This is a genomic window from Pedobacter sp. D749 (genome assembly GCF_019317285.1).
Lineage (GTDB): Bacteria > Bacteroidota > Bacteroidia > Sphingobacteriales > Sphingobacteriaceae > Pedobacter.
Window position 1 is genome coordinate 1672467 of record NZ_CP079218.1, and the last position, 57671, is coordinate 1730137.

Consider the following 57671-nt stretch of genomic DNA (forward strand, 5'->3'; position numbering starts at 1 on the left):
CTTAAGAGTTATCATCACTGCTGGAGAAGCCGCGATTGCAAAGGATGCTATTCAATGCATAAATAATGGCATAACTTATTTTAACGCTTACGGACCAACAGAATGTGCGGTTTGTTCAACAATTTATGAAGCTACCGATTTTGATATTAAACGACAGACCATGCCGATTGGAAAGCCTATCGAAAATTTGAATGTCTATGTACTGAACACTGATTTACAGCTATTGCCGATTGATAATCCCGGACAAATATTTATAACAGGGAAAGGCCTTGCTAGGGGCTATATCAACAATGAAGTACTTACCGAACAGAAATTTATCTGCAACCCATTTGATACCACTCAAAAAATGTATGCTACGGGAGATGTCGGTAAATGGAATCAAGAGGGCACACTTGAATTTTTGGGTCGAAAGGATAAACAGGTAAAAGTACGGGGTTTTAGAATAGAACTAGGAGAAATCGAAACAACTTTGCTGAAGCATGGTGATATTGAGGAATGCTTAGCCATTGCAGATCAGCACAAGAACTACATTACGGCTTATATCAGGAAAAAAAATAAAATTGAATTGTGGCCCTCACTGGCTGAGTTTTTTGTATATGACGATATTTTATATAAAACGATGGCTAATGATCAACTTCGTAACGAAAAGTATCGAAATGCCATACGGAAGGTAATCAAAAATAAAGTTGTGCTCGAAGTGGGTACTGGAGCAGATGCGATTTTGTCGCGAATATGTATAGAAGAAGGTGCTAAAAAGGTTTATGCTATAGAAATTCTTGAAGATGCATTTTTAAAAGCTACAAAATTGGTGAAAAGTTACGGCCTTGAAGATCGGATTATTGTTATTCTTGGCAATATCGAGGATGTTCAGTTACCGGAACTTGCAGACTATTGTGTCTCCGAAATCGTAGGAACGATTGGTGGATCAGAAGGTGCTGCTAAACTTATTAACTCTGCAAGACGCCTGTTGAAAAATCCATCGGCCATGATTCCTTCAAGAAGTTTAACTGCTATCGCCGCAATAACCTTACCGGAAGCAGAATTTGAAAACTCCTTTGAGGAACTGGGCGCATATTATGTAGAAAAGGTTTTTTCACAGGTAGGAAGAAAATTTGACCTGCGGTTATGTTTAAATTCACTACCTAAAAAGAATTTAATTTCAAGCATCGGCGTATTTGAGGATTTAGATTTTACACAAGAGTGTGCCTTAGAAAGCACACACAATATCCACCTGGAAATTGATACATCATCTATTATGCACGGCTTTACCGTATGGTTAAACTTATTCACAGACAATGAAGAAGTTATTGATACCTTATCCGATAAGTATATCTGGTTGCCTATGTTTTTTCCAGTATTTTCAAATGGAATTGAGGTAGCACCAGGCGATAGTATAGAAGGTGAAATTGTACGCAAGCTTTCCGAAAATAACCTAAACCCGGATTTTATTATCAAAGGGTGTCTTAAGCGCACAGGTTATGAAGATCTCTTTTTTGAGTATGACGCTCCACATATCATCGAGCATTTCAGAGGTCACGAATATTATACCCAGCTGTTTGCCGATGAAAAATTGAAAATCACTCCTATACTTAATCATCAAAGTATCCGCAATCATTTAGAGAAATTTTTGCCTGACTACATGCTACCGGAACATATGATATTCCTTGATCAATTTCCGCTAACCAGGCATGGGAAGATAGATCATAAAAATCTTCCAAATCCTGAAGTTTATTTAGAAGAAAAAGTTCAGAGGGGTTATGTAGAGCCCCAGACAGAAATCGAATGCCGGTTAGCTTCGATCTGGAAGGATGTACTAGGTCTTGATCGCATTGGAATAGAAGATAATTTCTTTGATTTAGGCGGACAGTCAATGAAAGCCATCCAAATTGTTTCAAGAGTTTACAAGGAATTAAATATTAAAATTGAGCTGAAAAATATTTTCGAGTTACAAACTATAAAAGGCTTAGGTGAATTGCTGGCAGGGACTTCGGAAATGCAATTTCAGGCCATTCCCGTCAATCCTGTAAAGTCTCATTACGATCTTTCACATGCGCAAAAAAGGATTTGGATATTAAGTCAGTTTGAAGAAACTAAGGATGCTTTTGACTTATCCAGTAGGTTTCAAATAAAGGGCAACTTAAATATTGAATATTTTAAAAAGGCTTTTATCATTGTTATAGGACGGCAGGAAAGTCTCAGAACAACTTTCACTTTCGTTAACAGCATCCCTCAACAGGTGATACATTCGATAGACGCTTTGCCTTTCGAAATGGAATTTATTGATACCAGTGAAAACTCTGTCGGTAACCAATTTGTCTTCGAGTACAACACAGCCTCAATTGATCTAGCTGAAGGTCCTTTATTCAAAACGCAACTCATAAAAAAAAGTGATCATTATTTTGAATTTGTCTTCACCATTCATCATGCGATTTGCGATGGATGGTCAAGTGTGTTGTTAATGAGGGAATTGACCGAGTGTTATAATTCGCTACAGCAACAAAGACAACCGAACTTACCTAAGCTTTCTATTCAATATAAAGATTTTTCCTCATGGCAAAATGATGAAATTTCAACAGGCATTTTAAACAATCACAAGAAATACTGGTTAGCCCAGGTTGCCGACACGCCCTTGTTAAATCTTCCGCTAGATTTCCCGCGACCGGTGATTAAAACATACGATGGAGACAGTATTAATTTTACTATTCCACCAGTGTTAACTGAACAGCTATACAAGTTAAGTCATCGACGGGATAGTACTATGTTTATGACATTACTGGCCGCGTTTTACATCTTGCTAAGACGTTATGCAGATCAGCAGGAAATTGTTATTGGCTCACCAATATCTGGAAGAGATCATGCTGAAATTGAGCAGATAATAGGTCTGTTTATCAATACACTACCGCTTAAGATTTCGGCTGGAGAAAATACTTCTTTTGATGAGCTGCTTGCCCTAGTCCGCGGTGTCACGTTGGATGCTTACGAACATCAGTCATATCCTTTTGATAAGTTGATAGAAGACCTCAGCTCTAAGCGGGATGTAAGTAGGTCTCCATTGTTTGATGTAATGATCGTATTGCAAAACTCAGACATGATGTCAGGCAGCAGCCTTAAAATGAATGGTTTGTCTTTAGAATATGTGGGTACGGCCAGTCAAAGTTGTAAATATGATATGATTCTTAATTTAACCGAAACAGAAAGTAATATAGAAGGAAGGTTAGAATTTAACCCGCGATTATTTTCTAAAGAAAGAATTCAAAGAATGACAGATCATTTTACATGTATTTTGGAAGCGATCGTTATAAATGACAAAGTAAATATCGATGATCTTGACTTTGTCACGGACATAGAAAAAAAAGAAATCATTGAATTATTTAATGATACGAAAACAGATTATCCAAAATCTGCAAATCTGATAGATTTATTTGAAAAACAGGTCGTTCTTCAACCTAACGCAACTGCCGTCCTTTTTGAATGCATTAGCTTGACCTATTCGGTTTTAAATGAGAAAGTAAATCAGTTAGCGCGTTATTTGATTGGGGAATATAATGTTCAAAAGGGTGATTTTATTGCTATTTCCTTACCAAAATCCGAAAGAATGATAATCGGAATGCTGGCGATACTCAAATGTGGAGCAGTGTATGTGCCAGTGGATAGCGAACTTCCGACAGAGCGAATAAACTATATTCTGGGGGATGCTTCTGTTAAATTGGTTCTCACCGAATCGTCGAACAAATGGTCAACAAAAGATTTTAGCGTCATGATGTTAGATTTAGATAACAGTGAAATTAATTGTATGGACGTGGCTAATCTTTTGGAAAACCGATCATCTTCAGATTTGGCATATGTGATTTATACATCAGGATCAACGGGAATGCCTAAAGGTGTAATGATGGAACACACCAGTGTGGTGAATAGAATACATTGGATGTGGAACCACTATCAATTTGACACGACGGATATAATTCTTCAAAAAACCTCTATAAGTTTTGATGTGTCGGTTTGGGAAATATTTATGACACTATGTTACGGCGCGAAACTGGTACTTTGTAACCGCGATGCTGTTTACGATCCTGAAACGCTTATTGATCTGATTTATGAAACCAGGATTTCCACGATACATTTTGTCCCTAGTATGTATGCCGTATTCCTGGAATACCTGGAGGAAAGCGAATTGTATAAAATCAGTTCACTGCGTCACGTCATTGTTAGTGGTGAGGCATTATCTCCTAGTCTTGTAGAGAAACATTACCTCAATTCAGCAGTCCCATTGCACAATTTATACGGTCCTACCGAAGCTGCGGTAGATGTTAGTTATTATCAAACTAACCGATCAGATAAAATTATCCCGATTGGGAAGCCGATATCGAATATTAAACTTTACATCGTTGACAAAAAGTTAAACCTTCAACCTGTGGGGGTGGTTGGCCAAATTGCCATAGAAGGTGTTGGATTAGCCAGAGGTTATCTAAATAAAGAGGAGCTTACTTTGGCTAAGTTCACACATTCTGGATTTAATCGTAAAAAACTTTATTTAACCGGTGATATCGGACGCTGGCTAAAGGATGGTAATATTGAATATTTGGGAAGAAATGATTTTCAGGTAAAGGTACGTGGTTTCCGAATTGAACTGGGTGAAATAGAAACAGTATTAATGAAGCACCCCAATATTAAAGATGCAGTGGTGATAACTAAGGGGAAAGATCCCAATGCTCAAGAACTCGAAGCTTACCTGATTTCGGATAATCCCATCGATAAAAGAGATTTGAAATTGTATTTAGGAAAGGTCTTACCAGAATATATGGTGCCCTCGTTTTTTAATTATCTAGAGGAGATGCCTCTGAATGCCAATGGGAAACTGGATCGAAATCTCTTGCAGAACACGAAAAATGCTAGCCCTGAAATTGATTTTAAAGATGTTAAAACCAAGCTTGAGGATCAGATACGTGAAGTATGGAAAGACTTGCTACAGCTTGATAATATCAGCACAACAGATAATTTTTTTGATATCGGTGGCAATTCTCTTAAAATCATAACGCTACATAAAAGAATAAATCAGTTCTTGAAAAACAAAGTTTCTTTAGTTGATCTGTTTAAGTTCAATACGATTGAATCATTTCATGCTTACGTCTCCAAAAATGACGTTTTATCAGTTGAGGATATTGATGTTTAACCTCTCTATCCCTCACGCACCATTGCCAATTTTGTTCATCAACCATAAGTGTGCGGATTATTTTATCAAATATATCTCTTCAAATTAACCTAAATCAATGGAAAACAACAAATGTGTAGCCGTGATCGGCATGAGTGGCGTTTTTCCCGAGGCATCAACCCTCGTTGAGCTATACAATAATCTGAAATCCGGTAAAGATAGTGTTCGCCAAATTTCAGATGAAAGAATTGCCAATTCCAGTTTGTCTTATGATAAACGCTATCAGCAAATCGGATTTTTAAACCGTATAGATTACTTCGATAACCAGTTCTTTAAAATATCAAAAAAAGAGGCTGAAGTAATGGATCCTCATCAACGCTTTATATTGGAACTTTGTTGTCAGGCTATCGAAAATTCTGGGTATAAACTTAAAGATGTAAGCGGTTCAAATACGGCGGTGTTTCTATCATCACACCCTTATCCTGCTTACGCATTTTATTTTATAGAAGATGACGATCCTACGGTGCAAACTGGAAATTTAATAGCTATGTCAGCGGGACGTGTATCGCATATATTAAATCTAACGGGGCCAGCTCTTAATATTGATACCGCCTGCTCATCATCTCTGGTAGCAATTCACGAAGCAAGTCAGAAGCTAATCACCGGAGAAGTAGATACTGCTTTAGTAGGAGGGGTGTCATTAGCAATCAAATATCCTGAAATTTCCAGTTATGTGACAGGGATCACCTCGCCAGATGGAAAAAGTAAAGCGTTTGACCAATCTGCTAACGGGACAGGCGGAGGAGAAGGCGGTGGAATTCTGTTCCTGAAACGACTTGATATGGCAATTGAGGATAATGATATCATACACGCAATTATTAGAGGTGGCGCTATAAATCAAGACGGTGGCCGGTCAAACGGCCTAACGGCACCTAGTCCAGTTGCCCAGGCAGAAGTCCTTAAAAAAGCTTGGAAAAATGCTGAAATCGATCCTGAATCAATTGGTTATATTGAAGCACATGGAACTGGTACAAAGCTCGGCGATCCTATAGAATTTCAGGCAATTTCAGATGCTTTTAATGCTTTCACCGACAAAAGACATTTCTGTGCTGTCAGCACTATAAAAACTAACATCGGGCATTTGGATAATGCCGCTGGTATTGCTGGTGTCATTAAAGGGATATTGGCATTGAAAAATAGGGCATTATTTCCTTCACTTCATTTTACCATTCCTAATCCATACATAGATTTTGAAAATAGCGCAGCTTATATAAATACAGATTTTAAAGAATGGGAGAGTTGTGGTTTTCCGCGCAGATGCGGAATTAGCTCCTTTGGTTTAAGTGGAACTAATGCACATATTGTTTTAGAGGAGGCTCCTTCTCACGCACAGAAAGTTATCGAAAATGAGAACGACGATTTGCCGTCGTTTCTTAAAATTTCGGCCAAGACAAGCATCGCATTAACCCAATATATCGATCACATCATCCAATACCTGAGGGTAGCTGACTCAGCTTTCTCTGACATAGTATATTCGCTCAACACCGGACGGGATGATTATAAATATAGAGTAGCATTAGTATTCGAAAGCAAGGAACAACTTATTGAGGACCTTAATGAAATCAGAAACGAACTGAAACGAAATGAGGTTGTGTCAGTTCCTGATAATATTCAAACTGTTTTATTGCTTTCTGATAGTATTTTGGATGCAGAACTTTTTATGCATTTGGTGTCAAGCAACCGTCTTTTTAGCAAACTAAAACTTGATATCGAAAAAATTGTCGGATTTGATATATCTGATCATCATATACTGAGTTCTTTTTCGATCCAGTATTTCTTAATCAAGCAGTGGGAAACTTACGGAATAAAAATCAATAAAATAATTGCTACGGGAATCGGAAAAATAATTAAAGACCTTTTCAGAGGCCATATTGATTTAACCAGGGCCATTACCTTAATTACTGAATCAGAAATAGGTAACGATTCGTTTGACGAAGAAAAATTCAGATTTTATTTAAATGAATTACAGGCATCTACACCATTAGTTTTATTGGAGGTAGGTAAAGATAGTTTATTAGTAAAAACATTGAGGACTTGGTCAGATAGCGATCGGTTTACTATAATTTCACCACTAACCGGTAATAATTCTACGCTGCAGCAACTTTCTGAACTATACAGATTTGGGTTTGATATAGACTGGGGTTGTTATTATTCTGGTAGTACGGCCCGGCGTGTAGAAGTTCCTGTTTATCCCTTTGAACGTGTGCGTTGCTGGATCAGGGAAGCCTTACCCACGCGTGTCCACAACTGGTTTCATGAATTGGTTTGGGATGCTGCCGAAGCTAAAGGTTTTACTGGAGTTACTGGGAACAGTTATGTGATCATCATGGACGAACTTGGTTTAGGTTTGGGATTGATATCCGCCCTACGTTTGGCCGGGAACGAATGTATTACGGTAAGTCGTGGTAAGCGATACGAGATGGAGTCTGCTGGTGCATATATTATAGATCCGGAAGAAGAATCGTGTTATGAACAGCTTTATGAGGATTTACGTACCATGACTAAACTGACGGGGATCATAGATTTATCGGGATATCGTAAGGTTGAAGCTGGCACGGAGGCCCAGGCCGTTAAGTATTTGTACTCGCAGGTATACCTGGCCAAATATTTTAGCGGTCATCTGTGTCGTAAGGGCTTTGAATATGTACAGGTAAGCAGTAATGGTTACCGTATCGGTACAGGAGATGATCCGGTTTTAGCTATCCACACTGCAGGCAGTTGTTTTTTAAAGGGCGTATTATCAGAATATACAGGTTTAAAAGCACGTGGCATAGATGTAGACATTTATACAGAGCATGTATCGGATGCCATCGGTTATGTGTTTAAAGAACTGGGAACGGAAGATAACATAAAGTTTGTTGGCTACCGTTTGGGTAAACGTTATGTTCAGCAATTTAAGAAAGTGGCGGCTCCTGAGCTGCACCAGTCATCCGTACCGGTTATCCGTTCGGGAGGTGTTTACCTAGTTACTGGGGGTGCCAGCGGTATCGGACTGGAAATAAGCAAGTCTTTATCAAGAGTATCAGGTGTCAGGCTGATCATTCTGGGGCAGACCTTCTTACCGGTCAAAGCGCAGTGGAATGATACCTCAGACCTTAGCCCTGTGGAACAGGAGCGGATCTCGGCCTTGAAATCACTGGAAGCATCAGGCGCCTTGGTAGATTATTATGGTCTTGATATGCGTGAAGAAGCGGCGATGTCTGTAACATTTGAGAAAATAAGACAGACGACGGTTAAGCTGGATGGGATCATACATTCCGCAGGTGTTGGTATAAGCGGTTATAGTTTGTCAGAACAGACAAATTCAGAAATAGACAGTATCCTGGGCCCAAAGATCTATGGGACTTATTTTCTGGATAAGTACAGCCGGGAACTGCATCCGGATTTTTTAGTGATGTTCAGTTCTTTGAACTCCCTGGTTCCTAAAAGGCGGAGTGCAGTTTATGCAGCTGCTAACGGTTATCAGGATGGTTATTGTAATTATTCTGGTTATCAGGGGACAAAATTTATCGGGATCAACTGGCCTGGCTGGTCAGAGTGTGGTATGGGCGCGCGGGGTTTGGGCGGATCAGCACCTGAAAACACGGGCGAAGATGTGCTGAAGCATATAACAACGGGTGATGGTATAGATAGTTTCTATGCCTTATTGGATATGGGCCGTGCTAACACAGCGGTAGCAGAAGTAGATATCACCGGATTTAAGATAAACCCGTTTTTCAGCGTGGGAAATGAAGTTGTGCTGAATCCTTCAGTGTCAATGGGCTTATCCCCATCTGCGGGGGAAGGTTCCGGGCCGGATGAGGCTTTAACAATCAGTGGTTTAAGTCAGGCTGAATCCAGGGTTCATATGGTTTGGCAGGAGATACTGAAAGCAGAAACCATATCGGTGGATTCAGATTTTTTCGAGATGGGTGGCCATTCATTGAATGGCAGCCAGGTAATTAATCGTCTAGAGAAGCTTTTTGAGGTAGAGCTGGAATTTGAGGATTTGTTTGAATACCCAACGATTCGTTCATTGTCAGCATATATAGAACAATTGCAGTCAGCGGGCGATATGACTGAGTATTCAGATATATCGCATATTCCGGATTCTGTTTATTATGATTTGTCACATTCACAGCGTCGTTTGTGGGCGCTGAGCCACCAACCTGGTTCAGGTCTGGCCTATAACCTAGTTGGGACGCATGTTTTGGAAGGTGATCTTGATGTGGAAGCCTTCCGACGTGCCTTTGGGGAAGTAGTTTCCCGTCACGAGATTCTTCGGACAGGTTTCCATGAGGTATCCGGGGAACCTGTTCAACAGGTTGAGCCCTTTTCATCGATGGGCTTTTCTGTGGTTTACAGGGATTTGCGCGGATTATCGGAGGATTCCGTGGAACTCCAGGAGATTATCCGTGAAGAGGTATCAAAGCCTTTTGATTTATCGGAGGCCGGACTGTTGCGTTCACAGTTGCTGCATCTGTCAGCCGACCGTTATCTGTTTGTATTTACGATGCATCATATCATTTCCGATGGCTGGTCGATGCGTGTATTGCTCAAAGAAGTATCGGTACTTTATCTTTACTATAAGAAAGGTGGTGCTTACCCTTTGGCTGAGCTCAGGCTTCAATACCGTGATTATGCGCGTTGGCAGGTCCAGGAGCTGGCCGATCCGGCCCACCGCTCCCGTGCCTACTGGAAAGAGCAGTTTTCGGGGCAGCTTCCCTTACTTTCGGTTCGCGGTGATAAGTCACGGCCTGTACAGAAGAGTTATAATGGTTCCCGAGAGCACTTTATGATCGGTGCGGATGTTTCCGATGGTCTGAGCATGCTGAGCCGTTCCCATGACAGCACACTTTATATGGGTGTACTGACATCTCTTTATATCCTGTTGTATAAATACAGCCATCAGCGTGATATCATCATCGGTACGCCTGTTTCTGGCCGTTCTCACCGGGACCTTGAAGAGCAGATCGGTTTTTATGTGAATACACTGGCATTGCGGATGCAGTTTGAAGAAAGCTGGAGCTATATCGGCCTGTTACGCCGTGTAAAAGAACGGTGCCTGGAAGCTTTTGCCCATGACCAATATCCATTTGACTGTTTATTGGAAGACCTGTCTCTGGTCCGGGATCCGGGCCGTAGTCCGTTGTTTGATGTGATGCTCACCTTTGAAGGTTCGGGTTCTTCGGAAGAAATGCTTGAGGGGATTACGATCAGTAATAATGAGACGGAGCTTCCGGTAAGCAAGTTTGACCTGACCTGGATAGTTGTGTCTGGCGAATCCGGTCTGTCGGTAAACATTGAGTACAATACAGATTTGTTCAGCCGGGAGTGGATATTGCAGTTAGGCAGTCATTACCAAGAGCTTTTACGGAGTATCGTTTTAAATCCGGATATGCGGCTGCATGAACTGAATTGTCTGACAACAGCAGAAGCGGAACGTTTCCATCAGGTTCCTTTTTTTAGTTTTCCCTTGGGTACGCTCCACTCTGTTTTCGAAGAACGTGTCCTGGCAGGTGGCAGCTCAGTAGCTTTAAGTTACCAGGGGGCCTCCTTAAGTTATAGCGAACTGTCTTTCCGGAGCAACCAGCTTGCCCGCTATTTACGGGATGTGCAGGGTGTTACTGCCAATGATCTGATCGGTATTTTGTTATCACCAGGTTTAGATATGGTCGTATCTGTACTGGGGATTTTAAAAGCCGGTGGCGGATATGTTCCGCTGGACCCTTCTTATCCTGAGGACCGTATAGGTTTTATGGTAAAGGACTCGTCTGTAAAAGCTGTTCTCACCACCGGATCATTTTCAGTCCTGTTGGGATCGTGTAGTGGACCAACGGTTTTATTGGTAGATGAGGTATTTTCCGGACAGGGCAGTTACAGTGGTGCATCCCTGGCAGATCTCAACAATCCTGCAGATACGGCATACGTAATTTATACATCCGGGTCTACAGGAACGCCCAAAGGGGTGTCTGTAAGCCATTCGAATGTAATGAACTTATTGTTTCATGATGATTTTGAATATGAGTTCAGCAGTTCAGATGTTTGGGTTTTGGCGCATTCCCTGTGTTTTGATTTTTCGGTGTGGGAACTCTTCGGGAGCCTTCTTAACGGAGGTAGGCTTGTAGTTATTTCGCGGGATACTGCCCGTAATACGATGGCTTTTGCCGATATGCTGGAAACAGAAAGGGTCAGTGTCCTGAATCAGACGCCATCGATGTTCAGTAACCTTTTAACCGAGATACTGGAGCGTGATCATATCCGCCTTGGCCTGCGTTATGTGATATTCGGTGGGGAAGCCTTGAAACCGGGTATGCTACAGTTATGGCACAAGCGTTATCCTGATGTTCGGCTGGTCAATATGTATGGGATAACGGAGACAACGGTCCACGTAACCATTAAAGAGATCGGCGAGTCGGAGATCACCTGCGGTCAAAGTAACATAGGTGTTCCCTTTAAGAGTCATTATATCTGTTTGGTGGATGATCTTTTATGCCCTGTACCTGACGGATCTGTAGGAGAGATCATTGTCGGGGGTGCATCGGTAAGCGGTGGTTACCTGAACCGGGAAAGCTTAAGCGGTGAAAGGTTCATCAGTCTTCCTGGCCGTCCATCTGAGCGTTTTTACCGCTCGGGTGACTTGGCCGTACGTATGCCTAACGGTGAATATGTATATATGGGCAGAAAGGACATGCAGGTAAAGATCCGGGGCTACCGTATTGAGACAGGAGAAATAGAAAGTGTACTTATGGGGCACAGCTCGGTCAGGTCAGCAGCCGTACTTGCCCGTACAGATGCCTCCGGCATAGCCAGTTTATGTGCTTATTACTCAGTGACGGAGGCCCTGGACAGTTCAGAAGTGCGGAACTACCTGCGCATGCATCTTCCGGACTACATGCTTCCATCCGTTTATATAAAAGTTGACTCGATCCCTTATACCAGCAATGGTAAGGCTGACTACGACCAGCTGAAATCCATCGTGTTAGCGGAGGAGGAAGAAAAGCCCTTAGCATTACCCGAAACGGAGATACAGTCTGTATTATTGAGTGTATGGCAGGGCGTACTTAACCGTTTCCATCTGGGTATAGATGACAATTTTTTCGAGGTTGGTGGAGATTCGATCAAGGCGATCCAGATCTCAAGCCGCCTGTATAAAGAGGGTTATAAGCTAGAAGTACGGCAGTTGTTTGAACATCCTACGATCCGTCTTCAAAGTTTATATGTGAGCCCTGTAGTTGTTGTTGCCGATCAGGGGGCTGTTCATGGCGAGGTATTATTGAGCCCGGTCCAGCAATGGTTTTTTGGTAGCGGTCACCCTGACCGCCATCATTACAACCAATCAGTAATGCTGGCCGTACCTTCGGGACTGGATGAGTCTGGACTGAGTTCGATACTGACCGCCCTTCAGAGGCACCACGATATATTGCGTGTTTATTACAAGGAAGCAGGTAGGGATATCCGTCAGCTGACGGGTGATCTGTCCCATCCTGTGAGCGTAAAGGTTCTGGATTTGCGTGGCAAGATCAACTGGCAGCAGCAGATGCACGATTCGGGTCAGCAGGTCCAGGAGAGTATGGACCTGTCGTCGGGTCCTTTACTTAAAGTGGTATTGTTCCGTCTTGATTCAGGTGACCGGCTTTTGCTGGTCTCGCACCATTTGGTTATAGATGGTGTTTCCTGGCGGATATTGTTTGAGGACCTAGACCAGCTGACCATTCAGTACCGGAACGGTGAGGAGTATAAGCTGCCATTGAAGACAGACTCTTACCAGCGCTGGGTTTCGGGGCTTTTGGCGCATGTTCCTGTTCTCCAGTCATTGGAGCAGGATTATTGGGCTGCTGTGGTGGAACGTTCTTTGGGGTCAAAGTTATGGCCATCCTTTGAAGGTTCTTATCAGACAGGAGAAATGGGGGTGGTCTCATTTACTTTGGACCGGGATGAAACAGAAATGCTGCTGACTGGGGTGAACGGTGCTTATAATACAGAGATAAACGATATCCTTCTTACGGGCCTTTTCCGCTCGTTACATCAGGAGTACGGCCAAGACCGTTTGCTGGTGTCGATGGAAGGACATGGTCGGGAGGAGATCCTCGCCGGAGTTGATATCAGCCGCACGGTTGGTTGGTTTACCAGTATCTATCCGTTGTTACTGGAAGTTTCGGTTGGTTCATCGATATCGGACCAGCTGATTGCGGTGAAGGAACAGTTGCGTCAGGTTCCGTCCAGGGGTATAGGTTACGGCATACTTGCTTACCTTGGAAATGGGGTTTTGTCGGGTAGTATCTCCCCTGAGATCAGTTTCAATTACCTGGGACAGTTTGACTCAGATACAGCGGATAAGGAATTCGATATCGCAACAGAATCCTCGGGCCAAAGCCGCAGTCCCAGAACGCAGAGCACTTTTGTGCTGGATATATCGGGAATGATCGTCTCGGGGGAACTGACCCTTGAGCTGGGTTATCACCAGTTACATATTCCGGCAGAACAGGCCGTACGGCTGAAAGACCACTACCACAATGCCCTTAAAGAGATCATCAATCATTGTGCAAACCTTGAAACCAAACAATTAACCCCTAGCGATTTTAATCAAAATATCGATGTGTTGAGTATGGATGATTTAAATACCATTGAAGGTTTATTCAACTAAAAATATGAGTTCAAATAAAATACAATCCGTTTACCCACTAACACCCATGCAAGAAGGAATGTTATTTCACTTTTTGTATGATGAAAAAGATTCAGCGTATTTCGAACAGGTATCTTATGCGCTAAAAGGTGTCCTGAATATAGATATTTTTAAAAAAAGTGTAGCTCAATTAGTTAGCAGACACGATGCGCTAAGAACTTCAATCGTATATGAAGGTGTATCTAACCCCATGCAAGTTGTATTAACAGAGAGGGAAATCCAATTTCAATACAAAGATTTACGTCAAAAAGGGAATGATATATTAAAAAGTCAATGCATCGAGCAGTATAAAGCTGAGGACAAAGAAAAGAGCTTTAATTTAACTAATGATATTTTAATTAGAATAGCAGTTCTACAAACCCATGCAGATGTATTTGAAATCATTTGGAGTTATCACCATATTATTATGGACGGCTGGTGTATCGGAATTCTAAGCAAAGAATTTTATACCATCTATCACGGCTTGAATAATAATATCTCCTTTCGCCTTCCACCTGTCTCAAATAACTATCAGTCTTATATAGAATGGTTGAAAAGGCAAGATGCTAAAATTTCCAAGTCGTTTTGGGAGGGAGTTTTAGATGGGTACGAAACACCAACTGGAATATTTGGAGCAGATAAAAAATCAGAACAAAAAAGAGGGTATCAGAACGAGTCATTTGAACTAAAGCTGGGTGAGCAGTTGACCAATGATCTTACCAAACTTGCGATCAGTTGCAATGTAACATTCAATATCGTCATTCAAAGCATTTGGTCAATATTATTGGCTAAATATAACAATACACTCGATGTCATGTTTGGCGCAGTGGTTTCTGGTCGACCATCAGAAATACCTGGAGTTGAACATATAGTTGGTCTGTTCATTAATACGATACCTGTAAGGGTGAGGTTTCAAGTCAATACAGATTTCGCGAGCTTAGCTGAAGATATTCAAAAACGATCAATTGAAAGTGAAAAATACCATCATTATCCTTTAGCGGAAATCCAAGTGCAATGGGATCGGAAACGACCGCTTATAGATCATATTCTGATTTTTGAAAATTACCCGATTAGCGAGCAGATTATTGCAAATGATTTAATAGAAAATACTTTTGAAATCTTTAATGGTCAAAACTTCGAACAGACGAGTTATGATCTAAATATTCTCATACTTCCAGGCAGTCAAACCATTATTTGTTTTAAATTCAATGAAAACAAATACACAAAAGATCGCATAAATCAAATTGTTCAAGATTTTTTATCTATTGCAAACGAAGTAATAAAAGCCCCCTACGAAGCCGTTTTTCACAGTAGCTTTGATCAACATAAAGTTGATGAAGGTATAAGTGAGGAAGAGAAAGTGGTGACCTTGGTTGAACATGAGCCAGATATTTCGAAACCAATGGATACCAATCAGCTTGAGATCGCAGAGAAATTAAAAATAATATGGAAAAATATTCTCGATAGTGATCGGCCCGGACTGTCGGATAATTTCTTTGAGCTTGGCGGGCATTCTATAAAAGCAATCAGATTATCATCTTTAATTTATAAACAATTTGGTGTCAGAATTAGTGTCCGAAATGTGTTTGATAATCCCACTATAAAAGGTTTAAGCGCCCTAATAGCGGTTTCAGAAAATGATAAATATCAAAAAATTCCTTTAGTACCAAAGTCGGACTATTATGAAGTTTCGCATTCACAAAAAAGGTTATGGATTCTTAATAGACTAGAAAAAACAACAGCATTATATAATATTTACTTTACGTATAAATTTGACAATACCTTAAATGTGGATGCTTTTAATAAAGCATTTGAGGTTCTTGTTAATCGCCACGAAATCCTTCGTTCCTACTTCATCTCAATAAACGACGAACCAAAACAAGTGGTCGATGAAAGTTATACCTGCCAACCGGAAATTGTTGATTTTCCCGGGGCTGAGGCGGAAATTTTGGACGATTTTTTTTCTGTTGAAATTAATTCTCCATTTGATCTCGAAAAAAAAGGACCTCTCCTCAGATGTAAAATAATTAATAACAAATCGAACTATTTTCTTTTGTTCGTTATACATCACAGCATTGCAGATGCACAATCTCTGGGTGTTTTAAAAACAGAACTGATCATATTATATAATGCTTTTATTAAAGGGGAAAACAATCCTTTAAAGCCACTGCGTATTCAATATAAAGACTTCTCAGCCTGGCAAAATAATGTAATTAAATCAAATGGAGGTTCAGAACACAAAAAATATTGGATTGACCTATTTGCCGGAGAGTTACCCGTTCTTGACTTTCCTACCGATAAAGAAAGACACCCTATAAAGACTTATAATGGCGAATTTTTATCGTTGGATTTTTCTGAAAAAGAATTACTAGCTATAAAAAAAATAACAATAACAAATAATTCCAGCCTGTTTATTACGCTTTTGGCAGCGGTTAAGGTATTGCTGTTCAGATACACCGGACAAAGAGATATAACGATCGGAACAACCGTGGCCGGACGCGAGCATCCCGAATTGCAAGATCAAATTGGATTTTTTGTTAATACCTTAGTTCTTCGATCTCAGTTGGAAGAGGATATTACCTTTAATGGGTATGCAGACATACTTAGAGAGCATGTAATGGATGGCTTTAGTCATCAGATATATCCTTTTGACCTCTTAGTAGAAGAGTTGAATTTAGCGAGGGATCTAAGCCGTTCCCCTTTGTTTGACATATTGGTAGAGTTTCAGGATATGGAAACACATACGGGAAATCCAGAAATGGACGGACTTTCTATAGAACTTGTAGATAATAAGTTTTTGACGACGAAATACGATTTGTCTTTTAAATTCATTCAGGAAAAGTCTTTAACGCTTTATCTTGAATTCAATACTGATCTGTTTGATCGGATACGCATTGAGAAAATATTAGCACATTTTAAGGAGTTAATATCATCGTTAGTTACCAATCCCGATCAAAAAATCCGCGATATCAATCTAATTCCGAATATCGAAATAGTACAGGCTGCTGAATTTAACAATACGAAACATGATTTTCAGGATTGCGCGGTATCGCTAACTACACTGTTAGAAAAACAGAGCTTAGATTGTCCAGATTCAATTGCCACTATTACAGATGATCGAGCACTCACTTATAGAGAGCTTAATAGTTTAGCGAATAAACTAGCGGCTTATTTACAACAAAATTTTAAGGTAAGAAAAGGAGATGTAGTTGCCATATTAGCCCATCGCTCTGAATGTTTAATTGCAGCTATTATAGCGATAATGAAAACTGGTGCTGTATTTCTACCGATTGACCCTAAAAATCCAAAGGAAAGAATAAAGTATATTTTGGAAGATTCCAATGCAGTTGCTTTACTAACAGAATCGGAATTTTTATTTGATATAGATTTTGCAATTAATCATCTTTTTGCATTAGATGTACAAACTTATAGCCTGCCTGAAGGAGATATTCAATATAAAATTAGTACAGATACTTCTGATCTCCTATACATTATTTATACATCTGGCTCCACCGGAACACCAAAGGGGGTAGCCATCGAAAATCGTAGTTTTGTGAATTATTTGCTCTGGGCCAACGAATATTATTTTGGAAATAAATGTGGCTATCATTTTGCTTTTTTTACCTCTATTTCTTTTGATCTGACTTTAACAAGTATTTTCTCTACGTTGTTGAGGGGCGATAAACTTACAATATTTAAAGATGCACCGATAGATAATTTGCTTGAAAATGTCTTCTTCGGTAAGGCAGATGTCAATACGGTAAAGCTGACACCATCGTCAATAACCATCTTAAGCTATTTTGCTATTAGGCCTACTAAAATTAAAAATGTGATAATTGGTGGCGAAGAACTGTTACCAAGTCATATAAGTACACTATGGAATATTAATACTGAAATTAATATTTATAATGAATATGGACCAACTGAAACTACGGTAGGAAGTTCCGTGAAAAAAATAAAAAATGAGAATACGAATATCAGCATAGGAAAGCCAATAGCTAACACTAAAATATATTTGCTTAATTCAGATGGCGTGTTAGTGCCACAAGGCGTAGTGGGGTATATTCATATTGAGGGGGCTGGTTTAGCTCGAGAATATATCAATGATCCCAAGCTAACAACTGAAAAATTTATTTACAGGAGATCAATTACAACTGAGCGCCTGTATAACACAGGTGACCTTGGCAAATGGGATTTAAATAACGAGTTGCAATATTTAGGACGTGATGATAATCAAATCAAGATACGAGGCTATAGGGTCAACTTAACTGAAATTGAACAAGTTTTGGGAGCAGATCCTGATGTTAAGCAAGTTATCATATTAAATAGGGATGCTGGAGATCCAGAACTTACCGCATATATATTGTCTGACAACAGCGATATCGAGCCGCGGCTTAGAACGCTAGCTGCTAAGCATCTTCCTGCTTACATGATTCCAGATCACTTTATCGTATTAAATGAACTGCCAGTTAATAACAATGGAAAAGCTGATCATAATCAATTGAGGAGCAAGAAACCAGAAAGAGCGACGAAACAGTATAATCCCCCTTCGGATAATACTGAATATAAACTGGCCGAGATATGGGGTGAAATTCTATTGAAAGATATTTTGGACGTGGAGGAGAATTTTTTTGGATCAGGAGGACATTCCCTAAATGCAATAAAATTAGTTTCTAGAATTGAAAAAAGTTTTAATATAAAACTTAGCCTGATGGAGATTTTTTCTAACCCAACAATAAGCGCGCTTGCAGAAATTATCCGCACATCAGAAAAACTACAAGTAAATATAATTAACCCGATCCAACCCGCTAATGTATATGATTTGTCTCACGGACAAAAAGGACTTTTTTTTAAGTATATGCACCTTAGAGAGCCATTTGTATTTAATATGGCCCGTGTTTTTGAGATTCAGGACGTCGATCCTGAAAAACTAAAAAGCGCTTTTAATGAGATAATCAAAAGACACGAAGCACTTAGAACCATTTTTTTAAGTCTCAACGGCGAGCCAAAGTTGAGGATAATTCCTTCCGAAGAATTTAAATTTAACATTGAATATCACGATTTACGGCAACGGGAGGATAGATATGGCCAATTTAAAGTAATTAGGAATAAGCTGGCAACACAAAAATTCGATTTTTTAAAAGGTCCCTTGTTTAGCGTGAATCTTATCAACATTGAAGATGATACTTCGTTTGTAATTTTTATCGTTGACCATATTATCTGTGATGCGTGGTCAATGACAATAGTTGAAAAAGAACTGGCTTTTTTATATAATAAAAATAGCTCTACTCAAGATGTATTGCCGCCACTTCGGATTCAATACAAAGACTATGCTCACTGGCAACAGGAACAGTTAAATCAAGGTAGTTTTAATATTTACAGAGATTTTTGGCGTAATATGTTAGGCAGTAACCTACCCATTATTGATCTTCCGTATGACTATGCTATTCCTTCATCAATATCGATCAAAATTCCATCATACCGTAATCATTTACATAAGGAGGTGGAACAGTTTTTTCAGATTAATCCGCGGGATGTTTCACAACTGTATGGCGTCATATTTTCAGCGAAACCCTTGACCGGCGCGTCTTACAAAGTGAAAATTTTTGGCAAGCTCGCTAACGATCTCCGTGAAATACCGGTAAAATATGATTTAAGCTTATTTAACATCTTATTGACCGCCTTAAACACCTACCTTTTTGTTTTAACCGGACAAGCGGACCTGGTAATTGGAACTCCCACCTCTATCAGGGAAGACGAGGATGTAAATAAGATCTTCGGTTGGTTTTTAGATACCTTAATATTAAGAAATCATATTGATGAAAATCATACGTTTTTGCAAAATGCATTGAAGATTTCAGCAAATGGGGCAGAAGCATTAGATAACCGATTCTACCCTTTTGAAAGATTACTGGATGATTTGGACATACCATTCTTTAAAATAGGTAAGGTGTTCTTACATCTAATGAATATGGAAAAGGATCATGTTCTCAATCTTGACCCAACAGATGTTACGCCAATGCATTGCAATACAGGTACTCCGACATTTGACATCAACTTCACTTTTATTGAGTACGCAAATGGTTACGAATTAACTTGCGATTATCGAGAGGAGCTCTTCAATGCGGAATCAATTGCAAAAATGATAGATGAGTATATCGAAATTTTGGGAAAAATAAAAGACTATATCAATCTACCAATATATCAAATGAAAAACAATCTTAATTATCAGGGCACCTCCCAAAATAATACCAAAGCAATATGAATATTTTAGAAATTTTTAGAAAAAAATCTGTCTTTTTCTATGCCCGCCTTATACTTGTTGGGCTGGTTAATAGCGCCTTTTATAGTGGGCTATTAATCTTTATCAATGATGCAATTTCAGGCAAAAGAAATCTGGTTCCTGCTAATATTGGATGGCTCGTTTTTTCTATTTTTATATTATTGTCATTTTTTATCAGCAAACTCTTTCAGAGTTACCTGATCAGGCTTTCATTTGAAATAATGGCAGATTATGAATTGTTATTAATTGATAAGCTAAGAAAAGTAGGTTTAGAGAAGTTTGAAAAGCTAGGAGAAGAAAAAGTTTATTCCGCAATAGCAGATACAAGAATTTTATCACGCCTTCCCGAAGTTTTTATCAATTCTATAAATTCATTTGTCATCATCTGCTGCTGTTTGTTTTATTTATTTTATGAGTCATATCTAATAGGTTCATCTATTTTGGTAGCCCTGCTTGGCTTGCTTTTTATATATCTGTTTAATAATAAGAGTATTGAGGGGAAAATGAATGTTGCCAGGGATCTTCAGAATGACTATTACCGTTACCTGAAAGATTTATTATTCGGTTTTAGGGATATTAAAATGAGCAGTAAAAGAAATGCCGTACTCTTCGATAATTATATCCGGCAGAATCGGCTAAAAGGGAAGGAAATTGGGATTAAAACCTCCATTAATTATCTGAATAATGAACTATTTGGAAGTTATAGCTGGTATATAATTCTAGGAATGTTGATTTTCGTGTTACCCAAACTTTCAACAATTGATCCACAACAAATAACTATTTTCATTGTCACGATACTTTATATGATAAGTCCTGTGGCAACTCTTATATTATTGGTGCCATTTTACACCGAAGTTAAAATAGCATTGGAAAGAGTAAACGAAATTTTTTCCTTTTTTTCAGAACCAGTTCATGAGGATTTGAGCAAAGGAGAAACTAGAACCTTTGAAAAATTTAAGGAATTGCATATTGATAATGTTTACTACGAATACAATGACAAATTTAGTGAGCGAAACTTTACATTGGGACCATTAAGTTTAACAATAAATAAAGGAGAAATATTATTTATAACTGGTGGAAACGGAAGCGGTAAGAGTACTTTTTTAAGTTTGATAACCGGTTTATATCAACCGAAATCTGGCAGTCTATATTATAACGGGAAGGAGATAAACCCGGTCAACCTCAAAGATCTTTCTGACTCAATTTCCGCAATTTTTACAACTAACTATCTTTTCTGCGAAAATTATAACGACTTCGATTTTACAAGGAATCAAGATGTTAATCAAAATTATTTACATGATTTAAATATTGCTGATGTGGTAAAAATAGATAAATCCATTTTCGAAACTCGTTTATCCAAAGGGCAGCAAAAAAGGTTAGCCATGTTGTTTGCTCTAATGGAAGATAAAGAAATTATGGTTTTTGATGAATGGGCTGCTGAACAGGATCCACATTATCGGCAATATTTTTATGAATTTTTCCTACCAAAACTGAGAGATTCGGGAAAAACTATAATTGCTGTTACTCACGACGATAAGTACTTTTCTCAAGCAGATCGGATAATTAAATTTGAATGCGGTATTATAGTAGCTGATTATCCCGCTTCCCCTTCGACGATTTCAACATTGTAATTTCTTTAATGCAAAGTTAAAAAAGGACCGTTTAGCTTAGGATAGTAAGCCAGTTTTATTCTCCAAAATTAACCTAATCATATATGAATGATAAACAAGTTTATTTAAAATCCAACTTAGTATTTGAGCCATTAGTTGATAGGTGGTATGCCTGGACTCACTTAATTTCACCTGCAACTGCCGCGATGAACATCACGGGGCGACACATGAAAATAATCAATTCTTTTATCCAAGCACCACAGGTACATTTAGCCGCCGTTAACAATCCGAAAATGAAAGGAGGCCCATTTATGGATATCAAAGTGGGGGACGTTGATAAAGTTATCAGTCTGAAAAATGAAACCCTTTCAGAACAGAAGGATCTTATTGAATTTTCCGAGGCGATCAAGGATCTGGAGTCACTATTGCGGAGTAAGGCTACCGGCTACTCCATGGAACCCTTATACGCTATGGTACCTGATATCCTAAAAGGTTATGTTGAGTTGGTTTACGATCTAAATTGTAATCCCTCCTATAGGTTTTTTGAATTTCTTCTGTACAACAGTAAGTATTACAAAGAATCCTCCCAAAGTATTGCATTGTGGCTAACGAATAATGATGAACGTCCTTTCTGTTTAAGTACGCCCAGGCTAGATCAGGAAGATATTATAAATTTAAAAATACCGTTTGCCAGTTCGCTGATAGATGATCTTAGCAAGATGAAAAAGCAAGCTGGTTCCTATGAACAGATTAAAAAACTATTGAGTATAGACACAAATCAGGAAGCTTTATTTGAATCCTTTTTCACTTTAGAAGAGCCTGAAAAGTATAAAAAATATGAAGGTGATAAAATACGGATGCGCTATTTTGGTCATGCATGTATCTTGATAGAAACGAACGAGATCAGTATTTTACTTGATCCTCTGATTAGCTATTACGGTTATCAGACCGATGTTGCAAGGTTCTCCGACCTTGACCTACCTGACATCATTGACTATGTACTCATCACCCATAACCATCAGGATCATATTTTATTTGAAACACTGTTGCCATTAAGGCATAAAATCAAGAACATTGTCGTACCTAAGTCTACAAGTGGATCCTTGCAGGATCCAAATTTGGCGTTGGTCTTTAAAAATGTTGGGTTCAAAAATGTGATAGAGATCGGTGAGATGGAATCCATTGAGTTCAAAGGTTGCATTATAACCGGCTTACCTTTTATAGGAGAACACAGCGACTTGAATATTCAAACTAAAATATGCCATCACGTCAGGGTGGGGGAATTTTCTATGTTATTTGCCGCTGATTCTTGTATTATCGAACCCATGCTTTATAATAATGTGCATGAAATAATAGGGGATATTGATGTTCTTTTTCTAGGGATGGAATGTGATGGGGCACCTCTGACATGGTTATACGGTCCATTATTAACAGATGATTTTTCCAGAGACAAAGATCAAACACGCAGATTGGCAGGTTCTAATTTTACCAAAGGCTACACATTGGTTGAGATTTTTAATCCGAAAGAGGTCTATGTCTATGCGATGGGCCAGGAACCATGGCTCGAATTTATCAGCAGTATTAAATATACTCCTGAATCTAACCCAATTTTACAGTCAGATATGCTTGTTAATAAATGTATTGCTGAAGGAATTGTGGCTGAGCGATTGTTTGGTGAAAAAGAAATAATCTATACTAAATTTTAATTATAACCCTATGAAACGATTAATTGTACTCTTAATTTTTATCTGTAGTAACCTCTTTCAAAGTGCTCTCTGTCAGATTACCAAAATAGTCGTGAAATGCGACTCAGTCGGATCAACCTTTCCTGTTTCTGCAAAACTTTATTTTATACTAAAATCCAAGGTTCTCAATAAGGACGCAATTTTCTATCCCGATTACATTAACCCGGAACCTTTTTTTTCGAAAGATTTTGTCAATGTCGAAAAGGGGCAAACACTTATCTTGGATAGTAGTGCATTAGGATACCCTTCTAAATTGAATCAGATATCCAAAGGGATTTATCTTGGACAAGCAATTTTGAATATAAATACTGTAGAGCGATCATACTCAATGGCACCCAAGAATACATATAGCGTTCCTGTTCTTATAGATTTTAGTAAGGATACCGTGATAACCGTCGCAATTGATCATGTGATCCAGAAAAAAACTTTTGAACCAACAAATTTTATTAAAGAACTATCTGTGCCAAGCAAATTACTTAGTGATTTTTATCATTCGCCGACCACTGTAAAAGCAGCTATCATACTTCCGCCATCATACTGGTTACAAAAAGATAAATATTATCCAACAGTTTATGTCATCCCTGGTTACGGGGGAACACATTACGACGCAGTGGAAAATAGTGGTACTTATGTAAATAATAAAAATATCGAGAAAATATATGTTGTACTGAATCCAGAATCATTTTATGGTCATCACGTATTCGCAGATTCAGAAAACAATGGCCCTAGAGCGACTTCATTAATCACTGAGATCATTCCATTTATTGAGGACACCTATAGGGCGTTAAAAGATGGCAGAGCACGGTTCCTGGAAGGACACTCTTCGGGTGGATGGTCAAGTTTGTGGTTGCAGATAAATTATCCTAAAGTTTTTGGAGGTGCTTGGGCAATAGCACCAGATCCAGTGGATTTTACAAGTTTCGACAAGGTAAACCTTTATGGAAAGAACGGAAATATTTTTTATGATGGAAGTAAGGCACGTGTGCTTACAAGAACCCCTGGAGATGTCAAAATAACTTATAAAGAATTGTCAGATAAGGAGGGGGTGCTGGGATACGGCGAACAATTGGGTTCATTCGAAGCAGTATTCAGCACCAAAGGGAGCAATGGACGGCCAGAAAAGTTGTGGAATAGGCAATCTGGGGCTATAAATTCTGAAATATTTAAAAATTGGCAAAAGTATGATATATCGAGTGTTATTGTAAAAAACTGGCCCACGTTGAAAGATAATTTAGAGGGTAAATTACACATTTACGTAGGCTCTGAGGATAATTTTTATTTAGAAGATGCCGTGCGGGTTATGAAGAAAAAAATCGATAATCTCAATACCCGCTTCACTTTAGAGATCTTAAAAGGGCACGACCACTTTTCAATTTATGAAGATAAAGAGGTAAACGAACGAATTAATAATGAAATAGAACAATCAATTAAACAAAATAAATAATCAATTATGAAACTTAATTATCAGCTTACCATTTTTTTATTGTTATTTTCTCTTCAAACATTTGCAACCTGGTCTATAATTATTGTAGATAAAAATACCGGAGAGATTGGTATGGCAGGGGCATCCTGTACAGACGACGTGTATAATATCGGAAAAATCATCCCTGGTAAGGGGGCTATTATTGTACAAGCGGAAAGTAATAACGATGCCCGTCAGATTGGATTCGAGATGATAAACGCAGGTTATTCTTCCCAAGCAATTCTCAATGTATTAAAAAGGAAAACATACCTCCCATGGGATCAGCAATATGCCGTAGTAACATTGAACAAGTCAGGGTATGCCCGTGCCTACACCGGAAAAAATGTTCCGGCTAATAAGGGGGTTTTAACATCCAGAGAATTTTCTATTCAAGGTAATACACTGGCAAGCAAGGTGGCTATTAAGCTAATATATATAGCAATAAAAAAAGCACAGCGCCAAGGGAAAAGTATACAAGAAATCTTGATGATTGCGCTAAGAGCGGGTGCAACGGCTGGTGGCGATAGCCGTTGTGGCACGCAGGTTGCGAGCAGTGCATTTATTTTTGTGTCAAAGCCCAATGATCTGCCAAATAAACCCTATTTTAATTTAACAGTATCTGGAGAAACTGCAAAAAAAGACAATGCTGTTTTATTGCTTCAAAATATGTTTGATGACTATTATACTCATCATACAAAATAGACCGTGAGGTTTCGCAATCTAAAACCTATTTTTTACCTATTTAAACTATGGAATTATTAAATGTTTTTTGCCTGCCATTTGCCGGAGCAAGCAAATATTCCTATCAGAAATTTGCTCAAGTAGCCCCAAGTAAACTAAATATTATACCTTATGAACTACCCGGTAGAGGGGCAAGATATAAAGAAGCGTTACTCACTAACATGGAAAACATGGTCGACGATTTTCTGTCGAATATGCTTTCAAGGTTGAACGCACCTTATGTGATTTATGGACATAGCATGGGCGCGTTGCTGGGATATATGATCACTAAGAAACTAGCTGATAATAATCTTAAGTTGCCAAAGCATCTTTTTCTTTCAGGCAGAGGAGGCCCTTCTGTATCTGGCAACTACCCACATCGTTCATCTTTACCGAAAAAAGAATTTATAAAGAATTTGCAAGAATTAGGAGGAAGTCCTGATAAAGTGCTAGAGGATGATGGATTGATGGAGATATTTGAGCCGATACTTCGTGCAGATTTTAAGTCAATCGAAAGTTATCAATATGCAACAGCTGGCCCATTAGAGGTATCAATTACTTGCCTGATTGGAACTGAAGAAGCAACAACTTATGAAGAAGCTTTAGCCTGGAGAAAGGAAACATCTTTGTCCTTTTGTATAAAAGAATTTCCAGGTAAGCATTTTTTTATTTTCGATCATGCGAAAGAGATAGTGAATATTATTCAACAGTTTGGTTTGGAGGGTTTTACAATCCCAGTTGCTCCTCTTAACAACAAATAACAATGGTGCAATTATTTTACGTTAAATGTGATGAAGATATAAGTAATACTAGGTTTTACAACTATTTGAACGAATTACCGTCAAAATTTCATAATAATATCCTCAAGTATAAAAATCGTGGTGATGCTTTGTTAACTCTTTTTGGTAAGCTTCTATTAGGAACCGCAATAAAAGCCAATAATCTTGATTTATCGCTGGACGATATTTCTTATTCGCTGTTCGGTCGGCCATTTTTTTTCGGTTCGGATATTGATTTTAATATTTCGCATTCGTCTGAATATGTTGTTTGTGCGTTATCACTAACTCAAAAAATTGGAGTCGATATAGAAAAAATATTGTCTATAAATTTTGCGGATTTCGATACCTCATTTTCTACAGAAGAATGGTCGGGTATCAACAGTTCAGGCAATCCATTGCGTACATTTTACCATTATTGGACGGCTAAAGAGGCAGTAATTAAGGCTGATGGAAGGGGCTTATCTATTGAGCCGAAAAGTGTTCTAATCTTTAAAGATCTCGCAACGATCTCAAATCAGAGATGGTATTTAATGTCAATAGATATCGATAAAGACTATGTACTTCATTTAGCTTCTCCAAATAACCTGTTTGGGCAAATCAGTATTCAGGAAGTATGTTTTGATTTCAGTTGATTTAAGCATAGAACTGATAATGCTTTCCCAAATAAAAACTTTTCATCAATACTACCATAACAACCTAATTTATTAGATTATGAGATATATAATTGTTTCCAATCGACTGCCATTAAGAGGCAAACCTGGATCGAACGGTGCTATTGAATTTACACCAAGTATTGGCGGGCTCTCTACAGGACTTTCATCGTATATTAAATCCAGTAATATTACAGAGTATTTATGGATAGGATGGCCAGGAATAGACATTGAAGAGCATGAACAACAAAATGTTACTGACAAACTACTTGAGGATTTTAAATGTGTGCCGGTATTTTTGGATAGAAATTTAGAAAAATACTATTACAATGGTTTTTGTAATCAAACCCTCTGGCCACTTTTTCACATTGATCCTGCAAATACAAAGATCGAGGCTAAATGTTGGGAGTATTACAAGAAAGCTAATGATTTATTTTGTGATAAAGTAATGGAAGTATTTAAGGAAGGTGATATCATATGGATCCATGATTTTCATTTGCTGATGTTACCACAATTGATCCGAAACAAACTACCAAATGCTACTATTGGATTCTTTCAACACATTCCATTTCCATGTTTTGATATTTTTAAAATACTTATGAGTACCTGGCGATCCGAATTATTGCAGGGGGTTTTGGGCGCAGATTTCATTGGGTTCCATATAAATGACTACGTTAATAACTTTGAGCAGGTTATAGCTAGAGTTCTGCGGATTAACTGTGATGGTGGCCGGATCAATCATCAAAATCGTTTAATAAAATATGGAGCATTACCGATGAATATCGATTTTAAAGGTTTTTCGACAATGGCTTCTTCATTAACCGTTCAGCGAAAGGCTGAACAAATGCGGTCACAGTTTTATGGGCAAAAAATTATTCTGTCGATAGACCGGCTTGATTATACCAAAGGGATTATTAACAAATTAAAAGGGTATGGGAATTTTCTTAAAGAAAATCCTCAACAGCACAAGAAAGTTGTCCTTCTTTTAATAGCAGCACCATCTATGCGAAAGGTTAAGGCGTTTGATAAAGTTAAAAAACAGGTCGACCGATTGGTGGCCGAAATTAATAATAGCTTCTGTACAGATGTATGGTTTCCAGTTTTTTATGATCATAAGGCATTGTCTGTAGAAGAAATGGTAACTATTTATACTGTAGCTGACGTGGCATTGGTTACCCCTTTAAGAGATGGTATGAATCTTATTGCGAAAGAATACCTTGCTTCGCGAAATGATCAAAGCGGCGTACTTATTTTGAGCGAAACTGCTGGTGCAAGCATTGAATTATCAGGTGCTCATATTGTTAATCCTTTTAGTATCGATGATATAGCAGAGTCACTAAAAATCGCGTTGGAAGCTGATCCGTTTACGCAAATGCTTAAAAATAAATCAATGCGTTCTCGATTGTCAAGATATAATATTAGTTCCTGGGCTGAAGATAATATCAAAATTTTACTTAAGGTCCGGGAAGATAATATTGTGAAACGACTGATAATAAATTAGAAACTGATGAACCCATCTCAGCCTTAACTAATCAACAAAACTAAAACTTTAACACAAACTTACAGCGATGAAAAATGCCAGCTTTATTTTATTTTTAATACTGATTTCTAGAATTTCTTATAGCCAAATACCTTCCGACAACCCTTATACCACGAGGTTTAAAATTTCACAGCACTGGACCAACCAGTTAAAATGGGGAAATGTGACTGATGCTTCCCAAATACAGGGATTAATAGATCAGAATCGGCACGTTAATCTAACGTGCTTAGAGGAGATTATGATTAATCTTTCTACTAAAGGAGGAGGCGTCTTATATTTTCCTGAAGGTGATTACTATTTTGACGAAAATCTGGTATTATATACTGGCGTAATTGTAAGAGGGGCCACACCTAAACATATGAAGGATGCAAAGGATCCAGGGTACAGACCTGCTACCAGGTTTATATTTCCACAATTCACCCCGGTTTTTTCAGGACCTGCGCCAGAGTCCTCAGCGTTTAAGGAGATAAGATGTGATAATGCAAAAACCAAAAATATTGGGGTGGTTAACATAGATATTAATCGCGTCGCTATTAACTTTACTAACTACTTTAGAGACAATATTATAGTTTTTGGTGTGAGATCCAACAACGCAGTAACGCTTGAGAATTTAAAATGGGTTGATGAAGTTAAGGACGCTTGGCAGATTTATCCCAAGCCAGATGATGCAAATATCATGTTGAAAGCGAAACAATATGCAGTAGTGTCAAATTGCCGGTTAAACGATTCCATTACTGATGATTTTAACATGCCAAATTATTCTACAAATGATGGAGAAATATTTACAAAAGATACTGTCAGGTTTCAATATGGCCTGCACCAAGGCATCAAGTTTCAAGAGTCTACACCAGATACTCCACACTTTGAGATCTCTGATAATTATGTACGGTCAGGTGTGAAAAAGAAAATAGATTGCGGATCTAATGTGGTTCAAACAAATAATCAGTTGGAGGATATGGAAGTACAAAATTTGATCGAACCAAACGGCGGTTATTCTATTGAGAAACAAAAACGTGTGGCAGATTCCTTTAAGGATAGTGTTTATATTAAAAATAAAGATTCATTATTTTATTACTTGCTGAAGCCACAGAATTATAATCCACGTAAAAAATATCGATTATTTGTATTTTATCCGGGTAAGTCAGACACCGGGCGAGTTGCACTTGTGCATTTTGTTAACATATTTGTAGATAAACCAGATCAGCCATATTTTGTGCTCGTACCAAAGCCTATCAAAACTAAGTCGAACATTCTCAAGGCGCATTATAACATGATGGCCACTGTTGAGTTTGCCAATAAAATAAAAAAACAATATCGTATCGAAAAGAAGGATATGTATGTTGCAGGGTTATCAAGTGGAGGATCAATGGTTTGGGAGACTATTTTAACTTATCCAAAATTATTCAATACAGCTATTTTGATGAGCTCAATAAGACCTTTGTCTTCAGTTGATCTGCAAACGCTTAAAAACATCTCATTTATTATGAGTGTAAGCAAAGATGACCCCTATGTTCCGCTTGTTGCTGTTCAGTTAATAAAGTCGCAAATGGAGCAACAAGGTACTTCTGTTAGCTCTTACGAATACAACAACACCGGGCATTTTAGCTGGATATCTTTGAGTAATGATAAAGAATTTCTCAAAAGACTTTTTAATTAATGGAACTAGGTTTCAGAATTATAGGGGAATGTTTTCTATGCTTGATAATCTGAATATGTTTTTTATAATTCCTGGGAAAATTAACCTCTTTATCATAGTTAATGGTCGATCGCATGAAAATCTAGAACGATGGTTGGGCAAACCACAATAAACTTAATTGCAAACATGGAGCATCTTGGAAAAAACGTGGAATTTGGTATAGTTTGGAAAACCGAACACTAGAATGGAAAGACGAGGTCAATTCGATTCTAAATAGATTTGTGAATGATACTCCCGGCGCATTTATAAAATAAAAATATTATTCCGTTACCTGCATTATCGAGGTGTTGAGGAAAATTTAGGTAAAAAAGGGCTGCTGAACTTCTCAGTGAATTAAATTCTTCCTAATATCGAAGGTTTAATATTTTACACGGTAAAAAAAGTCATCGAATAAAATGGTGTAAATAAAGAGAAAGTGATTTTCAAATACTAAACAAAAAAATGCGATTTTGTGATGGTCACTGGCGATGATAATAAGGATGAGGATATGTTCAGATTATTGCCATAAGAAGATATTTCTATGAAAGTTGTCCGTGATAACTCATTCGCACATTTTAGTTGGAAGACTTTGCAGAAGTCCGAGGATTTTTTCGCGCACTTTTAGACACCAAACTAAGAGAGTTTCTGCCAATTCAATTAAAAAATAATGTATACATACATAAGTATATGCCTCAAGTCCTTTATTATGCCTTTAATTAAATCTGCTGTTTTTTTAACAGTATAGTATGAGGTCGTTATATCTTTCACTGTATTCAGGGTTATTACTTTTTAAATGCACTTTAGTGATCCAGTTCTTTGGATCCTTGCGATGTTTTCTACATGTTGCAAACAGTCAATAGGCAATTTTGGCGTCTTTCATTATGCGGTGTTCCGACGAATAGTTGGTTTCACTTTCCCATGCCTACAAGGCCTAATTCATTGTAAATACTTTTATTTTCAGGATGTAATGAACCATAAAGGCAATGTATGTTGCCAAAATTTCATAACATAGCCGATTGCCTTACCAACTAGAATTAGGAGCAATACTTCCATCGTTTCAATGAAAATTGAATGCTGTACCATTATAGGTATGAGAGTTCCCTGATCCACCAATCATCGTTCAATTATTGAGCGAAGAAACAATGATCAAGCTTAGTAACATGTGAATAAAACTAATTATTACACTTTCACAGTGCTAATAATCGGATGAACAAATTGTTGAAAAAGCAGGTATTTATCACTTCAAAAGCAATGGTAAATACCTGAATTACTATGTTCTTTTTTAAGAATCATTTTTTTTAAGGATGAAATTATCTGCGTAAGACGCCTAAAGTTAACACGATCTAACTAACCTATAGCTTGACCCAACGTTATTTTAAATAATCATCATTATTTATACCTCTTTTATTTTTCTTAATGGTCGATTTAAGCCCTCCAAACTTATAGTTTACACTGAAATTGAATCTACGAAAATTGTTTCTAGAATTGTAATCTGAGGTAAAATCAGGAGTAGTAAACCTAGTATACCAGTTTCTGTACTTTTCAAATGGATTACTAACGGAGGCCGATATGGAAAGACTTTTATTGAAAAACTGCTTATTTAAACTAAGTGAAGAATTGTATGAGGACCTTGATTTTCCCTGTAAATATATTTCGGGGCTATTTGTTCCGAAATCTAAAGAAGTACGGAAGTTATATTTTTCTAAAAAATGAGAAAACGAAACATTTGTATTTCCTTTAAATCCTTGATTAGAAGCAAATTGTCCGTTTGAAGTGCCGGTAAGCCATAAATATGATATTCTGCCATTAGCGTTGACTGTAAAACCTTTTGCTATGGTATAGCTGAAATTTAAATTAAAACCGAGATCATCATTCTTTCCTATATTTTGATAGGTATATCTGGTAACAGAATCTTTGCCTAAAGCAGCAACTTGCTGTACCGAGTTATTAGCAAAGAGATAATTAACTGAAATGTTTAGAGATCCCTTTTTAAAATTACTGTAAGTTAACTCAAAATTATGGTTTAAAACCGGTAGCAAGTCAGGGTTTCCAGCTTCCCAGTATAATGTGTTAGATTTATTTTCAAATGGATTGAGCTGCATTATACCTGGTCGTTGAATTCGTTGGGTATATCCCAGTGTTAAATTGTTTTGATTTTCAAAAATCCTTTGAAAAACTATCGTTGGAATAAGATTGCTATAGGTACGGTCTACCTTCGAACCAACGGTTATAAAATCAGCATTAATTGTTGTAACTTCTAGGCGCACCCCTGCTTTAATGCCCCATTTCTTAAACTTTAAATGGTATGTATTATAAAATCCATAAATATTATTTAAGTATTTAAATGAGTTAACGGTATTGTTAGAGACCTCATCTCCACTTCCGGGCACAAAACTTTTGTAGGTAAAATCACTATAATTATCCCTTAATATAGCTTTTGCCCCTCCCTCAATGTTCAAAGATTTTAAGGGATGTACATAGTCCAATTGGATAGTCTGCTCTTTTGCTCCCGAGTTATTAAATTGTCCCCTATCATTGTTGGGATAATTAAAACGTTGAGTTGCAATGTTAGTATTGTTTTCAGTATAATCGGATTCGTTATATTTGTAAGACGCTGTTAAAAGTTGGTCTTTCTTGTTAGGAAACCCTAATTGATAATTTATCCCGAAATCATTGCCTTTTCTATTATCTTTTCCTGAATAATCAATATGATAAGATTGTTCAATAATACTTTGGCTATTCATTAAATTAAAAAACTGATCGCTTTTTTGGTTGTTTTTACTATTGTTTAAGCCCATAGTACCTGTTATTAAATTCAATGAGTCAATTTCGTAGCTAATTTCTACATTCCCATATAATGCATTTCTGGAGTTGATCATTTGTCCCTGTTCGGTAGAAAGTGTATTAATGAACGACGTACCCAATTGCGAATTTTTGAAAGTTGATGCAGGGTTATCTTGCCAATTGCTTCCAAAAAAGCCATTAATTCCGATCTTATTGGTTTTTAAGGTAAGCGAACTATTTAGTCCTCTTTGATTTAAAGTATTATAATACGCACCCACAGAAGCGTTGTAACCCTGTTCTATTTTTTTGTTTGTGATGATATTTATTATTCCTGCTATGCCTTCTGCATCATATTTCGAAGGAGGATTAGTAATTACCTCAATACTCTGAATGGTATTTGCAGGCATACTTCTAAAAACATCTGATGGGTTGTTTGCTATTAGTGAGGATGGGCGCCCATTAATTAAAATCCTGAAATTACTGTTGCCTTTTACTTCTATTTTATCATCACCGGTTATTGATACCAGCGGAACTTTTCTTAATAATTCCAACGCGCTTAGAATATCCTTTTCCGGGTCTGACTGTACATTATAGGTCAAACGGTCAATTTCCTGTTTAATAAGTGGTTTAGATGCTGTTACAACAACGTCTCTTAGTATGGTAGAAGACGAAGTGAGCACAATATCGGGTAATTGGATCACTTTAGCATCGGACAATGTAATCGCAACTGATAGGCTATCCATCCCCATGGCGGAAATTTTGACTAAATAATCTCCTTTTTTGTTGGCTGTAAATTTAAAATTCCCACTTGTATCTGTTTGGATAGTTTGGATTGATTTATTGATATCCACCTGAATTAAACTTACGGTTGCATATGGTATGGAATGTTGGTTAATGCTGACAACACGGCCATTTATTAAATATTCTGTTTGTAGATTGTTTTTTTCCAGCAAAATATTGCCATCGATCTGTCTAAACGAAAAAAATGTATTTCGTAATAATTCGTTAAGGGTTTCTTGAACTGTTCTTACACGAACAGGTAAACTAAGACTTTTGATCACTTTAACATCTGCTTTGCGATAAAAAAAACGAAGACTTGTTTGCTGTTCTATTTTTTCAAGGCCAGTTGTCAAACTTTCATACTGTAAACCAATAGTTACTTTTTCGGTGGCCATATCCTGGCCTTTACTTGAATTGGCGTGTAGTACGCCAACTGTTGTTGATAATAAAATAATTACTATTCCACTTACACGCATCAATTGACAGATTAACAATGAATTTAACAGTTTATTGCCGGTCAAAAAGGCACTTAAGCCTACCAGCTTCTGCTTTTTTGCAGAAATATTCATACTTTTATATGTTTTAAGTGATTACCAAATGATTTAAAACCCCGTTTCTGGGACACCTGTAAGCCGATAGCCGTCGGCTTGCAGGATCTATTTTGATACTATACTGCCTGGAGTACAAGTATGCCTTAGCTTGCTATTCTTTTTGCTTTTTCATCTTTTTACTAGTTACATCCTGCCCCATCGATCATAATACTTTTATCTGATTTTGTCTGATAGGTTGCATTGTTAAAAGCGCAGATTACCTTTAATATTTTCTCTAATTTTTCACCTTTCAGGGCAGTGCCTGTAAAGCGACAGTTTTTTATCTTATCATTACTAAAATTGATTTTTATCCTAAAACGTTGCTCTAGCTCCAAAGCTGCCTCTGCAAAGGTGATGTCTTCAAAATGCAGTTCCCTTTTCTGCCATGATATAGCCTGTTTGATATCCACTACAGTCCTAGTAGACTTATTATCCAATAAATTAAGACTGATTTGTTGCCTTGGAGTAATGATACCTAACTGCTTTTTTCCATTAGCAACGCTGACTCTTCCCCGAGTTACTGTGACCAGAATGGTATGTTTGATTTTATCTTCTTTAATATCAAAAGCTGTTCCCAAAACCGTGGTAATTACTTTTCCTGTATGGATAATAAAGGGCTTTTTTTCATCATGGTGAATATCGAAAAAAGCCTCCCCGGAAAGATAAACCTCTCTTACATTACCAGTAAATTGCTTAGGATACCTTAATTGAGAATTCCCGTTAATCCAAATAAAACTGCCATCTGCAAGTGTGATCTTCTTTTGTTGGTTTGTAGGTACTTCAAGGATGGTTAACTGTGTCGGAAGCAAGTGATATTGTAGTATAGGCCATTCAAGATACAGCATAAGGCCTATAAAAAATATTGCCGCAACTGCGGCTACACTCCGCCATATAGACCTTTGATGTGATATCACAGCTATTTTGGGTTCATTGGCCTCGATACTATGCTTTATTTTAGTAAAGACGACATTCTCTAACCACTGGTCTTTCTGCCCCTGGTTATAATGTTGCCATTGCGAATGAGGATTATCGTTTTCCTGCAACCAGTTTTCTATTAACTCATTTTCTTCCTGAGAAGTCTCGTTCTTCAGGTAGCGATCCAACAAGGCTTCCATAATATTCCAATCCATCTTTTACAGCATTTTAACAGTAGTCGTATGAAATGCCAATTAGTACTATAATAAAATGAAATATTTTTTAATCAAGAGGTAATGTCAATAAAACAGCCACCAAAGTAAAAAAAAATAAGTAGAGCTTGTTGTTAATGATTTCCTCAGATGCTTCAATGCAATGGATAGTTGGTTTTTTACTGTCTGCTCAGATAGAATCAGTTTTTTTGCGATTTCTGAGATACTAAGATTTTCTTCACGGCTCATGTGATAGATTTCTTTTACTTTTGGGGACAGTTCATTCAACGAGTTATTGATAGTTTGTTGAAGTTCTTTAGCTGCCATTTGTTCCTCCGTATTCGGATCATATGAATTTGCTAGTGATTGCAGCATTACCGAATATTCTTCACGGATAATATTCCAACGTATTTTATCGATGATTCGGCGACGGGCAATAGTAAATAAGTAAGTTTTTAAATTGGAAGTAATGTGTAATTGTTTCCTGTCTTCCCAAAATTTAACGAAAAGGTCGTGAATAATATCTTGTGCATCTTCTAGATTAAATAATTTTGATGCTGTAAAATCTGCGAGGCTTCTTGCATAACGTTTATAAATTTCAGCAAAGGCGGTCTGATCATCAGCTTTTAAAAGTTGAATCAAATCAAAATCGGTCAATTTTTTTGGCACAGGCATAGGTAGCGCTTCAAATATAAGTTTTATTGAATATATGAAGATTATTCATGCGAATCCGGCGTGAGAATATGTATTGATGATTTTATTCCGATGATATCTCGACGCTTGCCGCGGGCAGGAAATAAGGTCCATTCTATGTCATTAAAATGTCGCTAGCTAAAACCAGTTTGCCCAACATTAATTCCCCGGGCATGAACGAAATTAAATTGCCTGAATTAGATGATTCTTATATAAAATGATATAAAAATACCACGTCACCCACATATGCTGGTTTTGGCTGGTCTTTAATTACAAGAGTAGCCTGAATGGTAACTTTAGTTATTCCTCTCAAATTACTGATAGAAATTAATTTAGCTTTTAACTGCACTTCGCTATCCACTAAAACGGCCTGGCCAAATTTAAAGCGTTCAATGCCATAATTAATTTCCATTTTAATATTACGTACATCTGCAATCTGCTTCCATAAATAAGGAATTAACGACAAGGTTAAATATCCATGCGCAATTGTTGCCTTAAAAGGCCCCTCATTTTTAGCTTTCTCCGGATCGGTGTGTATCCATTGATGATCCAGGGTTGCATCAGCAAATTTATTGATCTGTGCCTGGTCTATAGTATGCCATTGTGAAACACCCAGTTCTTTACCCAGATGCGATTCATACTCTTCAAAATTATTGATCACCAACATATATTTTGTTTATAGGATTAGTACTGTTTACAACTCCCTTAGGGATAACAATCCTTCAGGTATTATAAGTTTCATTCACTCTTTTGCATCCAATTATAATCATAATAACCGTGTTTATGACGATATACGGATAAAAATTTTGAAAGGATTTTCCTGCCGATTTTAATAGAGTCAGTGCATGTTGTTTGTAATCAGTTAGATATAGGTTATAAGGCGATTTTGAGAATTTATATATTGTTAGTGAAATTTACTGTCCGCTTGCGTACAGTATTGTTCGTTTCTGAACAGTAATTGTATTTTATTCGCCTTTTCCCCGTTTTAAACCGCATATTTATATTTGGCATAAGAATGGAGTTGTTTGCCGAAATTTAACTCTATGTTCAAATTAAACTTGAAAATTGCTTTTAGAAATCTGATTAAAAACAGATCATATACCTTGATTAACATACTTGGTCTGTCTATTGGGATGACAAGTTGCATTTTGATCTTCATATTTATCAGGTTTCAATTGAGTTATGATACACACTTTAAAAATTCAGATCGGATATATAGGTTTGTAACCGATTGGAAATACAATAATTTTGATGATTATTCTGCAGGTGTAGCCATACCGTTTGCTCCGGCTGCTAAACAAGAGTTAGAAGGAATAGAGAAAATTGCAAGAATTTCGCGCAATAGCGGTGTGGTAATGGTTAAGAATAATGATGGCACTGAACGCTTTAAAGCCGTTCGTGAGGTATACTTTACTGAATCCGATCTGTTTGATATATTAGCGGTAAAATGGCTTTTTGGTCAGGCCGGACAATCGCTTTCCCGGCCTAATACTGTAGTGCTATCCGAAAAAACTGCCAGAACACTTTTTGGTTCTGCCCAGCTTGCTATTGGTAAAAGTTTTACTTTCTGGAATTCTATCCCACTAACTGTTGTCGGTGTATTTGCTGATCTACCCGAAAGTACCAGTGTTCCAATGGATATTATGATCAGTTTTCCAACTTTTTCCGGAAGTAAAAACCAGGATTGGGATTCGGTAAATTCATATGATGAGTGTTTTGTGCTCCTGAAAAAAGGCGCTTCTATGCCATTATTAGAACAGTCGTTAGAAAGGTTAAATAATAAATATTTAAAACAGAAAAAATTACCAGGCAATCAAAAGAGTCGCTTACAGCCTTTAGCTGATGTGCATTTTAGTGAACGTTACAATAATTTTGCTGGTACCGCTATTACGAAAAAAGAAGTGTATAGTTTGGCCATTATCGGACTCTTTTTAATGGTCACAGCATGTATCAACTTTATTAATCTGGCCACCGCTCAGTCAGTAAACCGTTCGAAAGAGGTAGGCGTACGCAAAGTGATGGGAGCAATGCGTAAGCAGCTTGTGCTTCAATTTTTAGTGGAAACTGCTGCAATTGCTACTGTTTCTATGCTTTTGGCTTGTATATTTTCAGAGTTATTATTACCTCAGTTGGCCAGCCTTTTTAAAGGGCAGATCAATCTTTCTCTTTTTGCAAGCCCTATAATTCTTGTTTTTCTGTTTTTTATGGTGCTAACTGTAAGCTTTCTTGCAGGATTTTATCCGGCAATGATTATTTCAGGTTTTAGTCCTGCTTTAGCCATTAAGAATAAAGTGCGCATCAAGTCAGGGAATTTTAACCTTCGCATGGTGCTGATTGTGATGCAGTTCACCATTACTATTGTGCTGATAATTGCTACGGTTGTAGTAGTGAGGCAAATGCAATATGTAAGGGAAAAACCCCTTGGTTTTAAAAAGGATGCGATTGTACTAATCAATTTTCCCGGAGATAGTGCCAGCCTAACCAAACAGCAAATGTTCAGAGAAAAACTGTTGCACATACCTGGTGTGGAAATGCAGAGTTATTTTATACGGCCACCACTTTCGGGTATGATGAATACTACCAATTTTTATGTAGATGGCCGCGAGAATAAAGACTTTGAAGTGCGGCTTTCTATAAGCGATGAACACTATTTTGATCTGTTTGGACTTCAGTTTGTGGCAGGTAAGGTTTACGGGAAAAGTGATACGGCAAATGCTTATATCGCCAACGAGACCTTTGTCAAAAAAATAGGAATTTCGAATGCTCAGCTAGCGCTGGGAAAAGTAATTTCGCAAAATGGAAGAACAGGGCCAATTGTTGGGGTAGTAAAAGATTTTAATGATCAGTCGCTTCAGGAGAAAATTTCGCCTATGGTTTTCTATCAGGAGAAAAAGCACTATTATAATATGGCTGTCAAGCTTAATCGTAAACAGCTTATTGAAGCGATGAGAAACATCGAAACCATGTGGAAAAGCAGTTTTCCAAATGAGGTGTATTCAGCAAAATTTATTGATGACGATATTAACGGATATTATGAGTCGGAACGGATTACGGGCCTTTTATTTAAGATTTTTGCCGTTGTAATTATGTTTATTTCTTTTATCGGCCTTTTTGGATTAATATCTTTTGTTGCCACACAACGTACACGCGAAATGGCTATCAGAAAAGTTTTAGGTGCTACCACTGTCGAACTCATAAAAATGCTCAATGGATCTTTTGTTAAAATGGTTTTTATAGCAAACCTCGTGGCTTGGCCCTTAGCTTATATTTTAGCAAATAAATGGCTATCTGGGTTTGCTTATCGCACTGCTCTCGGTTTATGGCCATTCTTATTAGCGATGATTGGATCAATGCTGTTAACAATGGTTACAGTAAGTTTTAGATCGTATCGCGCAGCTAAAGCTAACGCTGTAGATGCACTTAAATACGAATAATCTTTAAATTATTTCAATTGTATATAACCCAAAATACTCAAGTGTTTAAGCACTACCATATCTACGTGTGTTATGCTGAGTGTATTTGAAGAGCCTTTCTCTTGATTATTTCCCTTAAATGTGTCACCCTGAGCGTTAATTTTTGTATAAAAATCAATATAAATTAAATAAGAATTTAAAGGGATTAAATCACCTCAGATTATCGTCAGCAATGACGACCTTCTTAAGAGATCTGTCAATTGTAGCGGAATCTAAGGGTCCATCTCTGCGTAAATCTGCTAATCCGTTGGCGACATACGTTATAGTTTTCTGATAGATCAAAAAAAGGCCGGAAACTGTAAGCATTCCATACCACCTCTCAGCATTAAAAAAACTTTTCGCCTTACGCTAAACGCTTATCTACCTTTGTCTTAAATATCATCTAAATATTTTATTTGATATATATAAATTAAAATTTAGATTTGTCTAAAATTATATTTAGATAAATCATTTTTGCATTTATGAAATCTCCATTATTATATTGCTTCTGTTTTTTTATATCACTAAATGCCATTGCCCAAAAGGTTACAGTTAAGGGATTCGTGACATCTCAGCATGTACCTGTAGAAAACATCACTATTAAAATTTTAGGTACGAACCAATTAACAAAATCGGGTAGTTCAGGTAGCTATCAATTCAGCGGAATCGCTTCTGGAAATTGCGATCTGGTTTTTTCAGGCATCGGTTATCAGTCAAAAAGAATTAGAATAACATTAAAAGGAGATACCACTTTGGTTAATGCCGACTTATTAAGTTTAGCATCAGATCTAAACGACGTGGTAATTACGGGGGTAAACCGCGCAACACAATTACGGAAAAGTCCTGTGCCTATTGCCGTACTTTCTAAAAAAACAATGGATCAAAATGTAAATACGAACCTGATAGAAGCTATTGTTAAAGGCGTGCCTGGAATTACAGCCGTTACCACTGGCCCAAATGTTTCTAAGCCTTTTATAAGGGGATTAGGTTATAATCGTGTGTTAACATTGTATGACGGTTTAAGGCAGGAGGGGCAGCAATGGGGCGATGAACATGGAATTGAGGTAGATGAATATGGCATTACACGTGCTGAAGTTGTAAAAGGTCCGGCTAGCCTAACCTATGGTTCCGATGCATTGGCTGGAGTAATTAATATGATTCCTTATACGCCGAATTTTGAAGATGGAAAGTTGAAAGGCGATTTTACTGCAAATTACCAAAGCAATAATGGGATGATCGGATCATCGCTCGGACTGGCCTACATTAAAAAAGATTGGAAATACACCTTTAGGGCGACCGGGAAAACAGCACATAATTACCAAAATAAAATTGATGGATTGGTGTATGGTACAGCTTTTAGAGAATACAATTTATCTGCCAGTGCCAGAGTAGATAAGGCCTGGGGTTTTACTAAAACAGCCATCACCTATTATGATAATTTGATGGAAATTCCTGATGGCAGCAGAGATTCTTTATCCAGACGATTTACCAGACAGGTTTTGGATGATGGAGACGATATTAAAAACAGGCCTGTTGTGCCTGAAAGTGAATTGAATACCTATTCCATAAATCCCTTGCATCAACACATTCAACATTACCGTTTTTATAATACGAGTCAGTTTAAATTTGGAACGAGTGATTTAAATGTATTGATTGGCGGACAGCAAAGCGTAAGGAGAGAGTATAACCACCCTACATTACCAGGTCAGGCCGGGCTTTATGTGGTGTTAAACACTTTTAACTATGATCTTAAATACAATCTGCCCGATTTTGCAGGTATCGAAAGTACCATCGGGGTTAATGGTATGTACCAGGGAAACAGGAGCAAGTCCGCTACCGATTTTCCTATTCCCGATTATGATCTTTTTGATATCGGAGCTTTTTATTTCGCAAAGAAATCGATGGGCAAGGTAGATGTTTCCGGCGGAATCAGAATCGATAGAAGGAATATCAATTGGGGCGATTTTTATGTAGGTACCAATGCACAAACCGGTTTCGGCGAGCAGGTAAGCGCAAACAACCCTACGGGAAAATTGCAGTTTCCATCTTTTAATAAAAACTATTATGGCTTATCAGGAAGCCTGGGCTTAACGTATAATATTTCAGACAAACTTTTGATTAAGGCCAATATCGCGAGAGGGTATCGGGCTCCAAATATCACAGAAATCGGTTCTAATGGATTAGATCCAGGTGCGCACATTGTGTACCTGGGCAACAGGACCTTTAAACCAGAGTTTAACCTTCAGGAAGATATTGGCATTATTGCCTATTTGAGAGATGCAGATATAAGCCTGGAACTGTTTAACAACAATATTCAGAACTACATTTATCAATCGCGCTTAACCGATGCCAGCGGAAATCCGGTGGTTATTGTTCCTGGTAACTTAACCTATCAGTATCAGCAATCAAAAGCCAGATTATATGGTGCAGAAATTTCGATAAATCTACATCCTGCAAATTTAAAATGGCTAAGTTTCAATAATAGTCTCGCTTATGTAGTCGGGTTGAACCAGAACCAGGAACTGTTAGATAAACATAGTAGAGACGCGAAATATTTGCCTTTTATTCCGCCATTACAAGTGAGAACGGAGATTAAAGCAACAGCGCAAAAGCCTGTAGGTATTTTTGACAAACCTTATATTAAAATTGATGCTGCTTTTTTCGCTGATCAGGATAAATTTTATGCGCTTGATAATACTGAAAGCTTTACCTCAGGTTATACATTGATTAACGGAGGAATAGGATCAACACTAAAAACTAAAAAAGGAAAAACCTTATTCGATATTTTTCTTCAGGCCGATAATATTTTTAATATCGCCTACCAGTCAAATCTAAACAGGTTGAAGTATTTTGAATATTATAACCGCTCACCCAATGGCCGGTCAGGGATTTACAATATGGGCAGGAACCTGAGTTTTAAAGTTATAATACCAATTTAAGAATAGAGGATAAGATGGTTGATGTAAGATGGATGATGTAAGAAGGGAGATGGATGATGGATGACTATAATGTGAGCTTACCCCATTATCCATCTTACATGATTCCATCTTACATTTTTCTTTGGCGTCATTAAACCTTTTTTCTGCCAGCCGTTCCATCTTATGGACTATGGACTATGGACTATGGACTATGGACTATGGACTACGAATTATGCTCCATTTTTCCTACTTTTACCTCATCCATCTTACATGATAACATTTTACATCTAATGGAACCATCTTTAAGCGAACAGCGTTTAACTTTTTTAAGGCAATCAATTGGCAAGGTAATTACCAATTCGCCTTCAAACTTTATGAACTGGCTGGCCCCGGTTTTAATCAAAGCAGATCATGGCATATTAATTTGCCAGTATACCATCCGTAAAGAGATGACCAATCCTTATCAAATTTTGCATGGCGGTGTAACAGCAGGTATTATTGATGATTTAATTGGAGCAACTGTTTTTACGATGGGATTAAATGAACGATACACCACCGTAAATAATTATATCGATTATTTTGCTACTGCAAGCGAAGGCGACGAAGTTGTTGCAGAAACCTCGATTGTAAAAAGAGGCCGTACGATACTAAATCTGCAGTGCGAAATATTTTTACCCTCAAAAAAGCGTTTAATAGCTAAAGGCTATTCCAACATGTTAAACATAGGTTAAGTCTTTGCAGTTAGCTTAAGAATTAATTATTAATTCCTTTAAATTAACGAAACATTCTCGTTTATAATTTGTTGTAAATTAACCAAAAATATAATGAGCCATGTTAGAAAATTATTCCACCCTGCAATTCAATGTTAGAGGCAAAATTTTTAAGGGATTTTGCATGCGTATCCAAGATGATTTTCACGAAACCTATGCCGTTGTTTTAGATGGCTATCATTCTTTCTGTATCTGGTTAGATAATAAAACAGAAAAATGGTGTGCTTCGAAAAATGTAGCAATTGATCCTGATGCTATTGATGAAATCATCAATAGGATTTCCATTCCGGTTTCGTAGTTTATGCACATCTGATATAATGCTCATAAAAAAAAATCTCCATTTGGCTTTCTCAAATGGAGATTTTTTATGCTTTTATTTTAATCCAGGCCAAAAGAGGTAAGCCATGCTTATCGCAGTAATTACACCAACTAAATCGGCCAATAACATCGAACCAATTGCATAACGGGTATTTCTGATGCCAACAGCACCAAAATAAACAGCTACTACATAAAAAGTGGTATCTGATGCACCCTGAAATACCCCTGATAATCTGCTGGCAAAAGAATCTGGTCCGTTGGCAATCATGGTACTCACCATCATGCCTCTGGCCGCTCCGCCACTCAAAGGCCTGATCAAAGCCGTAGGTAGTGCATCAACGAAACGGGTATCTGCGCCTAAAAAGATGAAAGCATGTTTAATTCCGTTCATGATTACATCAAAAGTTCCGCTAGTCCTCAACATACATACGGCAACTAAAATCCCCACTAAATAGGGGATAATTTTGATGGCCGTTTCAAATCCGCCTTTTGCGCCTTCAACAAAAGAATCAAAAATGTCTATTTTCTTGTATAGCGCACCAATAACGATGAGTAAAAAGATCAGTAAAATAAGTCCACCACTTAGCAGGCCAGAGAAAGAAGTAACGCTTGCTGCATTTAAACGGCTCACATACCACACTATTGCTGCAATTACTGCTGAAATTCCTAAAACCCATGTTAAAATAGCAGGTTGTAAAAGATTGATTTTCTGCTTGAAAGAAACAATCAGCATTGCAGCCATGGTACCTACAAAGGTTACAATCATACAGGGAATAAAAATATCGGTAGGATTCTGCGCATTTTGGGTTGAGCGGATGGCAATTACACTTACAGGGATCAAACACAAACCTGCGGCGTGCAGGCATAAAAACATAATCTGCGAATTACTGGCAACATCTTTATTCGGATTCAACTCCTGCAAACTTTCCATGGCTTTAATACCGAAAGGGGTTGCTGCATTATCTAAACCTAATAAGTTTGCTGAAAAGTTCATGATCATGTGGCCCATAGAAGGGTGACCTTTTGGCACTTCAGGAAAAAGCTTTGAAAAAAACGGGCTGATCATCCTTGATAATAAACGAATACCACCTGCTTTTTCTGCAATAGCCATAAAGCCCATAAACAAAGCCAAAGTGCCTACCAACTCAATACAAAGTTTTACAGCAATGGAACAGGTTTGAATAATTCCGTCCAATTTAAGCGGATTTGCCGGATCATCGGACTTTCCGATTACCATCCAGTTAAAAATATCGCTTTGCCCAAAGAAAAAGCATTTAATACAAGCTACAACAATAGCTACAATAATAAATGCCGACCAAATCCTGCTTAATGCCATTAGGGTTGTTTTGTTTTTTTGATGCGTGAAAATAGCTTTTTTAACCCGAATTTCATAGAGGAGAGTTATGGTTGATGGTCAATGGTTAGTTGGTTGATAGCAAGTATTTTTAGACAATGTGCCTATAAACTATAAACTTCAGTTCGATTAATATTTATTCATACTGACTAATTTTAAGCTCATGAAACTAAGGCGATCGTCATGCTGAATTTATTTCAGCACCTCTCCAGCTAAATAGACCTGAAATAAATTCAGTAAGAAGGCATGAACGAAAAATGTCTGTAGTAGACCTTTAAAGGAATATTAATAACCGAAGTGAGGTTATAAGACTATCAACCATGAACTATCAAACCATTAACCAAAAAAGTCCATAGCCAATAGTACTAACTATCAAACTATGGACTAAAGACTTCAGACTCCCGACTCAGGACTAACTAAGGTTTATCATCTGTTAATTCAAAACCCCAGGTTTTTCCTTTTTCGGTAGCAGGAATTCCACTTGTCATCCAGGCCGGAGCTTTCGCACCTTTTAAATAATAGTCGAAAAATTGTTGCTCGCGGATTTGAATATCCTTACGGTTCTGGCGTTGAACCAGGTTGTGCGCTTCACCATTGTAATTTAACATCCAAACGGGTTTGCCTAAACGGCGCAGACCTGTAAACATTTCGATCCCTTGATACCAAGGCACAGCACCATCTGCATCATTAGCCATGATCACCACAGGTGTATTAACTTTCGGAAGCATAAATAGTGGAGAGTTCTCGATATATAATTCAGGTTTTTCCCAAAGTGTCGCACCGATACGGCTTTGTGTTTTCTCGTACTGGAACTGACGGTTCATACCGGTTTCCCAACGGATACCACCATAAGCCGAAGTCATATTCACCACAGGCGCGCCAGCCCAGGCTGCTGCATACATGTTATTTTGCGTAATGAGATAGGCTACCTGATAACCACCCCAGCTTTGACCCTGGATGCCGATTTTACTGCCATCAACCCAGCTATTTTTCTTCAAACTTTCTACACCTGAATTGATGAATTCAACTGCTGATTTACCTGGATGACCAGTTTCATAACTAATATCGGGTGCGAAAACTAAATATCCGTTACTCACGAAATAAGAAATGTTTAGGCGCGAAGGAGTTGGAGCCGGCGCTTGATAAGTATACAAACCATCCGTTAGTTTTTCGTAGAAATAAGCGATCATTGGATACTTCTTATTTGGATCGAAATTTTCCGGTTTGTACAAAATACCTTCGGCTTTATAGCCCTTTGATGTAGTCCACTTAACCAGTTCAGCCGTTCCCCAATTGTAGTCTTTTTGTTGAGGGTTGGTATTACTTAATTTGGTTTCCGTTTTGAAATCGGTGGTGATGTAAACATTTGGCGATTCTACATAACTGGTTTTATCGTAAATGTAGATATCAGCATCTTTTGCTTTTACCAGGTTGGAGTATTTAAATTTAGCCATTACAACCAATTCTGGTGCTTTAGCCGAACCGACACTGGTGCGGTAAAAACCATTTTCTTTTGTCAAATTGTTAAAGCCATCTAACCAGACTATTTCATTCGCTTTTACAAATTTGCTGTCTGCATTGCGTTCTAACCTGTTGTCCTGTTGTACTCTTTCGTAACGGAAGGTAATGTTGTTTGCTCTTCCAAAACCGGTAGTAATGTTTTTTGGCGCCGTTTTTCCATCTGGAGAGAACGACCAGATATCGTATTTATCGTAAATTAATACGGCCTTATCGCCTTCAGTCCAGGTGGCTAAGCCATAAGCAGATGGTAAATCGGGTACATCATTTTCTTCATTGACAAATTTTTCTGTTAATCCGGTTGTTAGTACAGTTAATTTGCCTGTCGTTATGTTATAAGTATTCCAGCTACCTGCTTTTCTATCAAAATATAAAACGTAGTTTCCGCCAGGAGAAGCCATGACATATCCGCTTAAATTATCAATAATTTTCTTTTTCTGACCGTTTTTAGTGTCAACTAAATAGTAATCTTTTGTGGTAGAACCGCTCCATTGCGATTCGATCCTACGTCCATAGTCTGTAGACGCTAAAACCACATTGGCATCGCCTTCCGCAATGATATTGGCATCCGGTAGTTTTAGATCTGTTAATGGAATTACTTTAGGATCGCTGCTGTAAACATCAATAACGGATAAATAGCTTTTTTTGCTGTCCCTGTCCGCATTTTTAAGCTGCATCGGCTGTAGATAATCGTCTTTGTAGTTCCAAACATCAACTTTGGCCACTTCGAAATCTACGATTGTAGTATCTTTTGGCTTTTTAATAGGTGAGATGCCGAAAAACAATTTCTTGCCGTCTTTACTAAAAGTTATCTTACCATCGCCATTAACCGACCATTTTGCAGGTAACCCTGGCATATCAAAATCTACCAGTATCTGCGCCGTATCAAGCGTTAAAGAGTTGTAATAAATATTGTAATCTTTTATTTCTTGTTTCTCCGGACTTTGCTCACCCACGAAAGCAACATGTTCGCTTTCCTCATCAAATGTGAAGTTTTTGAAACTTCCTTTTCCTTTAATCAGGGTTTTTAATGTGCCTTTTTCTGTATTCAGCAAGAACACGCCCTGAGGAGCCGTTTTGTCCTTTTTAGATCCACTGCAGGCAAAAACCAATTGTTTGCCGTCTTTACTGAAATAATAATCGGTAACGAATTTATAGGTTTTATCTGTGCCTGTTAAAAGGTTTTTCACTACCAGATCGGTTCCTTCTTCGGTTTTGCTTTTTCCTGCAGGTTCATCATCGGCAAAATCAGTTTCGTCATCCTTTTTCTCAGCAGGTTTTACCATTCTCTTTGCCGTATCTGGTTTTTCAGTTAAATAGGCCATTACACCAGCACCTTCTTCCGGGAATTTGAAAGATTTTACCCTTGCTACTTTTGTAACGGCACTGGTAGTGAGGTTGGCAATGCCCAACGAATCTTTTGGCAATTCGTCTGACTTTTTCTTTTTAATTTTAGCCTGACGCAAATCTTTATTTAGTGGACGGATGTTAAATGCTGCGAACTTAGAATCGTTGCTAAATTGCGAGTTCATCCCTCTTGGGATATTTATCTTTGCATTCGTTTTAATATTAGTAAGGTATAATTGTGCATCTCCTTCTTGTTGTAAGATGCTATACATAGCCCATTGACCATTATTTGATAATTGCTTTGTACCTACAGATTCCCAGGTATCATATACCGAATGATCCAAAGGTTTCTTTTGTGCGTAGGCAAAGCTGACAACGAAAAACAGAATAATAGTTAGTCTCTTTTGCATTTTTAAATTTATTAATTTGTTGGTTGAGATTTAATCTTCTAAAATTGGAATTTTTTAGCTTATTAGGAAACTTGTATACCAAATATTACAATTAAAAGGTGTTTTTGGCGAGGTTAAATGGAATTAGTCTGGAGAGTCCGAGGTCGGATGACCGAAGTTTAAGCTGTGTGGGCCAAACGCCCAAGTCATTAAGTTAAGCCATTGGCACTTGTGAAAATAATTTAACCACAGATAAAAAGGATACACACAGATATAAAAATCCGTGTGTATCTGTGTGCATCTGTGGTTAAAAACCTTAACTTAATGGTATTGGCCAAATGCCTCACGCTTAGCGCTCTTAGCTTCACGCCCTCTGCTCAAAACTAAAAACCCCCGATTACTTAAGCATTCGAGGGTTTTCATATCATTAAAGGCTAAATTACTTTTTAGCTTGTTGTTGCTGACGCATATAGTCATCTAAACGCTGTTGGAATTTAGATTTTTTCTTTTTCTCGTCAGCTGGTCTCGCTTTGTTTTGCTGAATTAAAGCATGAATTTTATCATCATCAACCATTTTACGAATTAAGAACTGCTGTCCGAAAGTCATTAAGTTGGCTAAGAAATAATAATAGTTTAATCCGGCAGGGTAGCTGTTCAATACCCCTAAGAAAATAACCGGCATAATATAACCGATGTATTTCATTTGGCCTGTTGCTCCGGAAACCTGGTTATTGAAATAAGTCATAATTAATGTAGAGATGGTCATCAATACACACATTAAACTTAAGTGATCGCCAATGAAAGGAATTTTTACGCCAAATTTGATAAACTCATCATAGGTTGATAAATCTTTCATCCATAAGAAACTCTCGCCGCGTAACTCAAACAAGTTCGGGAAAAAGAAAAAGAAGGCCATTACCAAAGGCAGCTGTAATACCATTGGCAAACATCCACCCAGAGGATTTACCCCCGCTTTCTTATATAGTTTTAAATATTCCTGTTGAACCAATGTTGGGTTATCTTCACCTACTTTAGCTTTAATTTCATCCATTTCTGGTTTCAATACACGCATTTTAGCCATTGATAGGTATGACTTGTAAGTAAGTGGTGATAAAGCAAGTTTTAACAAGATGGTTAATACCAGAATGATTAAACCGTAGTTCCAGCCAAAGCTGTTTAAGAAGTTAAATACCGGTAATACAATAAAGCGGTTAATGTATTTCAATGGCCAGTAGCCCATATCAACCTGCTGCTCTAAATCATAACCTTGTGCTTTTAGGGCAGAAAATTTGTTGGTTCCGAAATAGAATTCCATTTCATAAGCCTGGTTTGCAATATGCGCATATGGCAATTGCATATTGGCATCATAAAACTTTACCTGTCCAGGAGCTGTTGGGATTTTAACTTCTAAACTTCCTTTTTCGAAAGCTTGTTTCGAGATTAAAGAAGCTGAGAAAAAGTGTTGCTTGAAAGAGAACCATTGGATTTTACCTTTCGATAATTCTTCTTTCTCATCTTTCGAAACACTAAGGTGGTTTACATCACCATCTAAATATTTGTAATATGGTGCAGAATAACGGTGTTCACTTTCGATCGATTTTTCTTGTTGTAATAAGATAGTCGACCAATTTAAACCAATCGTATTACCTGCAATTACCTGTTGTAAGCCAACTAAATTAACATTGAAAGCTACTTTGTTGCTCGAGGCTTTTAAATCGTAAACATATTCTACGTAAGCATTGGCACCGTAGTTGGCACGCATGGTAACTGTATTACCTGTTTTTGTTGAAGTAAAATATAAATCGTTGGTATTAATTACTTTACCAGCTGCATTTAAATTTAAACCAAACTTGTTTTCGCTACCAGCAAATAAAATAAGTGGTTTACCGGTAAAGGTTTTCTGTCCTTTAACTTCAACAGATGTAATTTTACCACCTTTATTGCTTAAAGTGATCAATAAATTTTCGTTTTCCAGAACCGTATTGGCTTCAGTACCCGTTAAAGCAGTGCCAAAAGGGCCTTTTAAGGCTAAAGAGTCTACAGCCGGATTAGCAATCGCTGCAGTTTTGGTGCTATCTTTTTTTACTGGTGTAACTCCAGCTTTTTTCAAAGAATCTAAACGCTCTGTTTCTTTGGCTTTTTTCATTTCAGCCTCGTTCGGCCTCAAAAAGTAGAATGATCCTGCCAAAATGATCATAATCAGGAACAGTCCTGTAAAGGTATTTCTATCCATTATTTATGTATGTACTGCTTTTAATTCGTTTTCTTTTTCGCAAACTCCATCGCAGCGGCGACAAATTTAACAAAAAGTGGGTGAGGATTAGCAACTGTTGATTTTAATTCTGGGTGAAACTGTCCGCCAACGAAAAATGGATGATTTTTTAGTTCCACAATTTCAACCAAATTGGTTTGCGGATTCATACCTGACGCAATCATTCCTGCATCTTCATATTGCTTTAAATAAGCATTATTAAATTCGTAACGGTGACGATGACGCTCGTTGATATGCGATTTACCATAAATAGAAAAAGCTTTTGTTCCTTTTTTAATATCGCAAGGATAAGAGCCTAAACGCATTGTTCCGCCTTTATTGGTTATTTTTTTCTGCTCTTCCATCATGTTAATGACCGGATTTGGCGAATTTTCTTCAATTTCTGTTGTGTGTGCATCTTTCAAACCTAAAACATTACGTCCAAATTCGATAACTGCACATTGCATACCCAAACAGATCCCGAAGAAAGGAACATTGTTCTCGCGAACATATTTGATGGCATCAATTTTACCCTCAATACCCCGGCTGCCAAAACCTGGCGCCACTAAAACACCTTGTAAATGACTCAATTTCTCTTTTACGTTATCTGGGAAAATACCTTCAGAGTGGATATATTCTACCCTGACTTTACATTCGTTTTTCGAACCTGCGTGTACAAAAGATTCGATAATTGATTTATAGGCATCAGGTAATTCTACATATTTACCAATCAGGCCAATTTTTACTTCAGCAGTTGGGTTTTTTAAACGACCCAGGAAATCTTTCCAGCTTTCCATATCCGGATCGTTCTTGGTAGGCAGTTTTAATTTCGATAAAACAGTTTTATCCAATTGTTCTTTTAACATCAACAATGGCACATCATAAATAGTAGATGCATCCATCGATTCGACTACGGCATTGATGTTAACGTTACAAAATAATGCAATTTTTTTTCTGATATCGGCGCTGATGTGGTGTTCTGTTCTGCAAACCAATATATCTGGCTGTATTCCGTATTCCAATAAGGCTTTAACAGAGTGTTGTGTTGGTTTGGTTTTTAATTCACCTGCAGCAGCTAAATAAGGAACGAGGGTTAAGTGAATAACAATGGCATTGGAACTGCCTTCTTCCCACTTAAACTGACGAACAGCTTCGATAAATGGTAAAGACTCAATATCTCCAACGGTACCACCAAGTTCGGTAATTACAATGTCGTATTCACCGCTATCGCCCAAAATGCGCATGTTGCGTTTAATCTCGTCGGTAATATGTGGAACAACCTGTACCGTTTTACCTAAATATTCACCTTTGCGCTCTTTGCTAATTACGTTTTGATAAATGCGGCCAGTAGTAATGTTATTTGCCTGCGAAGTTGGAACGTTAAGGAAACGCTCATAATGACCAAGATCCAAATCGGTTTCAGCACCATCTTCAGTTACAAAACATTCGCCATGTTCGTATGGGTTTAATGTTCCTGGATCAATATTAATGTAAGGATCGAATTTTTGGATGGTTACACGGTAGCCACGTGCCTGTAAAAGTTTAGCTAAAGATGCGGAAATGATGCCCTTACCTAAAGAGGAAGTTACACCGCCCGTAACAAAAATATACTTTGTCATGATTGATAATTTGTGGAATTAACCAGGGGTTTTGAGCCTGTTTAATTGTTTTTGTACGGGATACAAAGGTACAAAAAAATATCACTCAATTAGGTTTTGCATGAATATTTTTTAATGGTTTTATATACTTGATATTGACTGTTTTAGGGGATATGCCACTTAAAGTATCAGCGTATAAAGTTCTTTTTTAATAGCTTCTATCTTTCTGGGATTCTTTTTATCATCATAACGGGTATAGAGGTCGACCATTTTTTTGAAATCTTTTTCCGTATCGGTTCTCTTTCCCTTTGCCGGAGGTACGATGTTTAAGATCGGAACGTTTTTCGCTTCCACCTTAGTCGCAAACCAGGTAGTGTTGTAACGTGGTATAGCCAAACCCAATATCATTCCTGGTAAACCGGTAAATCCCTCCGGACCACCTTTTAATAAAATCTCATCAGTATAAAAAGCCACTACAGTAACAGAATCGTTTATTACAGTTGTCGCTTTACGGCATTCATAACCTGCAATCTGGCGCACATCATGCATAATTTTCCATTGGAGATGAGGGATCGTGTCTTTTAAAATGAAATCTTCGCCATTTATTGGTTTTCTGATTACCCTTGCTTTTTTGCTAAAATCGGTATACATTTCATTTGTATTCTCGCCAGCAATAAAGAAGAAATTATTGTCGTTTAAGGTTTCCTTCGGTTTAACCCTATAAACGGAGCTACTATCATTAAAACTATAATCCCAGTTGGAAGTCCTGTATTTGCTCATTTTATCTTTAGCATCGTCTGACATCCAATCGTTTTCTGCCAATTGCTGCTTTTGGTTTATCTTTTTCTCAAATGTTATTTTAGCACTTCTGATGAAAACAGTTTGTGCCCTGATTATGGTAACCGCAAAAAATAAAATTATGCTTAATCCTAAATGTTTCATCTGATGTTATTTTTTGTCTTGTTTAACAAAGTTTCCAGTTAAATTATAGGTTACACCGATCAGGACATACCTTGGAATAAAACTGTTGGTGTTCTCACTAATACTGTTGCCGCCAACGTATCGATTGTAACCGATCCTTTCAGCTAAAATATCTGAAATCGCTACTTTTAATTCCAGTTCCTGGGCTTTAAGCATCTTCTTTGATAAATAGGCATTCCAGATGGCAATATTTACCGGCTTGCTGAACGAAGTGTTGGCAGGCTGGTACGATAATGATATTGAGGTATTGAATTCGGTATTGTATGGCAGTTCTATAGTGCCGGAAATTTCATGGTTATGGAAAAAGTTTTTACCATTGTTTATGGAGCCGATGGATGAGCGACTGTTTGAAAAGGTAAAGGATGGATCGTACTGAACTTGAAATTTATCACTGTAATAACTGAATCGAGGACGTAAACTGATACTGTTGTTTACATTTTCATTCAGTTTATTGTTTAAAATAGAAACCGAGTTTGAATGGTTATAACTGGCATTTAAGCCCGTACTAAAATTAATTTTGCTGAAACTTTTATTAAAACTTGCACCGGCGTAAAAATTGTTATTGCCATTCAGATTGATGTAACTACTTGTCGTTTTGTTTACCTCATCTACTGTACTCGTACTCGCTACTGCATTTTTGGTAAAACTGTAGCCCCCATACACATATGCGTACATTTGCGATTTTTGCTGGTAGGTGTTTAAATTAAAGCCAAAATTGTTGTTGAACGATGGTTTTAAATTTGGATTACCTTTTATTTCGTAAAGTGGATTGTTTATTTGCCTGATGGGCTGTAGCTGATCTAAGCTTGGCTGTCGTGTATTTCCATTATAGTTTAAGGATACACTTGTGTTTTTACCAAGTTTATAGTTGAAGTTACTCTGTGGTGCCCAGTTTAAGTAATTTCGGTTAAATTTGTTGCTGCGGTCTAAATCATTCAGCTCGAATGTTGTTTGTGTAGCCTCTGCACCGCCAGATAAAGTAAATTTCTTTGCCCGATATTGTAATACCACCTTGCCTATATTCGAAAAATTATTAAAATCGAAATTATTACTTAGCGAATCGATCCGTTTATTATTTAATGACTTATCGAAAACCAGTTTATGGCTATTGGAGTTTACCGTTTTAAAGCTATAGGCGGTTTGCAATGAGAATTGTTTGTTCAGAGGTTCAGTATACGATATTCTTGCGCCAAGTGAGGTTTCCCTGCCCGAGTTATCATTGAGGAAATCCTGGGTGATCGGCGGCCCTTTTGATACGCCATTGTCATCATAATAATTGGTGACACTTTTACTGTTGCCGAGACTGTTGCCGTTTTTGGTTTCTGGTTGTAAATCGATAGACAGCGTTCTTCCTTTTTTGGCAAACTTTTTCGAATAATTGATATTGCCGTTAAACAGATTGTCAACTCCGTTGCTGTTGTTTGTTTGATCACTGTTGTTTACAAAAAATCCTGAACCGTTCTTGGTTTCGTTAGTGCTTTTGTATTCATTACTGTTTTTGTTTTTGCTCGCAGCAAATGATATTTTTAATGTAGACAGCGAGTCTATCTTAACATCAACGCTCCCTTTTAAACTCTGGTCCGTACTCTTAGTTTCGCTGTTTGCGCTGCCGGAACTAAAGAAATTTGTTCCATTTGGCAATAGTGACTGGTTTTTAGAGGTTGTTCTATCTATAACATCCCGATTGTTGCCTTTATAATTGAGTTTCAGACCTACTTTATTTTCATTCCATTTATCGGAGAAATGTGCACCATAACTGGTGATATCAGGCAAGCCGTTTGTTGGCGAGAAACCATCATCATCTCTACCGCCGTACATAATCATAACGGTACTGCCATCATCACCAACTTCAATTACATCATAATCATTTCCTTTTAATCTGCTCATGGCTTCACTTGCTTTCGAATCCTGGTTGGTATTGGAGTTAAATCCAAACACTGCCGCTTTTAATTTGCTTTTGTAGATACCAGCCATGCCCCCAATATTTTTAAAATGATTTAAATCACTATTGGCATCAAGAGTGCTGAGATAGCCATTTTTAGCATTCTCCTTGAGTTTTATATTCATCACCTTCTCCTTGGCATCACCCTCTTTTATTCCGGATAATTCTTCCTCTTTGGTTTTTTTGTCGTAAACCTGAACTTCACTAACTGCATTAGCTTTCAGGTATTTTTGAGCAAGAAGCGGATCATCACCAAAAAATTCTTCTCCATCAACCAAAAGCGTATTTACATCTTTTCCACCTGCTTTTATTGCACCATTTTTATCCACCTCAATTCCTGGTAATCGCCTTAACAGATCCTGCAAGTTGGCATGTGGCTTCACCGCAAAGCTATCTGCCTGGTAGGTTATCGTATCACCTTTCATGCTAATGGCCTGTTTTTGTGCCTTGATTGTCACCTCATTCAAAAGTGTAGCTTTGCTATCCATCGCGATATTACCCAGATTAAATTTCGATGAATCTGACAACTGGATGTCTCTTATATAATCGGCCATTTTAGGAAAGGTGATGACTAAAGTGTAATTGCCTTTTTTTAGGTTCAATAATTCGAATTCACCGTTGGCTTTGGTCCGGGTATCCGTAACTAGGACAGAATCTTTGCCTGATATCAGTAGTATAGAACTGTTTTGTAATTTTTTTTTCTCGACGGTATCAACCACAACGCCTTTTATGCTTGCTTTTTGTGCCAGTGCCGGGAAAAATAGTAATGAAAAAATAAAAACCGGGAAAAGTTGCTTGAGCATGTATGTTTTAGAGAAACGTTAAATAATCTGTGTCTGGTTATGTGCTCTAAAGTACAACTATTTATTTAGTTTGTTTGTGGAAGTTAAAATATTTTTTTATAGTGAAAAAGGAGGGAAGGTTTAATATACAGAATGATGGGATTTTATTTCCCTGCTGCCAAAATCAATTTTTTGATGAGCACAATCTGCCCTAAGTGGTAATAACTGTGTTCAATTACAGCTTCTAAATTCCTTAGGTAAGTGCCATACTTTTCGTTTACAAATATCTCGTCTAACTTTTCATCTGGCATTTTTTCCACTGCGATAGCAAAAACTGAAGCATTGTCAAATAATTCAGAAGCTAATTTATTCCAATCAGCTTCCGAATGTATAGGTGGAAGATCGAAACTATATTGGTCTTTTATTTCTAGCAGACCACAATTAAATACAGTTAAAATTCCGGCTAAATAATAATTGATATGATAGGTTAGGGCAGCAATGGTATTTAAATTTTCTACCTGATGAATGGCCTGTTGCCAGGTAATTTTTTCTAACTGATCTCTATAATTGGTATTCGCTATCCAATAGCCATTTAAAAAAATCTCTTTTAATCGATTTGCTAGAAAATCAGATTTTTTCATAAGAAAGATTCCTTAAGCAAATTCGTTATGACTTTTTTCAGCAAGTTCGATTACCTCATCTGCTAAATAATCAGTTAAACCAACCGATGCGCTGGTTTGGATCAATCGCTGTTTTAAAGATTGAGGCAAATCATTAAGCGATTTATCGTCGTCAAGGATAATGAAATCATCATTGTTGCCTTGTGATTTAAACCAGTTTAGAATCTCACTCTTTCTGTTCACTAAATCGATGTTATCTGGAAGGCGGCCAATTTTGTTTAAGCTGATATTTCTTGTTTTAAAAATATCGAGCCATTGATTCAAGCTGTACTTAAACTTGTGCGAAGTGGTAAGAACAATTTCAAAATCATGATTATAGAGGATTTTATTTAGTGCTTTAACTGCTTTTGGATTAAACTCAACAAAGCCATCTGCTAAAATCTCTGGTCTTCTCCATGAGTTAGCAGGTACCATTACTCCGTCTATGTCTAATAATAAAAACATAATACAAATTTACGTTTTATTTTGTCAATTTGAATATTTTTTCTAACGATATATTATTAAACTTTGCGTCTAACTCATTCATTATCTTGATCTTTAACTCAGTATCCCATTCTTCATCAACGAATTCTACTTGGTGCCATTCACATACATTTGTTGCGCTGGTTTTACATGATGGTACCCTGCCCATGTCAATATCTGCCAATATCGAACTAATATAACGGTGATGACCATCTATTATAAAGTTATCACTTACCTTAATGTCATCAAATTTAATTCCGTTAATCATCTTTTTATACATCCGGTTAATTACCGGTATCGAAAGTTTGGTATGCGTTGAAAGTAAGTCAATCCTTTTTGACTTTAAATTTTTAGAAATAATTTCGCTATTGATATCCCCCATATTATTCTTTTTAAAATTTTAATGGGATGTTTTTAGTGCTTAACTAGCATCAAAATATGATGTCTGGTTTATGGATAAAACATTATCGAGCTAAGCAGAAAATAAGAATAGATTTTAGCGCAACTATATATTTGTTACGCCTTCAATAAATATAGTAATTAATTTTATGATTAAGAAAGTAGCTTAACAACAATTATAATAAATTTTTACCTTCTGCTCTTTTTCGCTCCAGGCAA

At 37.5% G+C, this 57671-nt stretch carries 29 protein-coding genes (2 of these 29 cut by a window edge); 15 read left to right on the forward strand and 14 right to left on the reverse strand.

Annotated elements, in window-relative coordinates:
- The 11 genes from KYH19_RS06715 to KYH19_RS06765 form a co-directional block, all read left to right on the forward strand.
- On the forward strand, positions 1-5170 hold the 3' portion of the coding sequence (locus KYH19_RS06715) for a non-ribosomal peptide synthetase (RefSeq protein WP_219078072.1). The gene continues 4181 nt to the left of window position 1, outside the view; the window shows 5170 of its 9351 coding nt (coding positions 4182-9351); its start codon lies beyond the left edge, outside the window; it ends in the stop codon at positions 5168-5170.
- Between the two features lie 97 nt (positions 5171-5267).
- On the forward strand, positions 5268-13835 hold the full coding sequence (locus KYH19_RS06720) for a non-ribosomal peptide synthetase (RefSeq protein WP_219078073.1): 8568 nt from the start codon (positions 5268-5270) through the stop codon (positions 13833-13835).
- A gap of 4 nt (positions 13836-13839) precedes the next feature.
- Positions 13840-20118 carry a non-ribosomal peptide synthetase gene (locus KYH19_RS06725; protein WP_219078074.1) on the forward strand — a complete coding sequence of 2093 codons (6279 nt, stop codon included), beginning with the start codon at positions 13840-13842 and terminating at the stop codon, positions 20116-20118.
- Entirely contained in the window at positions 20115-21767 is a 1653-nt protein-coding gene (locus KYH19_RS06730; RefSeq protein WP_219078075.1) for a cyclic peptide export ABC transporter, read from the forward strand. The genes KYH19_RS06725 and KYH19_RS06730 overlap by 4 nt, the downstream gene beginning before the upstream one ends.
- 83 nt (positions 21768-21850) lie before the next feature.
- The gene (locus tag KYH19_RS06735) at positions 21851-23452 is read left to right on the forward strand and encodes an MBL fold metallo-hydrolase (protein WP_219078076.1); all 1602 of its coding nucleotides are present in this window, start codon (positions 21851-21853) and stop codon (positions 23450-23452) included.
- A 10-nt stretch (positions 23453-23462) separates the two neighbouring features.
- Complete coding sequence (locus KYH19_RS06740) at positions 23463-24935, forward strand: esterase family protein (protein ID WP_219078077.1); 1473 nt, start codon at positions 23463-23465, stop codon at positions 24933-24935.
- Between the two features lie 39 nt (positions 24936-24974).
- Positions 24975-25655 carry a DUF1028 domain-containing protein gene (locus KYH19_RS06745; protein ID WP_219078078.1) on the forward strand — a complete coding sequence of 227 codons (681 nt, stop codon included), beginning with the start codon at positions 24975-24977 and terminating at the stop codon, positions 25653-25655.
- A gap of 47 nt (positions 25656-25702) precedes the next feature.
- Positions 25703-26434, forward strand: coding sequence for a thioesterase II family protein (locus KYH19_RS06750; RefSeq protein WP_219078079.1), 732 nt, complete (start codon positions 25703-25705; stop codon positions 26432-26434).
- Between the two features lie 2 nt (positions 26435-26436).
- Positions 26437-27084: a 4'-phosphopantetheinyl transferase superfamily protein gene (locus KYH19_RS06755; RefSeq protein WP_219078080.1), complete on the forward strand. Its 648-nt coding sequence runs from the start codon at positions 26437-26439 to the stop codon at positions 27082-27084.
- Between the two features lie 79 nt (positions 27085-27163).
- Positions 27164-28603, forward strand: a complete 1440-nt coding sequence (locus KYH19_RS06760) for a trehalose-6-phosphate synthase (RefSeq protein ID WP_219078081.1) — start codon at positions 27164-27166, stop codon at positions 28601-28603.
- 67 nt (positions 28604-28670) lie between these two features.
- Entirely contained in the window at positions 28671-30299 is a 1629-nt protein-coding gene (locus KYH19_RS06765) for a hypothetical protein (protein ID WP_219078082.1), read from the forward strand.
- Between the two features lie 1388 nt (positions 30300-31687).
- On the opposite strand, the gene KYH19_RS06775 is transcribed toward KYH19_RS06765, so the two are convergent.
- The 4 genes from KYH19_RS06775 to KYH19_RS06790 all read right to left on the reverse strand — a co-directional run bounded on the left by KYH19_RS06775 (position 31688) and on the right by KYH19_RS06790 (position 36958).
- Complete coding sequence (locus tag KYH19_RS06775; RefSeq protein ID WP_219078083.1) at positions 31688-34450, reverse strand: outer membrane beta-barrel family protein; 2763 nt, start codon at positions 34448-34450, stop codon at positions 31688-31690.
- 161 nt (positions 34451-34611) lie between these two features.
- Positions 34612-35601, reverse strand: a complete 990-nt coding sequence (locus tag KYH19_RS06780) for a FecR family protein (protein WP_219078084.1) — start codon at positions 35599-35601, stop codon at positions 34612-34614.
- An 84-nt stretch (positions 35602-35685) separates the two neighbouring features.
- On the reverse strand, positions 35686-36273 hold the full coding sequence (locus tag KYH19_RS06785) for an RNA polymerase sigma-70 factor (protein ID WP_219078085.1): 588 nt from the start codon (positions 36271-36273) through the stop codon (positions 35686-35688).
- Positions 36274-36499: 226 nt separating this feature from the next.
- The gene (locus tag KYH19_RS06790) at positions 36500-36958 is read right to left on the reverse strand and encodes a MaoC family dehydratase (protein WP_121283284.1); all 459 of its coding nucleotides are present in this window, start codon (positions 36956-36958) and stop codon (positions 36500-36502) included.
- A 376-nt stretch (positions 36959-37334) separates the two neighbouring features.
- Here KYH19_RS06790 and KYH19_RS06795 point away from each other — a divergent pair, with 376 nt between their 5' ends.
- The 4 genes from KYH19_RS06795 to KYH19_RS06810 all read left to right on the forward strand — a co-directional run bounded on the left by KYH19_RS06795 (position 37335) and on the right by KYH19_RS06810 (position 43729).
- Positions 37335-39725, forward strand: a complete 2391-nt coding sequence (locus KYH19_RS06795; protein WP_219078086.1) for an ABC transporter permease — start codon at positions 37335-37337, stop codon at positions 39723-39725.
- A 500-nt stretch (positions 39726-40225) separates the two neighbouring features.
- On the forward strand, positions 40226-42682 hold the full coding sequence (locus tag KYH19_RS06800) for a TonB-dependent receptor domain-containing protein (RefSeq protein WP_219078087.1): 2457 nt from the start codon (positions 40226-40228) through the stop codon (positions 42680-42682).
- A 269-nt stretch (positions 42683-42951) separates the two neighbouring features.
- Complete coding sequence (locus KYH19_RS06805; RefSeq protein ID WP_193424466.1) at positions 42952-43392, forward strand: PaaI family thioesterase; 441 nt, start codon at positions 42952-42954, stop codon at positions 43390-43392.
- 163 nt (positions 43393-43555) lie between these two features.
- Positions 43556-43729 carry a hypothetical protein gene (locus KYH19_RS06810; RefSeq protein ID WP_165902604.1) on the forward strand — a complete coding sequence of 58 codons (174 nt, stop codon included), beginning with the start codon at positions 43556-43558 and terminating at the stop codon, positions 43727-43729.
- Positions 43730-43804: 75 nt separating this feature from the next.
- Here KYH19_RS06810 and KYH19_RS06815 read toward each other — a convergent pair whose 3' ends face one another.
- The 10 genes from KYH19_RS06815 to KYH19_RS06860 all read right to left on the reverse strand — a co-directional run.
- The gene (locus KYH19_RS06815; RefSeq protein WP_219078088.1) at positions 43805-45085 is read right to left on the reverse strand and encodes a nucleoside recognition domain-containing protein; all 1281 of its coding nucleotides are present in this window, start codon (positions 45083-45085) and stop codon (positions 43805-43807) included.
- A 434-nt stretch (positions 45086-45519) separates the two neighbouring features.
- On the reverse strand, positions 45520-48378 hold the full coding sequence (locus KYH19_RS06820) for a S9 family peptidase (RefSeq protein WP_219078089.1): 2859 nt from the start codon (positions 48376-48378) through the stop codon (positions 45520-45522).
- A 418-nt stretch (positions 48379-48796) separates the two neighbouring features.
- A complete protein-coding gene (gene yidC / locus KYH19_RS06825; RefSeq protein ID WP_219078090.1) occupies positions 48797-50590 on the reverse strand; it encodes a membrane protein insertase YidC in 1794 nt (597 codons plus the stop codon).
- Positions 50591-50610: 20 nt separating this feature from the next.
- Positions 50611-52227 (reverse strand): CTP synthase, encoded by a 1617-nt coding sequence (locus KYH19_RS06830; protein WP_219078091.1) that lies wholly within the window; start codon positions 52225-52227, stop codon positions 50611-50613.
- 159 nt (positions 52228-52386) lie between these two features.
- Positions 52387-53148, reverse strand: a complete 762-nt coding sequence (locus KYH19_RS06835) for a GLPGLI family protein (protein ID WP_219078092.1) — start codon at positions 53146-53148, stop codon at positions 52387-52389.
- Positions 53149-53154: 6 nt separating this feature from the next.
- A complete protein-coding gene (locus KYH19_RS06840) occupies positions 53155-55932 on the reverse strand; it encodes an outer membrane beta-barrel protein (RefSeq protein WP_219078093.1) in 2778 nt (925 codons plus the stop codon).
- 143 nt (positions 55933-56075) lie between these two features.
- Positions 56076-56552 carry a DinB family protein gene (locus KYH19_RS06845; protein ID WP_219078094.1) on the reverse strand — a complete coding sequence of 159 codons (477 nt, stop codon included), beginning with the start codon at positions 56550-56552 and terminating at the stop codon, positions 56076-56078.
- Between the two features lie 12 nt (positions 56553-56564).
- Positions 56565-57035 carry an HAD domain-containing protein gene (locus tag KYH19_RS06850; protein ID WP_219078095.1) on the reverse strand — a complete coding sequence of 157 codons (471 nt, stop codon included), beginning with the start codon at positions 57033-57035 and terminating at the stop codon, positions 56565-56567.
- A gap of 16 nt (positions 57036-57051) precedes the next feature.
- Positions 57052-57435: a hypothetical protein gene (locus KYH19_RS06855; protein WP_219078096.1), complete on the reverse strand. Its 384-nt coding sequence runs from the start codon at positions 57433-57435 to the stop codon at positions 57052-57054.
- Between the two features lie 183 nt (positions 57436-57618).
- Positions 57619-57671, reverse strand: partial view of a hypothetical protein gene (locus KYH19_RS06860; protein WP_219078097.1) — the final stretch only. Its footprint extends 490 nt past the window's final position; the window shows 53 of its 543 coding nt (coding positions 491-543); the start codon falls outside the window, past its right edge; its stop codon occupies positions 57619-57621.

Bases quoted from the DNA above. Each gene is read 5' to 3' on its own strand.
- KYH19_RS06720 (WP_219078073.1), top strand. From the start codon at position 5,268: ATGGAAAACAACAAATGTGTAGCCGTGATCGGCATGAGTGGCGTTTTT.
- KYH19_RS06725 (WP_219078074.1), top strand. From the start codon at position 13,840: ATGAGTTCAAATAAAATACAATCCGTTTACCCACTAACACCCATGCAA.
- KYH19_RS06730 (WP_219078075.1), top strand. From the start codon at position 20,115: ATGAATATTTTAGAAATTTTTAGAAAAAAATCTGTCTTTTTCTATGCC.
- KYH19_RS06735 (WP_219078076.1), top strand. From the start codon at position 21,851: ATGAATGATAAACAAGTTTATTTAAAATCCAACTTAGTATTTGAGCCA.
- KYH19_RS06740 (WP_219078077.1), top strand. From the start codon at position 23,463: ATGAAACGATTAATTGTACTCTTAATTTTTATCTGTAGTAACCTCTTT.
- KYH19_RS06750 (WP_219078079.1), top strand. From the start codon at position 25,703: ATGGAATTATTAAATGTTTTTTGCCTGCCATTTGCCGGAGCAAGCAAA.
- KYH19_RS06755 (WP_219078080.1), top strand. From the start codon at position 26,437: ATGGTGCAATTATTTTACGTTAAATGTGATGAAGATATAAGTAATACT.
- KYH19_RS06760 (WP_219078081.1), top strand. From the start codon at position 27,164: ATGAGATATATAATTGTTTCCAATCGACTGCCATTAAGAGGCAAACCT.
- KYH19_RS06765 (WP_219078082.1), top strand. From the start codon at position 28,671: ATGAAAAATGCCAGCTTTATTTTATTTTTAATACTGATTTCTAGAATT.
- KYH19_RS06775 (WP_219078083.1), bottom strand. From the start codon at position 34,450: ATGAATATTTCTGCAAAAAAGCAGAAGCTGGTAGGCTTAAGTGCCTTT.
- KYH19_RS06780 (WP_219078084.1), bottom strand. From the start codon at position 35,601: ATGGATTGGAATATTATGGAAGCCTTGTTGGATCGCTACCTGAAGAAC.
- KYH19_RS06785 (WP_219078085.1), bottom strand. From the start codon at position 36,273: ATGCCTGTGCCAAAAAAATTGACCGATTTTGATTTGATTCAACTTTTA.
- KYH19_RS06790 (WP_121283284.1), bottom strand. From the start codon at position 36,958: ATGTTGGTGATCAATAATTTTGAAGAGTATGAATCGCATCTGGGTAAA.
- KYH19_RS06795 (WP_219078086.1), top strand. From the start codon at position 37,335: ATGTTCAAATTAAACTTGAAAATTGCTTTTAGAAATCTGATTAAAAAC.
- KYH19_RS06800 (WP_219078087.1), top strand. From the start codon at position 40,226: ATGAAATCTCCATTATTATATTGCTTCTGTTTTTTTATATCACTAAAT.
- KYH19_RS06805 (WP_193424466.1), top strand. From the start codon at position 42,952: ATGGAACCATCTTTAAGCGAACAGCGTTTAACTTTTTTAAGGCAATCA.
- KYH19_RS06810 (WP_165902604.1), top strand. From the start codon at position 43,556: ATGCGTATCCAAGATGATTTTCACGAAACCTATGCCGTTGTTTTAGAT.
- KYH19_RS06815 (WP_219078088.1), bottom strand. From the start codon at position 45,085: ATGGCATTAAGCAGGATTTGGTCGGCATTTATTATTGTAGCTATTGTT.
- KYH19_RS06820 (WP_219078089.1), bottom strand. From the start codon at position 48,378: ATGCAAAAGAGACTAACTATTATTCTGTTTTTCGTTGTCAGCTTTGCC.
- yidC (WP_219078090.1), bottom strand. From the start codon at position 50,590: ATGGATAGAAATACCTTTACAGGACTGTTCCTGATTATGATCATTTTG.
- KYH19_RS06830 (WP_219078091.1), bottom strand. From the start codon at position 52,227: ATGACAAAGTATATTTTTGTTACGGGCGGTGTAACTTCCTCTTTAGGT.
- KYH19_RS06835 (WP_219078092.1), bottom strand. From the start codon at position 53,148: ATGAAACATTTAGGATTAAGCATAATTTTATTTTTTGCGGTTACCATA.
- KYH19_RS06840 (WP_219078093.1), bottom strand. From the start codon at position 55,932: ATGCTCAAGCAACTTTTCCCGGTTTTTATTTTTTCATTACTATTTTTC.
- KYH19_RS06845 (WP_219078094.1), bottom strand. From the start codon at position 56,552: ATGAAAAAATCTGATTTTCTAGCAAATCGATTAAAAGAGATTTTTTTA.
- KYH19_RS06850 (WP_219078095.1), bottom strand. From the start codon at position 57,035: ATGTTTTTATTATTAGACATAGACGGAGTAATGGTACCTGCTAACTCA.
- KYH19_RS06855 (WP_219078096.1), bottom strand. From the start codon at position 57,435: ATGGGGGATATCAATAGCGAAATTATTTCTAAAAATTTAAAGTCAAAA.